This window comes from Paenarthrobacter sp. NPDC089714, assembly GCF_044748905.1.
In the GTDB taxonomy this organism is placed as follows: Bacteria; Actinomycetota; Actinomycetes; order Actinomycetales; family Micrococcaceae; genus Arthrobacter.
Window position 1 is genome coordinate 400,089 of record NZ_JBIVGX010000003.1, and the last position, 53,039, is coordinate 453,127.

Genomic DNA, 53,039 nt, shown 5'->3' on the forward strand with positions numbered 1-53,039 from the left:
AACGGCAGGCAATTCGGGTCAGGCCGCCACAGAAGAATCCGTGGATATCTTCAATGCCGGCCGGAAGATGCGCGTAGGCATCAGCCCCTTGGTTAACGTCAACCAGCTGGCCGTGGGCCAGGAAGTCCTCCTCAATGAGGCACTCCTGGTGGTCGCTGGCCTGGGATATGAGCGCGCCGGGGAACTGGTGACACTGAAGGAACTCCTTGGCCAGGACCGTGCCTTGGTGGTGGGCCGCGCAGACGAAGAGCGGGTGGTCCGTCTCTCCGGTGCCCTGCAGAACGTGCACCTCAAGGTCGGCGACGCGCTCTCGCTTGATTCGCGGACCGGTTACGCGTTGGAGAAGGTGCCACGTGCCGAGGTGGAAAACCTGGTCCTTGAGGAAGTTCCGGACATCACGTACCAGGACATCGGTGGCCTGGGCCCGCAGATAGAGCAGATCCGCGACGCCGTGGAGCTGCCGTTCCTGCACCCGGACCTGTACCGCGAACACGGCTTGAAGGCTCCGAAGGGCATCCTTCTTTACGGTCCTCCGGGTTGCGGCAAGACCCTCATTGCCAAGGCCGTTGCCAATTCCCTGGCCGCACGCGCAGCCGAGCGCGCAGGGAATACGGACCTCAAGAGCTACTTCCTGAACATCAAGGGCCCCGAACTGCTGGACAAGTACGTCGGCGAGACGGAGCGGCACATCCGCCTCATCTTCTCACGGGCCCGCGAAAAAGCCTCGGATGGCAGCCCGGTAGTGGTGTTCTTCGACGAGATGGACTCGCTGTTCCGCACCCGCGGCACCGGGGTGTCCTCCGACGTCGAAACCACCATCGTGCCCCAGCTCCTGAGCGAGATCGACGGCGTGGAGCGGCTGGACAATGTCATCGTCATCGGTGCATCCAACCGTGAGGACATGATCGACCCCGCCATCCTGCGGCCAGGCCGCCTGGACGTCAAGGTCAAGATCCAGCGGCCGGACGCCGAAGCTGCGGCAGACATCTTCGGCAAGTACATCACCACGGACCTGCCGTTCCATGCCCAGGACCTCGCGGAGTACGGCGGCGATGTCCAGGCCACCGTGGACGCCATGATCCAGCGCACCGTGGAGGCCATGTACTCCACGGAGAAATCCAACGAGTACTTGGAAGTCACCTACGCCAACGGCGATACGGAAATGCTCTACTTCAAGGACTTCAATTCAGGTGCCGTGGTCCAGAACGTGGTTGACCGGGCCAAGAAGTACGCCATCAAGGACCTCCTGACCAACCACCAGAAGGGCCTGCGCATCGACCATCTGCTCCGGGCCGTCGTCGACGAGTTCCGCGAGCACGAGGACATGCCCAACACCACCAACCCGGACGACTGGGCCCGAATCTCGGGCAAGAAGGGTGAAAGGATCACCTACATCCGCACCATCGTGCAGGGCAAGGCAGGCCAGGAGCCTGGCAAGTCCATCGAAACCACTGCCAACACGGGCCAGTACCTGTGACAGCTCGGCCCGAGGGACAAACCCAGGAGAAACTGCCTGTAGGCGGCGCCATGCGGGTGATGGGCTCGGAAACGGAATACGGCATCCATGCCCCTTCCGCCCCCGGCGCCAACGCCACCATGATGTCCGCGCGCATCATCCAGGCCTACGCCACCGCCACCCGGCAGCGTGCTGCCGGCGGCGCGGAAACGCGCTGGGACTACACGGACGAAGAACCGTTGCATGACGCCCGCGGTTGGACGCTGGAACGTTCGGCGGCCGATCCGAGCCAACTCACGGACCAGCCGCCAGTGCTCGACGCCGAGGCAGTCGCCTTGGCGTACGGGCGGCAGGAGTTGGAACTCGACGGGGCTGATGAATCCGGCTCACTCCTCATGAACATGGTGCTCGGAAACGGTGCCCGGCTCTACGTGGACCATGCACACCCCGAATACTCGAGCCCGGAGGTAACCAACCCCCGTGACGCGGTGACGTGGGATGCTGCCGGGGACCTGGTTGCCTTGGCTACGGTTCGCAAGGTTGCCGCGGACACCAGCCTTCCCCCGATCAACCTTTACAAGAACAACACGGACAACAAGGCGGTGTCCTACGGATCGCATGAGAACTACCTCATGCCGCGCTCCGTGCCGTTTGGTGACATCATCCGCGGGCTGACGCCGTTCTTCGTCTCCCGCCAGGTGGTTTGTGGTGCAGGCAGGGTTGGCCGAGGGCAGGACAGTTCCACCTCCGGCTACCAGATCAGCCAACGTGCCGATTTTTTCGAGGCCGAAGTGGGCCTGGAAACCACCATCCGGCGTCCCATCATCAACACCAGGGACGAGCCACATGCAACGGCGGACAAATACCGCCGCCTGCACGTCATCATCGGCGACGCGAACCTCAGCCAGGTGTCCAACTACCTGAAGTTCGGGACCACGGCCATGGTGCTGAGCCTGATCGAAGCGGGACAGGCACCCAGGATCGAGGTCCACGAGCCCGTCCAGGCGCTTCAGGCCATCAGCCATGACACAACGCTCACCACCTCCGTTAGGCTCCTTGACGGAAGGCACGTCACGGCGCTCGACATTCAGTGGATGTACTTCGAGGCCGCGGCAAAACTGGCGCAGGAGACGGGCGTAGCTGACTCCGTGACCGGCGACGGCCATACCTACGAGGTGCTCGAGCGGTGGGAGGCCACGCTCACTGCGCTGGGTACCGATCCTGCCTCCGCAGCGGCGTCCGTGGAGTGGGTAGCCAAGAAATCCATCCTGGAGGGCTACCGGAACCGGGACAAGCTCGAATGGGGAGATGCCCGGCTGGGCCTGGTGGATCTTCAGTGGTCCGACATCCGGCCGGAAAAGGGCCTCTACTACCGGCTTCTCTCGCGGGACCGCATGGCGCGGATCGTCGACGACGCCGCCATCACCAGGGCGGTGGGCGAACCGCCGTCGGACACCAGGGCCTACTTCCGGGGACGGTGCGTCTCGACGTTCGGCAAGGACGTGGTGGGGGCTAGTTGGGACTCCGTGATCTTCGATGTCCCGGGCCTTGGCAAACTGCAGCGTGTCCCTACCCGGGAACCCCTCCGCGGCACCCAGGCCCTCACGGGTGGGCTGTTCGAAAGGCACAGTGAAGCAGGTTCTTTCCTGGCCGAATTGCTGGGACAAACACCCCTGCCGCCCAAGGCCTAGGACACCGCCCGGCACGGCAAAAATGGTGGTCCGGCAAAGCCGGGCACGGCAGCCCGCAGCGTGGCAGTATGGCAGTAGGAAGTCCCCATATGGGGGACTGACAGTAGGGAGAAAGAAAATGGCAGGTCAGGAGCAACAGCAACCGCAGTCGCGGGACACCGAGGCCGAGGTAGACGTACCGGAGGCCCCGCCTGCGGCGCCCGAAGCCCAGGCTTCGGACGCTACCCAGGGCGTGGACGACCTCCTCGACGAAATTGACGGCGTGCTCGAATCGAACGCCGAAGAGTTCGTCAGGGCATTCGTCCAAAAGGGCGGCCAGTAACCGGTCCCGGACACAGGATGTAGAGCCCGTTCGGCGAGAGGCCGCCGGGCATTGGAACGCGAGTCGAAGGAGTGCAGCAATGCAGGACCCATCAATCGGCCCCCTGGCCACCCAGGCAACGTCTTCATTCACGGAGCATCTCCAACGCTCGCGTCCCGAACTTCTTCCCTTCAATCAATCCCTTCCGGCGGGCGCCGTTCCCGCCGCGCCGCATGCCACAACCATCGTGGCCATGACGTATGCCGGGGGAGTCCTCATGGCCGGCGACCGGCGCGCGACCATGGGCAATGTCATTGCCAGCCGCCATATCGAGAAGGTCTTCCCGGCGGACGAATACTCCGTCCTGGGAATTGCAGGCACTGCAGGCCTCGCCATCGACATCACCCGCCTCTTCCAGGTGGAACTGGAACACTACGAGAAGATCGAGGGCACCCTCCTCAGCCTCGTGGGGAAGGCAAACCGCCTGGGCGCCATGATCCGCGGCAACCTGCCCATGGCAATGCAGGGCATGGCCGTCATACCGCTCTTCGCCGGCTTCGACCACGTCTCAGCTACCGGGCGGCTGTTCTCCTATGACCTGACGGGCGGGCGTTACGAGGAGTACGAGCACCACTCTGTTGGCTCTGGCTCGGTCTTCGCCCGCGGGGCTTTGAAAAAACTATGGAAGCCCAATCTCTCCGAGGAAGCGGCGGTGGCCGTAGCCGTCGAAGCCCTGTACGACGCCGCGGATGACGATTCCGCAACGGGTGGCCCGGATCCGGTCCGCCAGCTGTATCCCGTGATCTATGCCGTGAACCGGGCGGGCCACCGCCGGGTTCCTGAAAGGGACCTCGCTGTGATTTCCTCGGCCATCGTCGAATCGCGGGCCATCGCCGGACGGGAGGCCTGACATGACGCAGCAATTCTACGTTTCGCCTGAACAGCTGATGAAGGACCGGGCGGACTTCGCCCGGAAAGGCATCGCAAGGGGCCGGTCGGTGATCGTGATTTCCTGCTCGGAAGGCATCGCTCTCGTGGCAGAGAACCCTTCACCCTCCCTGCACAAGATCGGCGAAATTTACGACAAGATCGCCTTTGCGGCAGTGGGCAAGTACAACGAGTTCGAGAGCCTCCGGCAGGCAGGTGTGCGGTATGCCGATGTGCGGGGCTATTCCTACGACCGTGAAGATGTGACGGCCCGTGGGCTCGCCAGTGTCTACGCGCAAAGCCTGGGTGCCGTGTTCACCGCTGAACAGAAACCTTTCGAGGTTGAACTCGCGGTGGCCGAGGTAGGGCTGCGCCAGGACAAAGACCACCTGTACAGGCTGACGTTCGACGGTTCCATCGCGGACGAAAATGGCTTCGTAGTGATGGGTGGCGTGGCCGAGCAAATCTCGGATGTGGTGCGGGGTTCCTGGGATCCCGAACTGGACTTCGCCGGCGCCATGAGATTGGCGCTTCGGGCGCTGGCCGCGGACAAGGACGTTGAAAGTCTTCCTGCTACCGCCGTGGAGGCCGCTGTCCTGCACAGGGCCTCGGAGAGCAGCAGGGGAACGCGGAGGTCTTTCCGCCGCCTTCTCCCTGAGGACATGGCGCAATTGATCACTGAGGAGGCCTGAGATGGACAAACGGATTTTCGGCATAGAAACCGAATTCGGAATCTCGTATTCGAGCCCTGACTCCCGGCCTCTGGCTCCGGAAGAAGTGGCCCGCTACCTGTTCCGCAAAGTGGTCAGCTGGGGCAGGTCCTCCAATGTCTTCCTGACCAACGGATCGCGGCTCTACCTGGACGTTGGTTCGCACCCGGAGTACGCCACAGCCGAGTGTGACGACCTCGCCCAGCTCATCGCCCACGACAGGGCGGGGGAGCTGATCCTCGACGACCTCGTCGATGAAGCACAGGCGCGGCTTGCCGCCGAAGGTTTCAACGGAACGGTGTACCTGTTCAAGAACAACACCGATTCCGCCGGCAATTCCTACGGCAGCCACGAGAACTACCTCATTCCCCGTAGGGGAGAGTTCTCCAGGTTGGCCGAAATCCTGATTCCCTTCCTGGTGACCAGGCAGTTGATCGCCGGTGCCGGCAAGGTCCTCAAGACACCGCACGGCGCCACCTTTGCGTTTTCCCAGCGTGCCGACCACATCTGGGAAGGGGTCTCATCCGCGACCACCCGTTCGCGTCCCATCATCAATACCCGCGACGAACCCCATGCCGATGCCGAGTTCTACCGCCGCCTCCACGTGATCGTCGGCGACTCAAACATGTCCGAGACCACGGCCCTCCTCAAGGTGGGCACCGTGGACCTGATCCTTCGCATGATCGAGGCCGGAGTCATCATGCGGGACATGCGCATGGAGAACCCGATACGGAGCATCCGCGAAATATCGCACGACCTGACTGGCCGGGCCTTGGTCCGTTTGGCCAACGGCAGGCAACTTTCCGCGCTGGACATCCAACGTGAATACCTGGGCAAAGTGACGGAGTTCGTGGCCGCCAATGGTGCGCACAACCCCCATGTCCCCCTGATCCTCGACCTCTGGACCCGCACATTGGATGCCATCGAAAGCGGTGACACCAGTTCGATCGACACCGAAGTGGACTGGGCCATCAAGAAGAAGCTCATGGACGGTTACATGCGCCGCCATGATCTCAGCCTCGATTCGCCCCGGATCGCCCAGTTGGACCTGACGTACCACGACATCTCCCGCCAACGCGGACTGTTCTTCCTCCTCCAGTCACGCGGTGCTGCCCGCCGTTTGGTCACGGAGACCGAGGTCAAGGACGCAGTGGACGCTCCGCCGCAGACCACGCGCGCCAAACTGCGCGGGGATTTTGTCCGCCGCGCCCAGGAACTTGGACGCGACTATACGGTTGACTGGGTTCACCTGAAGCTCAACGACCGTGCCCACCAGACCATCCTGTGCAAGGATCCCTTCCGCAGCGTGGACGAAAGGGTGGACGCCCTGCTGGACTCTATGAGCTGACTCCCAGCTTCGCCGGTTACTCTGGATGTTGGTCTCTTTCCAAAGAGGCACCTGATCGGACGCAGCGCGCCCCGCGATTGCCTGCGATTCCGAATGTCCTCTGTCCCGACGAAAGTGTCTTTTTGTGCGACGACTCCTAGCAATACTGATTCCTGCCCTTCTGCTCATGACAGCCTGTGGGGGAGGAGGAAGCACACCGGCTGCCGAGCCCACCAGCCAGTCAACGGGCGATGTCTCGAAGCTCTCTTCGCTGAAGGTGTCCGACAACGGTGACGACAAAGCACCCGGCCTCGACTTCACCAAGCCCCTGGCCGTCACCGAACCCACCGTCAAGGTTGTTGACGAGGGCGGCGGAGAGACCATCAAGGCCGGCCAGACGGCTGAGTATGCATACGTCGCCGTTGACGGCACGGATGGCAAGACCATCGAGGACACCTACGCGAGTGGACCTTTGACGCTTAGCTTGAGTGATGACTTCAAGACTGGCAACGCAGCGGTGTACAACGCCATAGTTGGCGCGAAAGTGGGGTCGCAAGTGGCCATTGCTGCACCTACCCAAGCGAGCGGCGGAGAAGCGGCCACCACGCAACTGCTGGTCATGAAGCTGCTCTCCGCCAAGGACACTCCGAAGGCCCTCGACAAGCCTGAGGGCGAAACCGTCACTCCTCCGGCAGGCCTGCCCACCGTCAAGGAAAATGACAAGGGCATCCCCGAGATCTCCGTGGACGGCGTCGCGGCTCCCAAGGAGCTCATCGCACAAGACCTGATCAAGGGCACCGGCGCGGCCGTCAAGGCCACGGACACGCTGACCGTGAACTACGTGGGCGTTAATCTCGTTGGCGGTGAGAAGTTTGATTCCAGCTTTGACAGCGGAAAGACTGCCAGCTTCCCCCTGTCCGGCGTGATCAAGGGCTGGACGCAGGGCCTGGCGGGCAAGACCGTTGGTTCCCGCGTACTCCTGGTCATCCCGCAGGACCTCGCGTACGGCGCGGAAGGATCCGGCAAGGCCAAGGGCGACCTCGTCTTCGTCGTGGATATCCTCGGCGTCAAGTAACAGGAGCCAGCACGACGGGCACTGGCTTAGGCTGGAACCTGACACCCGACTACTTCAAGGAGCAACCATGTCATTTGGACAGCGCGACTACGACCGCACCAAGCCGGAGATCGACTTCCCTGAGGGCGAGGTCCCCACGGAACTGCGCATCACCGACATCATCGAAGGCACGGGCGCCGAGGCGAAGGCCGGAGACACCGTTTCCACGCACTACGTTGGCGTGGCCTGGTCCACCGGTGAAGAGTTCGACGCTTCCTGGGGCCGTGGTGCACCGCTGGACTTCCGCGTCGGCGTAGGCCAGGTCATCCAGGGCTGGGACCAGGGACTGCTGGGCATGAAGGTTGGCGGCCGCCGCCGCCTCGAGATCCCCTCCGAGCTTGCCTACGGCTCGCGCGGTGCTGGTGGAGCCATCAAGCCCAACGAGGCCCTGATCTTCGTCGTGGACCTCGTAGCCGTCCGCTAGGCGAACCAAAACCACAAGGCGCGTCACCTCCGGTTCAGCCGGCAGGTGACGCGCCTTGCTGTTTTTCGACGGGTGTTTAGTAACGTAGCAAGAGTGTCCGCATCCCGCACTGAACGCCTCCTGAACCTGCTCCTGGCCCTGCTCAACACCAAAGTAGGGTTGAGCCGCGCAGTCCTGCGCGAGACGGTCTACCGTGGCTCCGCTGAGAATGACGCGGCTTTTGGGCGCATGTTCGAACGTGACAAGGTGGACTTGAAGCAGTTTGGCTTCGATATAGAGACGCTGATGGACACCGGTTTCGGTGAGGATGACCCCGCCTCAACCAGATACCGGATCGGGAAGGATTCGAACAGGCTTCCCGAGGTCAGCCTCACCCCGGCTGAAGGGACGGTCCTTCTCCTGGCTTCGCAGCTCTGGGAGCGTGCAGCCCTCGGGAATGCCGCGGTGAACGCCGTGCGCAAGCTGCAGGCCGCAGGCGGGTTCGCGGACACGGAGCTCCCTTCCGGAGTCCAGCCGCGCGTCAAGCCTGCGGGCCAGGCATTCGATGACGTAGTGGCGGCCATGCACGGACGCCAGGCCATCCGTTTTGGCTACCTCGCCGGCAGCACCAACAGGGAGGAAACCCGTGAGGTTGAACCGTGGGGCCTCGGCAGCCGCTTCGGCCAGTGGTATCTGGTGGGCCTGGATCGCGGACGGACAGCGAAGAGGTTCTTCCGTTTGTCCAGGATGACCACCGCCGTCACGGTCATGGCCACCAGCCGGTTCGACCCACCCGCTGGTTTCGATGCAAGGGCAGAGCTCAATTCCCTCACGGAACTTCCACTCCAGGAAGCGCACCTCGACGTGGACGCGGGACGGTTGCTGGACCTTCGGAAGCGCGGCTCGGCCATGTCCGGCACCAACGGACGCGACACACTCCGGATCGCCTTCCGGGATCCGGAGAAGTTGGCCGAGGAGCTGGCCTCCTACGGGCCGCACGTCATGGTGAGGGAGCCTGCCGGGTTGCGCGCCGCCGTCGTACGTCGCCTACAGGGTGCGGCCGCCTTTGATGCCGCCCCACCTGTTGCCGTTGAGTTTCCCGCCTCCGCCCCGGTTGTCCGGGCGCGGAAACGGACCTCGGAGGACCAGCTCACCCGGATGCTGCAGCTGGTGCCGTTCCTGGTACACCACCAGGGGCTGCATATCCAGGAGGTCGCAGACCACTTTGGGGTCACCCGCAAGGCCCTCATCGACGATCTGAAGATCCTGATCTGTTCCGGGCTGCCGGAAGGCTATCCGGACGACCTGCTGGACATCCAGTGGGAAAACGACCACGTGTACATCACCGAACACCTGGATCTGAACCGTCCCGTGCGATTCAGTGAGGAAGAAGCCGCGGCGCTGTTGACGGGATTGGCCATGCTGGGAGACCTGCCGGCCTTGGCCGGTGTTGAAGAAGACCATGCGGGCAGCGCCCTTGAATCGGTCACGCTCAAGTTGGCAGGTGCCGCGGGCGAGGCTGGAAGACTGGCAGGGGCAGTGGCCGGAGCCTCTGTGGAGCCCGAGCAGTCGGAGGCCTTCGCCACGGTGACCAAAGCCTTGCGGGACGGCAGGCAACTCCGCCTGCGGTACCTGTCCTTGCAGCGGGATGAAGTCAGTGAACGGGACGTGGATCCACTCCGCCTCTTCTCCATGGACAATACGTGGTATTTCGAGGCCTACTGCCACAGCAAATCAGGACTCCGCAACTTCCGGCTGGACAGGGTGGAGTCGCTGGAGCCCAACGGGCGGCCGGTGTCGCGGAAGGCGGTTCCGGATGCTGATGTGCCGGCACGTCTCTTCACTCCCAGTGACGACGACGCCTTGGTAGTGCTGCAGCTGACCCGCCAGGGCGCCGGACTTGCCGACGACTACTATGCGGTGCGCACGGCTCAACTGCCCGACGGCGGTCTGCTCGCCGAAGTGCGCTTCGGCAGTCCGGAGTGGCTGCCCATGTTCATAGCCCAGCACGGTGGAACAGCCCGGATCCTGGATCCCGGGCCGCTCAGGGAAGCTTCGCGGGCCTGGCTTGAATCCGCCTTGGCGCAGTATGGCGCCACGACTTCCAGCCCGGCTGGCTAGACTACTCAGATGCCTTGGTGGTTTTGGATCCTGTTGTGGATCGCGCTCATAGCCCTGTCGCTGCTTTTGCATGTCACCCTGGGCTTCCGTTTGTTCCGGAAATTCATGGCTACCGTGCGCGAATTGGGCGAGGCGGGTAAACGTTTCAGCAACATTTCGCCAACAACGGAAACCTCCGATGTGGACGGGACGTCCGAGAGGTCGGTGCCCGGTTCTGCCGTTTTTGCCTCGCCCGAGCAGATGCGTCATGATTACCTGACGGCCAAAGCCTTCCGCCAGGAAGTTCGTCGCCAACGGCGCGTCCAGCGCAAAGCCGAGCGGGGCCAACCCCAATCCCTGCACGACATAGAATTCAGATAGACGTAGGATGTATCCAAAAGGAAAGGACCTCCCCAATGGGACGACTATTTGACGGGCCCTGGCCGATCGTCATCATCATCATCGTGGCTCTTCTGCTGTTCGCCGCTCCTAAGTTGCCAGCGATGGCGCGCAGCCTCGGACAGTCGATGCGGATCATCAAGTCCGAGGTCAAAGAAATGAAGAATGACGGCAAGCCGGAGACCAAGGACTCTGCGAGCGATGCCGATGCCGTAGAGGGCAGGGTTGTGGATCACCCGGACGCCAAGTCCAAGAACAGCGGCGAAACTGACGTTCCGCCATCCAACCGCGTCTAAGAAGAAGTGTGGTAGCGACGAAAGGGCGCAAAGCCAATCCCGAAGCCCGGATGGCCTTGCTCGACCATCTCAAAGAGCTCAAGAACCGCCTAATTAAGGCTGCCATCGGTGTAGTGGCTGCTGCCGTTGGCGGCTGGTTCCTCTATGACCCGGTTCTCGAAGCATTGAAGTCTCCGGTCGATTCAATCGCCGGGCATACGGGTGCAATTGCGACCATCAACTTCAACAGCATTGCTTCGCCCTTTGATTTCAAGCTTCAGATTTCCATCCTGATCGGGCTGGTGATTTCCAGCCCGATATGGATTTATCAATTGTGGGCTTTCATCACTCCCGGCCTGACCAAGAAAGAGCGCCAGTACACGCTGGGCTTCATGGCTGCGGCTGTTCCGCTCTTCCTTGCCGGGGTCTGGGTTGGTTGGCTTGTGACGCCGCAGGTGGTCAGGGCCCTTACGCAGTTCACTCCCTCCGGCGTTGCCAACATTATTGATGCGCGCGACTACATCGACTTCGTCACCCGCATGATTCTGTTCCTCGGTCTGGCCTTCCTTGTGCCGGTGGTCTTGGTTGGGATCAACATGGCAGGCCTGGTTTCGGGAAAGACCATCCTGAAGGCTTGGCGGATCACGGTGTTCCTGGTCTTCGTACTGGCCGCCGTTGCCGCACCGGGCGCTGATGCCTTGTCGATGTTCCTCCTCGCAGGACCATTGCTGGTGCTGTTCTTCTCAGCCATTGGCGTCTGCATCTTCAACGACCGGCGGCGCGAACGCCGTGCCGTCAAGCGGGCTGCTGAGACGGAAGCCACGGCGGACATAGCCACCTCGGCATCGGATCTGGAGAATCTGTAGACCTCCGGCCACTAGGCTTGATGCATGTCCTCCATCTCCGGGTCTCCGTCACCATCAGACCGCTACCAGGCGGCAGCCAACCGGACGGCCGAAGCCAAGACGTATCTTGGCGCTTTCGCACGTTCCCTTGATTTCGACCTGGACGACTTCCAACGTGAGGCGTGCCGGTCCCTCCAAGAGGGCCGGGGCGTCCTCGTGGCGGCACCCACCGGCGCGGGTAAGACAATCGTTGGTGAGTTCGCCATCTATCTTGCGCTGCAACGGGGTTTGAAGGCGTTCTACACCACTCCCATCAAGGCGCTGAGCAACCAGAAGTTCTCTGAACTTGCTGCCAAGTACGGGGCGGCCAACGTTGGCCTGCTGACCGGTGATACCACCATCAACGGAGAGGCGCCGGTGGTGGTCATGACCACCGAAGTGCTCCGGAACATGCTGTACGCCGATTCGGAAACCCTGGGTGACCTTGGCTTCGTGGTGATGGACGAGGTGCACTACCTCGCCGACCGGTTCCGCGGGGCCGTGTGGGAAGAAGTGATCATCCATCTGCCCAGCGAAGTCCAGGTGGCATCGCTGAGCGCCACAGTGTCCAATGCCGAGGAGTTTGGTGCCTGGTTGGACACCGTCCGCGGAGATACGGACGTCATCGTGTCCGAGCATCGGCCTGTTCCGCTCTGGCAGCATGTCATGGTGGGTCGGGAAATCGTGGACCTCTTTGCGGGCGACACGTCCTTTGACGAGATTGCCCCGCCCATTCCCGATTCCGAGGTCCCGGACCTGGACGAGTCGGAAGACGCCGCTGAGGAACGCGCTGCAAGCCTCGCCAAACCGTCCAAGCAAGCAGGAGGCAAAGTCCGGCAGGCCCTGTCGGGGCAGGAGTTCGAGGTAAACCCCGAACTCCTGGCCATGGCGCGTTCGGAAAGCCGCATGAACTTCAGCGGCCGCTTTGGCCACGGCGGACGCAGCCGGCGTCGCCAGGACAGGCAACGGGAGGACCGCAACACAGAACAGCGCAGTCCTGTCCGGAAGGCCAGCAGGCCCCAAGTCATCGACAGCCTGAACCGGCAAGACCTGCTGCCCGCCATCACCTTCATTTTCTCCAGGGCCGGCTGTGACGCAGCGGTCGCACAGTGTGCGGCCTCTGGATTGTGGCTGACCACCGAACGTGAGCAACAGATCATTGCCCAACGTGTGGACGAGGCCAGCCGGGAGATTCCGGCCGACGACCTTGACGTCCTGGGTTTCTGGGGCTGGCGCGACGGCCTGGTCAGGGGCTTCGCGGCCCACCATGCCGGGATGCTTCCCACCTTCAAGGAGGTGGTGGAGAAGCTCTTCGCGGACGGTTTGGTCAAGGCTGTTTTCGCCACCGAAACCCTGGCGCTGGGCGTGAACATGCCTGCACGGTGCGTCGTCCTGGAAAAGCTTGAAAAGTTCAACGGGGAAGCCCACGTCAACATCACGGCAGGGGAGTACACCCAGTTGACGGGGCGGGCCGGGCGCCGCGGCATCGATGTCGAGGGACACGCAGTAGTCCTGTGGCAACCCGGTACTGATCCGGCAGCCGTGGCGGGACTGGCTTCGCGCCGCACCTACCCCCTGAATTCGAGTTTCAGGCCAACCTACAATATGAGCATCAACCTGATTGCCCAGTTCGGGCGCACCAGGGCACGGGAAATCCTCGAGTCCTCTTTTGCGCAGTTCCAGGCCGACCGTTCCGTAGTCGGCCTCGCCAGGCAAGTCCGCGGCAGGGAAGAATCGCTGGCCGGCTACGCCAAGTCCATGGAATGCCATCTCGGTGACTTCGGCGAATACTCCCGGCTGCGGCGGGAATTGGGCGATGCTGAGCAGTTCGCGGCGCGGGACAACCAGCGGGCCCGCCGTTCAAGGGTGTCCGATTCCCTGACCCGTCTCATCCCCGGGGACGTCATCAGCGTTTCGAGCGGCAGGTTGGCGGGGTTCGCCGTCGTGCTTGACGCCGACCCCAACGCGCGTGAACCGCGGCCCGCCATCCTGACCTCGGACAACCAGTTGCGGCGTATCGGCGCACATGACGTGGATGCGCCGGTGTCCCCGGTGACCCGGATCCGGATTCCCAAGTCCTTCAATGCCAAGCTGCCGAAGGCCCGGCGCGACCTCGCAGCGTCCATGCGCCACGCCGTCAGCGACGATGCTCCCAAGCGGCGCAACAGCAGGCATGAGGACTTCGGCCTGGGTTCCCGGACGCAGGAGCAGGAGAAACGGATCGCCGAGCTTCGCAGGAATCTCCGCGCGCATCCTTGCCACGGCTGCAGCGAACGTGAGGATCACGCCCGCTGGTCAGAGCGCTGGTGGAAACTGCGGAAGGAGACTGACGGGCTGGTCCGCCAGATCCAAGGCAGGACCAACACGATTGCCAAGACCTTCGACCGTGTGTGCGATGTCCTGTCCTCGTACGGCTACCTGGAAGCGAACGACGCCGGAAAGGTCACCATCAGTGCCGACGGCCAGCGTCTTCGCAGGATCTATGGCGAGAAGGACCTGCTCATCTCGCAAGCCATCAGGGAAGGTGCAATCAACGACCTCGACGCCGCGGAGATGGCGTGTTTTGCCACTACCTTGGTGTACCAGGCCAAGCGCGAAGACCGGGGCCTGCGGCCCAAAATGCCTTCCATTTCCCTGGAGACCGCCGTGGACATCGTGGTCCGTGAATGGTCGCGCCTGGAGGACACCGAGGAACAAAACCGGCTCCCCTTGACGGCGGAACCCGAACTGGGCCTCATGTGGCCCATGTACAAGTGGGCCAAGGGCCGGCACCTCCAGGATGTGCTCAATGGGACGGACCTCGCGGCCGGTGACTTTGTACGCTGGGCCAAGCAGGTGGTGGACCTGTTGGACCAGTTGGCGAAGATTCCCCAGCTGGACCCACGGCTGGCCCGCATCTGCCGGGAGTCCATCGACTTGGTCCGCCGTGGCGTCGTGGCGTACTCCACGGTCGCCTGACGTCTTTTTCGATTTCATTACCGTCTTTCCCAAGGAGTTCAGCGAATGAACCAACCAGGCGCGCCTGCCGGCAAACCCAAGGTCACCATGTACCGCAACGGATCCATCTACACGGCGGCGGATCCTTTTGCCACGGCCATGGTGGTGGACGGTGACACTGTGGCATGGGTCGGCTCCGAGCAGGCTGCTGCGTCCATCGCGGACGGCACCATGGCGATCATCGATCTCCGAGGTGCCCTGCTCGCCCCGGGCTTCGTGGACTCGCATGTCCACCTGACCGAAACGGGCGTGGCTCTGTCCGGACTGCAGCTAGGTAGTGCGCGGTCAGCCCGCGACGTCCTCGACGCCGTTGCCGCAGTGCCCGGCACGGCTGCCATCCTGGGCCACGGGTGGGATGAAACCACGTGGACCGATTCCACGCTGCCCACCGTGGAAGAGCTTGATCGGGCAGCCCGGGGCCGGACCGTCTACTTGTCGCGGATAGATGTCCATTCGTCGCTCGTTTCTTCCGCACTGATCAAGGCCGCGGGCCTTGGCGGGCTTGATGGCTTTACCGGGACAGCCCATGTGGTCCGGGCGGCACACACGGCGGCCAGGAGCGCGTCCAGGAACTTCGACGATTCCACGCGACGGGACTTGCAGGAAGCAGCCCTCCGCGAAGCGGCCAGTAACGGGTATGTGGCGCTGGCGGAAATGTCCGCTCCCCATATTTGCCGGCCGGACGATCTGCGGTTGGCCAACTCCTGGAACGAGGAAGGCGGCAGCCCGCTGATCCTGCCCTACTGGGGTGAGCTGGCCTCCTCGGAGGAGAACGCCCGGCAGATCCTGGAAGGCCTCGGAACCCCGGTGTTGGGGCTCGCCGGCGACCTCAACATCGACGGGTCCATTGGCTCCCGGACAGCAGCACTGGCCTCCGATTACGCCGACGCTCCCGGAAACCGTGGCAATCTCTACCTGTCCGTTGAGGAGGCGGCGAGCCATCTGGCGGCATGTTCCATGCTGGGTATCCAGGCCGGGTTCCATGTCATTGGAGACGCCGGACTGGCTTCCGCGCTCGACGCGCTCGACGCGGCCGCAGCGGAAGTCGGAGAGCAGCGTATCCGTGCTGCCGGGCACCGTTTTGAACACGTCGAACTCGCCGACCAGGAATCGGTGGACCGGCTCGCCAAGTACTCCATCACTGTCAGCGTGCAGCCTGGTTTCGATGCCGCGTGGGGGAGTCCGGGAGGGCTCTATGAGCAGCGGCTCGGTGACCGCAGTCGTGGCATGAATCCCTTCGCGTCGTTCTATGCCAGCGGCGTTCCCATTACCTTTGGAAGTGACAGCCCTGTGACTCCGCTTCGACCATGGTCAAGCATCCGGGCCTGCCTGGAACACAGCAATCCTGACCAGCGCATCTCGGCGCGCGCTGCCTTCCTGGGCCACACCCGAGCGGGGTGGCGGGCCACCAAACACCGCAATCCGCTCATGGGCCAACTGGTTCCGGGCGCACCGGCGAGCTTCGCCGTCTGGGAGGTCGAGGAGCTTATGGTGCAAGTGGCAGACAGCCGGGTGCAGTCGTGGAGCACCGATCCACGTGCCCGCACCCCACTGCTTCCGGCCCTGGATACCGGCAGCGACCCCGTATGTTTGCAAACGGTCCGCGAAGGCCAGGAACTGTTCGCGCACGAGTCCCTGCGCGGCTGATTCCGCGAGAATTTTCCGGAAGCACCGCCCCGCTGAACTGGGGCAACGCCCGTCAATGCAGGTCATCGGGCGGTTGACGGCGTTGCCTCGCCGGGTAGCATAAGCGGTACGCGTGTGGGCAGGTCCATACGGTCTTGGAGAACAGTCCGCCCGGCAGGACACCCGCCGGGCATCGACTGGACTGTGGCCGTTGGACCTGCCCACAGCATCGGCTGCTCCGCCCGGGAATGTGGGCACTGACACATGCGCAAATTATCAGTGGCCGCCTCACCCTATAATGGAGAGTTGCGCCAGAACGCCAGCGTCCATGCTGGTCCGGCACACTGACCGCTCCATCAAGGAAAGGCCTCTTCTTGCGTGTCCTGACGATCATCCCCACCTACAACGAGCTGGAATCGCTCCCCAAGACACTGGGCCGGCTTCGGGCTGCCGTTCCCGAATCGGACGTCCTCGTGGTCGATGACAACAGCCCGGACGGTACGGGACAGCTCGCCGACGGGATCGCCGCGGAGGACAGCCAGGTGCATGTCCTGCACCGCAAGGGCAAGGAAGGCCTGGGGGCCGCGTACATCGCCGGGTTCAAATGGGGCCTCGCCGCGGGCTATGACGTCCTGGTTGAAATGGACGCAGACGGCTCGCACCAGCCGGAGCAGTTGCCCCTGCTTCTGGATGCCATCAAGGATGGCGCCGACCTTGCGATGGGATCCCGTTGGGTTCCCGGCGGGAGCGTGGTTAACTGGCCGCTGTACCGGCAGGCGATTTCCCGCATTGGCAGCACGTATTCCCGGATCATGCTGGGCGTCAAAATCAAGGACGTCACCGGGGGATACCGCGCGTTCCGCCGGAGCACCCTGGAGGCCCTCAAGCTGGATGAAGTAGCCTCGGTCGGCTACGGCTTCCAGGTAGACCTCGCCTGGCGCGTCGCCAAACTTGGACTGCGCATCGAAGAACGTCCCATCACGTTCGTGGAGCGGGAACTCGGGGCATCCAAGATGAGCGGCAACATCGTGGTGGAAGCCATGATCAACGTCACCAAGTGGGGCCTCGCCGCGCGGTGGGCGAAGCTCACGGGCAAGCAGCCGGCCGCGGCCAAGTAATCCGAGGCCACCAGGCCACAAGAAAAGGCCGGGCCCGGTTCCCCCTAGGGGATCCGGGCCCGGCCTTTGCTCTGCAGGCTCCGTTATGCGGAGCGGCGCTCTCCACGGCGCTCACGGAGGATGTTCAAGCGATCCTCCAGGATTTGCTCCAGTTCCGGAAGCGTGCGGCGCTCAAGAAGCATGTCCCAGTGGGTACGTACAGCTTTTTCATTGGCGTCGACGGGACGCTCGCCGTCAACCAGCAGCGCCTCCTTGCCAGTCTTGGAAACCCAAACAGGGGGAATCTCGGCTTCGGCGGCAAAGGTCACGAAGACCTGCTCGCCATCCTCGCAACGGTACTCGACCCGCTGGCGCGGTGCCGGCTCGACACCGGATTCGGTTTCCATGCTCTGGGCGCCAAGACGCATGCCCCGCAGGCTGCGATCGCTCATGATTACTCCCTCTGTCTGTTCGCAGGGCTGGAAACCCTGCGCTAGCCGTAAGCCGTTGTCTCGCCGCTCACGGACTACTTCTGCACACCTTGCATCACTATTTGCAACGCCTGGCCAAGCTCTTATGTTCCATCCACGCTGAACCAGCCGGACAAATATCCCATTATACGCGGAAACGGGCCGGGCGCTCAAAAACCCTTAAACCCCAGGAGCGGCCAGCCTCCCGGCTGACCGCTCCTGGCGCGATTCGCTTGGTGCTACTCCGCGGGCCTCGCAGGCTCGGCTGCCGGCTCCGCGGACGTTGCCTTGGCATCGTCCCTGCCGCCGAAAAGACCCTGGACGGGGGAGTCCCCATTGGTCCCGCCCAAGGCACCGCCGATGCCTTTCAGGGCTTCGCCTACCTCGCTGGGAATGATCCAAAGCTTGTTTGAGGTGCCCTCCGCAAGCTTGGGGAGAGTCTGCAGGTACTGGTAGGCAAGGAGCTTCTGGTCAGGATTTCCCTTGTGGATCGCGTCGAAGACCTTTTGGATGGCCTGGGCTTCACCGTCTGCTCGCAGGATGGCTGCCTTGGCATCACCTTCGGCTGCCAGGATAGCCGCCTGCCGCTGGCCCTCAGCCGTAAGGATCTGCGACTGCTTGGTGCCTTCGGCCGTGAGGATGGCTGCACGCCGGTCTCGCTCGGCCCGCATCTGCTTCTCCATGGAGTCCTGGATGGAGTGGGGCGGGTCGATTGCCTTGAGCTCGACGCGGGACACGCGGATGCCCCAGCGACCCGTGGCCTCGTCCAGCACGCCGCGTAACTGGCCGTTGATCTGGTCGCGCGAGGTCAGTGCCTCTTCAAGGTTGAGCCCGCCCACGACGTTACGGAGCGTCGTGGTGGTCAACTGCTCTACTGCCTGGATGTAGTTCGCGATCTCGTACGTGGCAGCCCGGGGGTCAGTGACCTGGAAGTAGACGACGGTATCGATGGACACCACCAGGTTGTCCTCGGTAATGACCGGCTGCGGCGGGAACGACACTACTTGTTCGCGAAGATCCAGCAACGGCAGGAGCCGGTCCACGAACGGGATCAGGATGGTGAGTCCCGGGTTGAGCGTGCGCTGGTACTTGCCCAGGCGTTCAACGACGCCGGCACGTGCCTGCGGAATAATCCTGATCGAGCGGACCAACACAATGATGACAAATATGACAAGAACAACCAGCACTATGGCTGCCGCTGTTCCTCCTAGGCCGTCCATACATCTCCTTCATTCCCCAATTGAGTGGTTTGATGCGGCTCAACGGTGCGGGGCCAACCCGCGTCCGTCAGCAGAAACTTTTGGTGTGCCCTAAAGCGGGCTGTTTTCGGCAGTCGAGGCGACAACCGCCGTCGCGCCGTCAATCCTGGTGACCTGGACCGTGGCACCCGGGTCAATGACCTCAGACGTACTGCGTGCCGTCCACACGTCGCCCCCGATCTTGACCAGGCCGCTTGTCCCGCTCACAGCCTCGATAACGAGGGCGGATTGTCCAATCAGGCGGTCCACGTTGGTGCGCTGTTCGGCGGGTCCCTTGCGGAGGTGCTTGAGGGCCACGGGCCGCACGAAGGCAATCATCAGGAGGCTGACTACGCTGAAGACCACGATCTGGAGCCAGAAGTCGGCACCCGCGAAGTCCGCCACGAGACCGGCGAGGGCGCCGCCACCAAGCATGATGAAGAAGAGGTCGAGCGTGAGCATCTCCACCACTGCGAAGGCGAGGAAGACCGTGAGCCAGAGAGCCCACCAGTTTTCGCCGAGCCATTCAAACATCTGTTCCCCCTTGGTCCCGGACCCCGAGGACGGGATCACAGTCGCTGTCCTTCCATCCTAGCCCGGAGCGGAGTCCCACGTCAGGGCCGTGTTTCCCGGCTCCTGAAGATACCGATCTGGAACTTCGCCGTGGTGTCCAAGGATTCCGTGCCGTCGGCCGTTCCCGGCGTCTTGTGCGAATCGAGATGGTGGCCCGCAGGGCCCATGAAGGCGAGGTCCGCCAGTTGTCCCGGGTCCAGCGCGAGCGGGATGTCGAGGCTGATGGTGCGCCCTGGCAGGAAGTGTTCCGAGAGGGTCTCTGCCAGCTTCGCCTCTTTGCCTTCCTGTATGGACAGCATGCCGGTGCGCTCCGCCGCTTCGGCTAGGTGTCCCGGGCGTGGGGTGACCACCAACAGGGTGCCGCCCGGACGCAGCACGCGGGCGAACTCCGGTGGATTCCGCGGCGCGAACACCACCAGGACCACGTCCATGGAATGGTCTGCGAGGGGCAGGGGACGCCAGATGTCCCAGACCAGGTTGGCGGCCTGGGGATTCAGGCGGGCAGCCCTGCGCAGGGCGAACTTGGAGATATCCAGTCCCACTGCTTTTGCCGGCGTCTTGTGCAGGACGGCGTGCAGGTAATGGCCCGTCCCCGTCCCGGCATCAAGAACAGCAGGATCCGGGCCCTTCATGGCTTCCGCCGCCAGGGATGCGATGGTGCCGGCCAGTTCGGCGTAGTGGCCTCCGTCCAGGAAGCGCTGGCGGGCAGCCACCATGTCAGCGGAGTCCGCTTCGAAGACAGTGCCCTTCCCGGTCAAGAGATTGAAGTAGCCCTGCTTCGCAGCATCGAAAACGTGGCCGGCGCTGCACAGGATCGCCCGGTGCGGACCCTCGCCAAGGTGGCAGATTCCCTGGCACACGGGACAGCGAAGGGCGGCGATGGCATCGGACAGCATGGCTTCAATCCTACGGCCGACGGAGTGTCAGGCCCCGGCATCCGGGGTGTGCGGTTAGGCTCACCCACGTGAAACCCGAGCACCTGCCACTGCTGAATACTGTCTCCGCTCCCGCTATCCACCCTGACGGGACCAGGGCCGTCGTCGCGGTCACCAGGCCGGATTTTGACACCGATTCCTATGTCGGCCAGCTCTGGACCGTGCCGTTGGACCCTGCCAAGCACTCCCGGCGTATTACGCGCGGTTTCAGGGACACCGCTCCCGCCTTCTCGCCCGACGGGTTGGTACTGGCTTTCCTGCGAAGCGACCAGGACGGCAAACCGCAGCTCTTCGTTGTGGAGTCCGCGGGAGGCGAGCCGCAGCGGATTACCGCGCAGCATGCGGGCGTGGGAGGTTTTGAGTGGGCACCGGACTCGCACCGGATCGTCTTTACGTCGCGCGTCCCCGAACCGGGCCGCTATGGCACGGTGGCCGACGTCACGGCGGGGCGCGAGGACCCGCGCCTCATCTCTTCCAAGCAGTACCGGATGAACGGCTTGGGCTATACGGCTGACCAGCGCCAGCAATTGTTTGTGGTGGACGTACCTGAACTCGGTGGCGAGCCGGCGTTCCGTCCACGCGGACGGGCGGCCCACGAACAAAGCCAGGCCGCCTTCACGGACATTCCCCAGGCCCGGCAGCTCACCTTTGGCGACGCCGACCATGAGTCCCCGGTCTTCGCTCCGGACGGCCGCCACCTCTACTTTGTGGCCGCGCTGCATGAAACGCACGACGACGACCTGGTCGCCTCTGTCTACCGGCTGGACGTCCAAGGCGGCCAGCCCGAAGCAGTTCATCCCTCCAACCACAGCCCGCAAACAGTCAACGCCGTGAGGGTCTCGACGAATGGCGAGTGGCTTTTCTACACCGCCCAGGACCTGGGCGAATCGCGGATCGACTTCGTTGCCAGGAACACGGTGCTGTTTGTCATGCCCGTGGGCGGGGGAGAGGCGCGGCCATTGACCGATGCCGAGCACCTTGACGTTTCAGGCCCCCTGCAGCCGTGTGGACCGGACAGCGTCCTGGTCCTGAACACGGCCTTGGGCACTGTTGAACTGCTGGAGGTCGCAGCGGACGGCGGCATCATCCCGCTGGTACACGGTGCCCGCGTGGTGTTGGGAGCAACAGTGGCGGCCAACGGAGAAATGGCAGTCAGCTTATCTGACGCCTCTACGGTAGGTGATCTTGCTTCCCTGGACAGGGGTGAACTGCGGCTGCTGACCGATTTCTCGGCAAACCTTCGCAACCATTCCCAAGTCAGCGAACCGCGGGACCTTGAAGCGGCGGCGGAGGACGGCAACCCCGTGCACGGCTGGGTGGTCATGCCGGACGGTCCCGGACCACACCCTGTACTCCTTAACATCCATGGCGGCCCGTTCGCCCAGTACACGGGCGCGTTCTTCGACGAAGCCCAAGTCTATGCCGCGGCCGGATACGCGGTGGTGATGTGCAACCCCCGAGGTTCGGCCGGGTATAGCCAGGCTCACGGACGAGCCATCAAGGAACGGATGGGCGCCGTGGACATGCAGGACGTCCTGGCCTTCCTGGACGCAGCCCTGCGAAAGTATCCGGTTCTGGACAAAGAGCGGTTGGGCATCATGGGAGGCTCCTACGGTGGTTACCTCACCGCCTGGACCATCGCCCACGACCATCGATTCAAGGGCGCCATTGTGGAGCGCGGCTTCCTGGACCCGGTCAGTTTCCACGGGTCGGCAGATATTGGCTGGTTCTTCGGAGGCGAGTACACGGGCGGAACCCCGGAACAACTGGAAGCCCAGAGCCCCATGGCCGTGGTTGGCAGCGTGAGGACTCCTACGCTGGTCATCCATAGCGAGAACGATCTCCGTTGCCCCATCGAGCAGGGCCAGCGGTACTACTCGGAACTGAAGTCCCGCGGGGTGGAAACGGCGCTGTTGGTGTTTCCGGGCGAGGACCACGAACTGTCGCGCACGGGCACTCCACATCACCGCAAGGCGCGGTTCCAGCACATCCTGTCCTGGTGGGCGCAGCACCTGCCCAGCGAGCTGAACCGCGGCGAGGACTGAATAGTCTAGCTGCGGAGGAAGCCGAGGGCAGCGCGGGCATCCTCGATCCCGGGACCGGACCATCGGGCGGCATGTTCGGCGTTGCTGGACAGCGACCGCAGTTCGGCCCGGTCCAGGTAAAGGGCGCCCATCAAGTGATCGGTTTCGTGCTGCACGATCCGTGCCTGCCATCCGTAGTACACGCCTTCAAACGGGGCACCATCCGGGGTGAGGCACTCAAGCTGTACCGAGGAGGGCCTGCTGACAACCGCTTGGTAGCCGCTGACTGAGAGGCACCCCTCGTAGAAGGATGCGCTCTCAGGACCAACCGCCGTGTACGACGGGTTCAGCACGGCCAGGAACTCCAACGGCTCGCGGTTCCTGGCTGCCGCCGATGCGGGGTCTATCTGGTACTGGTCCTCCAGGACGGCTATTTGGAGGGGTAGACCGAGTTGCGGCGCTGCCAGGCCCACACCGGGTGCAGCATGCATGACCTCACGCATGCGCTCGATCAGGGCGTGCAGTTCTTCGTCGTCGATTTGCCCGTCAAAAGGAGCTGCATGCTGGCGGAGCACGGGATGACCGGCCTGGACGATCGGGGGCAGGGGCTCCATATCCAAGAGCCTCCGCGCTGTGTCCCGGATGTCGGTTGCGGTGAAGTCCGTGGAGGGGCCGTACAGCGGCCGAACGTGCTGGGTCATGAGCTGAGCCTATCCGTTCCGCCTGCCCGCCCGGTGGATGGAGCGGCGCGGCAGGTGGGTTAGGCTCATCGGATGAGCCACAGCGACCCCCTGGAAGTAGTACTTGGATTCGTCAGGACCGTGGAAGCCGGCGGAGGAGGAGCCGTTATCGATCCGTTCCTGGCCGAGGACTTCACCCTGACCGAATGGCCCCATGCCCTGTCCAAGACGGGCTCCACCCGCACCCGCGAAGAGACCCTGGCCGGAGCTGACGACAGCAAGGCAATCGTTTCCGGGCAGAGGTTCGAGATTGTCCGGACCACTACCGAAGGAAACCGGGTGGTGCTGGAGATGAACTGGTCCGCCGTCCTGCTTCTGGATCTCCCGCACTGGGATGCCGGGGAAACCATCCGTGCGCGGAGCACCGCAGTTTTTGAACTGCGGGACGGTTTGATCGCCAGCCAGGACACCTACGACTGCTACTACACGGGCAGCTGAGTCGGCCAAGGTTCACCAGCGCATCGTAAAGCGGCGCTCCACCAGCCCGGAGACGCAGCCCACTCGAAGGGCAGTCGCAAAGAGGCTGTTCCTGGCGCTCAGCGCTGAAGGCGGCATGGGCCTGCCCAAAGCCATGTTCATCCCCGCTTGACGTGATGCCTTGGAGGCGGCGCGGCCACGGGCGCGTTCAAAGCGCCTGACGTCCCTGCCCACTTCCTCACCCGCGAGCGAAGCATCGATGATGGGTGCCAAGGCTGCGGCGTCCAGCCACCCGAGGTTCATGCCTTGCCCGCCGATAGGGCTGATCTCGTGCGCCGCATCGCCCAGCAAGACCACACGCCCGTGCACCATTGAAGAAGCCAGCCGGGACTGTACGCCAAAGGCGCTCAGCATGGTGTTGGTGGCCGGGTCCGGCGCCGCGCCTGTCCTGGCGCTGACCAGCGCGGCCAGGCCACCCGCCGTCGGGCTTGTTGCCGGTGCGCCGAGCCGCACCACCCACCGCCGTACGCCACCAGGCAACGGGAAGGATTCCACGATCCCGTCCGGCTCGAGGTAGAGGACGGCGTCTTGTCCATGCCCCGTGGTGTCCTGGAAGTCTCCCATGAGGTAGTAGTCCGGATAGTCCCGGGCCCGCGCGCCGGGCTCGAACCGCTCACGGAACCTGGAATGGGCGCCATCAGCGGCTACAGCCAGCCCGGACCGGAACCCGAGTGCTCCCGAAGGTGAGTCCGCTCCGATACTGACAGTGCCGCCGTCGTCAATCAGTGTGTGGACGTTGGCACCGCGCACAAGTGCCTGCGGGTCCAACGCTGCGACGGCCTCCTCCAGCACGCGTTCCGTCACCGGTTGGGGAACTGCAAGGATGAACGGAAAGCCCGGATCTCCGGAGAAGGGCAATTCGGCGACCCTTTTTCCCCTGCTGTACGCCACGCCCCTCGGGATGCTTATCCCTTCAGCCACGAGCCCGCTGGCGAGTCCCGCCCGCTGGAGCTCCTTCAGGGCAGGAGGGTGAATACCGATGGCCCGCGATCGGTTGCTGCGCACGGTACGGCGTTCCAGGATGCGTACCGACCTCCCGCGCTGCAGCAGGAGGACCCCCAGAAAGAGTCCCACAGGGCCCGCCCCGACAATAACAACGTCAGGCTCCACGCGCACGGACGTCCTTGGAGCGGGCCTCCCGAACAAGCAGGTTGTGCCAGGGGCCATTCGGTTCCACGCGCCAACCGTCGGGGGCCACCGCACGCAGTTCTGACGGGGTATAGCTGCGCCTGATGGAGACCAGGCCGTCACCGCAAATGAACGATCCCACGCCAAGCGGCCAGAAACCTGCCGCAAAGAGCGCATAGGCCACATTGCTGCGCCGTAGGTCGTTGTGCAGCGACATCGAGGTAGCCAACTGTTCCGAGTCAAAGAGGACAGCGGCCAGATTGGCAGCGTCAAGGTGGTGCAGCATGTGGTTGGACAGCACAATGTGGAATTCACGCCCCTCCGCCACCAGGTCGGAGCTGAGGGCCTGCCGGTACTCCACTCCTGGCAGGCTCCGGGCCACCGAAGCGAAAGCGAACGCGCGCTCGTCGGGGTCGATCGCCGTCACCCGAAGGTCGAAACCGTCGCGCAATGCCCAGCGGGCCAGGCTGCGGGCGACGTCACCGCCGCCGCAACCGATATCCAGTACCGAGACGGATTCCCGCGGACGCAAAAGTGGTACAAACCGCTCGCGGTACAACCTGTGCCATCCGGACAGCAGGGCGTTCACCACGGGGAAGCGGGCGTAGCTGCGGTTGAGGCGCTGAAGGTCGCAATCGGGGCGATCCATGTCCTCCACGGCATCCAGGTCCCGTTGCGCGAGGGACCCCCACGGACTCACAGGGCGGGGGAGACCAGCGTCAGGAGTCCCGTCTCCACGGTCAGGCCGGGTCCGAAGGCCATGGAGCAGATCCGTTCCTCACGCTCGTGGGCTGGCCTGTCCAGCATGTACTTGAGGACAAACATCACCGTGGCGCTGCTCATGTTCCCGTACTCCCGCAAGGTCTCCCGGGCAGGGACAAGTTGATCTGCCGTCAGTTCCAGTTTGGACTCCACCTTGTCCAGGATGCTGCGTCCGCCCGGATGGATGGCCCAATGCGTGATGTCCCGGTAGGGCTTGTCGCTGAGTCCGGGTTCCTTGGCGAGGAGCGGTTCCAAAGCTCCCGTGATGTGATCTTCAATGATGTGGGGCACGTAGGAACCGAGGACCATCTCGAAGCCTTCATCGCCGATGTTCCAGGCCATGGCTTCTTCACCCACAGGGGTCAGCACGGTCTCGAAGTGGTCCAGCCGGATGACGGGCTCCGGCCCTTCGGGTTCCCGGGCTGTGACGACGGCTGCCCCGGCTCCGTCGCCGAAGATGGCCGAACCCATGATGGTGTCCGGATCGTTGGAGGTGCGCACGTGCAGGGAGCACAGTTCGGCACAAATGACCAGGACAACAGCCGATGGATCCGCCACACAGAATTGTTTGGCGGCCCTGAGCGCCGGGAACGCGGCGTAGCACCCCATGAACCCCAGATGGTAGCGCTGGACCGAAGGCTGGAGGCCCAGGGCCCTGACCACCTTGTAGTCCGGTCCCGGGTTGAAGAATCCAGTGCAGGAGACGGTGATGACGTGCGTGATGTCATCCAGGCCGATCCCGGGAGCACCTGCCACGGCTGCCTTGCCGGCCTCGATGAAGAGTTTGGTGGCTTCGACGGCGAAGATTTCGTTCCGTGCCTTGGTGCTGGGACTCAGCACGCGGTTGCTTTCGAGGTCGAAGAACTGCGGATTTTCGGGATGGGCATCCAGGCTCAATTCGGCCACGGCCGTGTACCGGGTATCGATGGCGGCGGAGTCGAAGCAGGTAGTGACAAGGCGGGAGCCAAGCCTGGTCAGGCCTGGTTGGGCTGCGAAAACATCACGAGCTTGCGATTGGACAAGGATGGTTGGCGGGACTGCGGTTTCGAGGGACCTCATGTAGACCGGCATGCTTCATTCTTAGCGAGTATGGACGCGAAGACAATGGGCCCGGGTTGTTGCCGTGTGTTCACCGTGGCGGCGCGTACTGCCCAGTAGTGTGGAACGTACCGTTGCCGCATCCGCGCCAACGAACGAGAATCGAACGTACTGGCCGCAGCAGGCCGGTCAGGGGATGGGCGACGCCGAGGCAGCGGCGCCTGGCAGATGGAGAAATCATGAGCATTGCCGCGAGCACGGAAACGGAATCTTCGGCGTCCCACGTAGCGGACACCCACGACCTCATCCGTGTGCAGGGAGCCCGCGAGAACAACCTCAAGGACGTCAGCATCGACATCCCCAAACGCCGGCTCACGGTGTTCACTGGTGTCTCGGGCTCCGGCAAGAGCTCGCTGGTGTTCGGAACCATCGCCGCCGAATCGCAACGCATGATCAATGAGACCTACAGTGCGTTCGTCCAGGGTTTTATGCCGTCCCTCTCGCGGCCCGACGTGGACATGCTTGAAGGCCTGACCACAGCCATCATTGTTGACCAGGAGCGCATGGGGTCCAACCCCAGGTCCACGGTTGGCACCGCAACCGACGCCAACGCGATGTTGCGCATCTTGTTCAGCAGGCTCGGTCATCCGCATATTGGCTCACCCAATGCGTATTCTTTCAACGTCCCCACCGTCAAGGCCAGTGGAGCCATCACCGTGGAGCGCGGCGAAGGCAAGACCAAGACCGAGAAGGCTTCCTTCAACCGCCTGGGAGGCATGTGTTCCCGGTGCGAAGGCATGGGGTCGGTCAGCGACTTCGATCTCACCGCGCTTTACGATGACAGCAAGTCCCTGAGCGAGGGCGCCTTGACCGTGCCCGGCTACAGCATGGACGGCTGGTACGGTCGCATCTTCAGCGGGACCGGCTACTTCAACATGGACAAGCCGATCGCCAAGTTCACCAAGAAGGAACTTCACGACCTCCTCTACCGCGAACCCACCAAGGTCAAGGTGGAGGGCATCAACCTCACCTACGAAGGCATCATTACCAAGATCCAGAAGTCGATGCTGTCCAAGGATGTGGATGCCCTGCAGCCGCATGTCCGGGCGTTCGTGGAGCGCGCCATCACGTTCACCACGTGCCCGGAGTGTGAAGGGACGCGCCTCAGTCCCGAGGCCCGATCGTCCAAGATCCAGGGCAAGAGCATTGCCGACGTCTGCAAGATGCAGATCAGCGATCTCGCGGGCTGGATCAGGGCATTGGACGAACCATCCGTTGCACCCCTCCTGAAGGGACTGCAGCACCTGCTTGATTCCTTCACCGGCATCGGGCTCGGCTACCTGTCCCTGGACCGTCCCGCCGGTACCTTGTCCGGGGGAGAGGCGCAGCGGACAAAGATGATCCGTCACCTGGGTTCGTCCCTGACAGACATCACCTACGTTTTCGACGAGCCAACCATTGGACTCCACCCGCACGACATTGAGCGCATGAACCAGCTGCTGCTGCAGCTTCGGGACAAGGGCAACACAGTGTTGGTGGTGGAGCACAAACCCGAGACCATCGCTATCGCCGACCACGTCGTAGACCTCGGCCCAGGAGCCGGTACCGGAGGTGGAACCGTCTGCTTCGAGGGTGACCTCGACGGTTTGCGGGGGAGCGACACCATTACCGGGCGGCACCTCGATGACCGCGCCGCAATCAAGGACACGTTCCGGCCTGCCACGGGCCAGTTTGAGGTACGTGGCGCCTCGACGAACAACCTGCAGGACGTCGACATCGACATTCCACTGGGCGTACTTTGCGTCCTGACGGGAGTTGCCGGTTCAGGCAAGAGCTCGCTGGTGCACGGATCGGTGGCCAAGCGCGACGGGGTCCTGGTCATCGATCAGGGCGCCATCCGCGGTTCGCGGCGCAGCAACCCGGCCACGTACACGGGACTCCTGGAACCCATCCGCAAGGCTTTCGCCAAAGCCAACGGCGTGAAGCCGGCGTTGTTCAGTTCCAATTCCGAGGGTGCTTGCCCCACGTGCAATGGCGCCGGGGTGATCTACACGGATCTGGGTGTCATGGCCACCGTTGAATCGACGTGCGAGGAATGCGAGGGAAAGCGCTTTCAGGCGTCGGTTCTCGAGTACAGGCTGGGCGGACGCAATATTGCAGAAGTGCTTGCAATGTCTGTGAATGAGGCGGAGAAGTTCTTCAGCGAGGGCGACGCCCGCACGCCGGCAGCCCACAAGATCCTGGACCGGCTTGCCGACGTCGGACTGGGATACCTGACGCTGGGCCAGCCGTTGACGACGCTGTCCGGCGGTGAGCGCCAGCGCCTGAAGCTTGCCACCCAGATGTCCGAGAAGGGCGATATCTACATCCTGGACGAGCCCACCACGGGCCTGCACCTGGCCGATGTCCAGAATCTGCTCGGCATGCTGGACCGACTGGTTGAGTCCGGCAAGTCCGTCATAGTGATCGAACATCACCAAGCGGTCATGGCCCATGCCGACTGGATCATCGATTTGGGACCCGGGGCCGGGCACGACGGCGGCAAGATCGTTTTCGCTGGAACGCCGGCGGAGCTTGTGGCCGGCAGGTCGACGCTGACAGCGAAGCACCTGGCGGCTTATGTAGGCGCCTGACGCGAGCGTATTAGGGGCCGTTTCGGCTGTGCGGGACGGCCCCTCTCCAGCATGTGCAGCAAACGCCGATAATCTACATTATGTAAAGTAGTAATGACTCTAAGTGCGGTTGTTGCACATCGTGAGGATGTGGGAAACGCCTGCTGCATCTCCCCTAATGCGGTGCTGACCTGCGATTTTGCCTTGACGACTGGATTGCTGGGGTTCTGAGGGTGCGCGTTGTTTCGCACTCGTTGTGGCCGCCGTATTTGGCGTCTGAACTGCGGTTTCACCGTTTGATGATTGCGTTTTTCGCAATCTGTGTGCGAAAATTGCAAAGAGCTGTTGATGATGCGAGGCAAGCCATGGCACGGGATGACGGGAATGTTCTCTATGTTCCTTTCGGCGGTCAAACGCCGGATCCGGACTCGTTCCTGGCGCTCGTTCTGGAGGGCTGGGAACGGCAGCAGCGAGCGAAGGATTTCTCGGCAGCGACCATCCGTTCCAGGCGCAATGTTGTCTTGAGTCTCGTGGACTTCTCGGGCAGGTATCCGTGGGAATGGAGCCTTGGCGACGCTGATGACTATTTCTCCCACGCGCGGGCGGTGAGGAACCTGTCCCACGGCACTGTCCGCTCGTATCAGGGCGCGGTGAAACTGTTCTGTGACTATGCTTGCAGCCCGCACTATGACTGGTGCGAGCAAAGCGCGAAGCTGTTTGGTCGGGTCTTTGCCCAGGTCGTGACGGAACTGAACCGGGTTACGCATTCGCAGCCAACCGAAGCGCGGCCCGGGAAACGGCCGTTCAGCCAGCGTGAACTTCAGGAACTCTTCGACCTTGCAGATCTCGAAGTCGAGCGGATCCTGGCCTCGGGCCGCAAGGGCGCATTGTCTGCATGGCGTGACGCGATTGCTTTCAAGACGGCGTACAGCTGGGGGCTGCGCTCCGAGGAGTTTCGCCGCTTACAGGTGTCCGACTTCTCCCGTAACGGCAAGGCACCCTTCCTTGGCGATCACGGCGTGGTCCTCGTGCGCTGGGGAAAACCACATAAGGGTTCAGCGAAAAAGAGCCGTTCCGTTCTCACCGTTTGGGAGTGGTCCGCGGAAATGATGGCCGATTGGATCAGAAGCGGACTACCCCGCTACGGCTATCCGGTCACGGACGTGTTCCCCACCAGCGGCGGGAAAGTCGTGGGTGAGTCGCACCTGAACGGCCGGCTCCATGAGCTCCTGGATGAGCTGGGATACCCGCCGGGACTGGACCTGCATTCTTTCCGGCGCTCCTACGCCACACACCTAAGCACCGGCGAAGGGTTTGATCTGACCTTTATACAGCTGCAGCTCGGCCATGATCACGCCTACACGACCTCGATATACACGCTGCCCTCCCCCGACTACCAGCGCCTCGCCCTTGAGCGCGTGCACGAACGAACCATCAAAGCGGCCCTGGAGCTGCCCTCGGAAAGGAAGCACCCATGACCAGACGAGAAATCGCCTACACCTGGCGGGTCCGGGAGATCATGGCCCGACGAGGGGTCCACACGGCCAAAGAGCTCGCTGCTCTGCTGCATGATCGCGGCATCACACTGACTGCCAACGCAATTTGGCGGATCGTGACCCAAGAGCCCGAACGGATCTCCTTCAAGGTTCTCGTCGCACTCTGTGATGCCCTGGACGTAACACCCAACGACCTCATCACCTACTCAGCCACAGAAACCAAGACCATCCGGCACCGCAAAGCTGCCGGCGAAGACATCCCTGACCTGCACAACTACCGGCCAGTGCGCGCACGAATCGTCGAGGACGATGGCTAAACCGGGCCGGCCGCCCACTGGCGGCAACGGATCCGCTAGGCCGCCCACACTCAACGGCCCGCAGACCGCCAGGAAACGTGGTCGGCCACGCTCCAGCGGAGAATATCTCTGCAGCCGATGCAACCAACTGGTGGCCAAGATCCGGGTCCGCTGGCCAGACGGCCCGGTCTGCGGAGCCTGCTTCACAGAGGCCACCCACACCCGCGGCAGATGCCCCCGCTGCCTCGAAACCCGCATGCTCCCCGGACGCTCACCCGACCACCAGCCCATCTGCCGCGACTGCGCAGGCATCACCACCAAACTCACCTGCACCCGATGCAACCGCGAAATGGAAAGGTTCCGGGGCGGCCTTTGTATCCGCTGCGCTCTCAACGACGACCTCACCGCAGTGCTCAAACCCGGCGACAACCTCAGCCTGCACCGCCTCCTCGGCCTCCTAACGGAAGCCGGCAGACCCGAAAGCATCTACACCTACATGCGCCCTGGCACCCAGGCCAGGGAACTCCTGAAAGCCATCGGCGACCGAACACTTCCACTCACCCACGAAGCCTTCGATGCGCTCCCCCGGTCCACCGCCGCCGAACACCTGCGCTACCTGCTCATGCACCACCGCATCATGCCCGGACGCGGCAACGAAAGACTCGTACGGTTCGAACAATGGCTTACCGCCAAAATCAGTGACCTCCCCGAGGATGGAACAGCCCAGAACATCGAACGCTTCGCAGCATGGCATCACCTCAAACGCATCCGCGACAGAGCCACGGACCCAACCGTGAACCTTGAAACCGTGACCCACGCGGCCAAACAGGAGATTACCGAAGCCGCCAAACTTCTCATCTGGCTCCGCAGCACCCATGGCATCGGGGCTGATGAACTCAGGCAAGCCCACATCGACGAATATCTCAGCAGCGGGCCCAGCACCCGCAAACATGTCCGCAATTTCGTACGCTGGCTCAACCGGCAACACCGCAGACCTTACGGGCAACTCGACGTGCCATTCCGACCCGCACATTCCGTGCCGATGATCACCCAACACGAACGCATCCAACTGGTTCGCAACTGCCTCGATTACAACCACGTCATCACCTCGACGCGCCTTGCAGGTCTCATCCTGCTGCTCTGGGCTCATCCCGTGAACAAGATCGTGATGCTCAGCGATGAAGACATCGACAGCACTCCAGAGGGCATGTTCCTCAAGCTGGGCACGATACCCGCCGCGATACCCGAAGCCATAACCGAGATGTTTTGGCACCAACGCCAAGGAAAAGAAAACCGGAACACGACAAACACCAACACGAAATGGCTGTTCCCAGGCACCCGGGCAGGCCAGCACATCCACCCTGCGACGCTTTCCGAACGACTCCATGTCCTGGGCATCGACAGCCAACGGGCACGAAACGCAACACTTCGCGATCTCACCCAGGAAGTAGACGCCCGAACCCTCATGGACCTACTGGGCTACAGCCCCGCCATCATCGCCCAACATGCCGCGAGATCCGCCACGAGAATGTCCGACTACGTCGCCCTCAAGCAACGGCGCAACTGAGCATCCCGAGAAAACGGATAACGTATTTCGCCACCAGAGGGAATTCGGGATCCCCCGAGGCGCTGACATGCCCAGCCTCTCGGGTCAGCGCCAAACGGTCTGTGGTGTTGGAAACGTGCTTCCGTGTTGTGCCACGTCACACCGTGGGGCTGGTCACACCTGCTCGAAACCGCATGGTGGCAGCTGTGAGAATTGACAGTGCACGTCAGCGCCCACCACTGAGGAAAACATGCCCGGCGAGATTGCCTACTGCGAAACCTGCTGGACCAACCCTGCCCACGCGTACATCCGGGCGACGCCGATCTGCTCGCAATGCATCACGGAGTTCAACATCACCCGGCTCCCGCGGGTGGCGTACCTGGATGAGCTGCCCTTCGTCACGTTGGATGGACAGCGTCTTAGTGAACCGGACGCGAAATTCAGTGGCGAATACGCCAGGTTCCAGCCCCGCAGCAGCAGGGAACTCGAAGTTGCTTGGCTCAACGAGTTGGTCGGGGCTAACTGACTCTCGCCAGACCCGCGCGGCGTCTAACCGGCGTAGCCGATACAGAGCCGCCATGGGACGCCGGGCAGCTCATGTGAATCCCCGGAATCGACGGGTATGGTTCCACCTACAAAGCGGCCGGTGTTCGTTGCCAGAATTGCTCCATGCTGGTCAACGATGCAGCTGTTGGGCGGCAATGCGCGCAGATGGGGTTCGAACGCAGTCTGGAGTTGGCTGACCGAAACATCGGCGCCCACTACCCCGGCGTACTGGCCGTCTACGGTGATACGCCTGCCGAAAGTCATCACAATCTCATTGGTTCCGCTGGCGTCCACGTAGGCGTGGCTGACGTGGTAGCCGCCCTCCTCTGTGTCCTCCCCCGGCAGCCACGGTACGGTGTTCACCTCATAGAGATCCATATCGATGTACAGCCGCTGGTGGGACTCAGGGCCCGTAGGCGCGTAGCACCACGCTATCCATCCCTCCCCATAGAAATCCTGATCGGCCATGAAGCCGTTGCCGTACAGGAGGGGTACCCCGATGGCCAGTGACCTTCTGGCCACGGCATAAATCTCCGAATCCGCCTTTTCCCGGCTCACGCCCGAGGAAATGCTGGTGCGAACGGCCTGCTCGAGGTCTCGAAGTGAGGCTGCGGCGATCCCCTGGAAAGTGCCGGCGAGCGTCTCGATGGCCGTCACTACGCGGTCCACGGACGGGGGCTTTCCTTTGGTATCGATGGGCGAAACGTCCAGCTCCAACCGTTCGTCGATGACCAGGTTCATGTCCCGCCGCACATGGTCTTCGGCGAGCTGCCGGCTTAGCGCGACATCGCCGGCCTTAATGGCCTCGACGATCCGCGCGTGATCGTCGGCCGCGGCCTGCCTGCGGGGTGCAGGGTCCATCCAGATCAGTGGGCCAACCTCGGCTTGCAGCTCCGCTTCCTGCCTGGTCAGCCTGACGGAGCCGGAGCTCGCCGCAAGCTCAATGTGGAATTTGCTGTCGGCCCGGATCGCGTCCGCCGGGTGTTCGCTTGTCCGGATTTCATCGGACATGTACTCAAGGCGGGCCAGGGACAGCCGACTGGATCTCTCCGCTGCGGCCGCAGCGGCGCTGCCGGCCAGGAACGCGCGGAACTCGCGGAGGTCGCGCAAATCCTCCAAGGAGTAGGTGCCGACCGACTGTTTTTGCATCCGCGCGACGTCGCCCGTGTTGGCCTTGACGAAGCTTCCTCCGCCCTTGCCGCGCCGGGTCTCCACGAGACCCAATCCCCGCAATTCGGCCAGGGCTGCCCGCAGCGTCAATGTTGACACGCCCATTCTGGTGGCCAGATAGCTTTCGCTCGGCAGTTGGGATCCGTCCTCGAGGACGCCGAGTTCTATGGCGTGTCTAAGGCGCCGGGCGACTTCCTCTCCCCTGTCGGCAGTCTCCAGCGGGGCGAAAGCCAGTTGCTCTTTCCATGTCGACACCGGTACTCGTCCTCCTCGAAGAAAGTGACATTTAACCTTGAATGTCTATTGACCCTTATCAATGAAAGTCTATAGTTAAGAGTACCAATCGAAGAGCAGAAGGGCACCTGTTCCGGTCAGACACAGATCAGTAGTGGTGGTCCAAAACCTAGATGAGGAAAGGAGAAGACGATGACGCGGGAAGAAGCTTACGCACAATGCAACCAGGACTCCTATGTTGAGTTTTATGGTGGCCGCTGGATCGTCGTTCCGTTCGCCCAGGTTGAGCAGCCACAGTTCTTTGTCTGCTCGCCGTTGGCGCTGAGCGCTGCCAGATAGCCCCTCCCCTCACGCTTCCGGGTGTGTTTTAGTAAAGCCATGGCCGATCCCATCGAGGACTATGCACTGCTGTCGGATCTCCTGACCGGGCCGCTGGTTTCCCGTCGCGGCAGCCTTGATTGGGCATGTTTCCCGAGGTTCGACTCCCCCGCGCAGTTCAGCGCCCTGTTGGGCGCTGATGAACACGGACGGTGGTTGCTCGCCCCGGGTGACCCGGAAGCCGTGGTGACTAGCCGCTCATACGTTGATTCGACCTTCATCGTGGAAACACACTGGCGTACGTCCACGGGTTCCGTCCGGGTCACAGATTTCATGCCGGTAGGGCATGCCACGTCGTCGGTTCTGCGCCGCATCACCGGGCTTGAGGGCGTGGTGGAAATGCACCAGGAACTGGTCATTCGTCCGGGCTACGCGAAGATCGTCCCCTGGACGCGACGAGTCCACGACCTTGATTCCGGCGGGACCATGCTCCAGGCCTTGGCCGGGCCGGACGCTTTGGCCCTTCGCGGCCCGCACCTTCCGGAACCGCACACACACGGTCACGCAGGAGGGTTCACGGTATCGGCGTCGGACATTGTCGACTTCGAGTTGACCTGGTTTCCGTCGCATCGTCCGGCGCCGGCAAGAATCGATGTGGACGCCGCCCTGCAGCAGGCCACTGCCTACTGGACAACGTGGGGCAGCCACTGCCGCTCCAACGGCGCCTACGGAGAAGCCATCAAGCGGTCCCTCTTGGTCCTGCGTGCCCTGACGAACTACGAAACGGGCGGGATTGTCGCCGCCCCCACAACCTCCCTCCCGGAGGAATTTGGCGGCTCCAGGAACTGGGACTACCGGTTTTGCTGGTTGCGTGATGCTGCGTTGACCTTGGAATCGATGTTGACGCATGGCTACGAAACCGAAGCATTGCAGTGGCGTGACTGGCTGCTGCGGGCGCTGGCCGGCCAGCCGGAGGACCTTCAGATCATGTACGGCATCGGAGGCGAACGGGACCTGCCGGAGCGGGTTCTCGATCATCTTCCGGGGTACGCAGATTCCCGGCCCGTGCGGATCGGAAATGCGGCCGTGGCACAGTTCCAGGCCGATGTGGTTGGCGAAGTCATGGTGGCTCTGGAAAGACTGCGTATGGCTGGCGGCAAGGAGGACCATTTCTCCTGGACCCTGCAACAGATCTTGCTGGGATTCGTCGAGAAACACCTTGATGACAAGGACTACGGCCTCTGGGAAATACGGGGTGAGCCACGGTTCTTCACCCATTCACGGGTGATGATGTGGGCCGCCTTCGACTGCGGCATTCGTGCAGTTCGAGATCACGGCCTTGAGGGCCCGGCCGAGCATTGGGAGTACCTCCGCGAAAAGCTGCGCGAAGAGATCATGGACCGGGCCTTCAACCCTGGGCTCAATTCTTTTACCCAGACCTACGGCGGAACCCAAACGGACGCAGCCCTCCTGGTCATGCCCCAGGTTGGGTTCCTGCCGTACCGCGACGAACGGATGCTGGGTACGGTGGCACGACTGGAAGACGAACTGCTGAACGACGGCGGCCTGCTGCTGCGATACAGGACGGAGACGGGTGTGGACGGCCTGGAACCCGGAGAACACCCCTTCCTGGCCTGCTCGTTCTGGCTGGTGGAACAGTACGCCCGAACAGGCAGGGAAGACGATGCCACACGCCTCATGGACCAGCTGGTGGGGCTCAGCAATGAACTAGGCCTGCTCAGCGAAGAGTACGACACTCAAGAAGGACGGATGGCCGGGAACTATCCCCAAGCCTTCTCGCATCTGGCCCTGGTCCGTGCTGCGGATGCGCTCCACGGTGTGGACTTACTCAGCCTGGCCAGGACCCTGTAAGTACATCACCCTGAGCGCTCCGGCACGGTTCCTGAGTGGGTTGACCCGTTGGAGGCGGCCGGTCAGGCGGCCGCGCCCGGTTCCAAAGGAAGCTCCCACACCTCGTCATTTCCGGCGTGGGAAAGAACTGCACCGGACGTGACATAGTCCCGGGCAGCGGGACCGATCATGCGCAGGCCCACGAGGACCCAGCCGCCGTCCTGGCGGCCCCAACGGAGCCGATGCCGGCGCAAAGTGGAGAGGAATCGCGTTTCGGGTTCCCGCGCTATGTCGGCTATCCGGCACCAGCTGATGTACAGGCCGTAGAGGGTATCGATATCCATGCCGTCGTCGGTGTCTTCTTCAATAACCAGGGATTCCTGGATAAAGCGCGCGAAATTGTCTATGGCCATGACGGCCTCCAAGGGGGATGGAAGGCAAGAACCGCCGGGCTGCATCGGCGAAGTGCCTATCCCTCCACGCTACGCATACCTGTCCTGCATCACAAGGGCAGGAATAGACTGGTTCGACCATGACCGGTACCCCAGCCCGTCTCTTTGTCGGAGTCGCTGTTGCAGCGTTCCTGACGTCGGGCTGCTCACCGGCTGTCGACCTCCCCTCTCCCCCGCCCGCGCAGGCAGCCTCAGCCAGCCAGCCCGGTCCGGTCGAATCCGCAGCGGCCATGGCAGGCGACGCGTCACCCACCGCCGCGGCAACCCCGGCACCGCTTCCCGCGCCAACCAAGATAGCCGAACCGCAGCCCTTCACCTTCAACCTCTATGAGGACGGCGATTTCGTACCGCAGTACACCTTCGAGTGGTGCGTGGCCGCGAGCATCCAGATGGCTCACAACCTGGTTCGGAAGGGCGGCGAGGGCACGTGGGCAGGGCAGGCCCAACAAGGCGAATTGTGGGAGATGGCCAGGGTGCGTTCGTCCAACGCCTTCAACGGTGCCAACCCCATGGGCTGGGCGGCGGTGCTTGGGGAGGTGGGCATGGGCCCCTACAAGGTGGTGAGCATTCCGGCTTACGAGGACGCACTGCGAACCGCTGCTCGGGCCATGGCCTACACCGGCAGGCCAGTTGGCCTGGTGATGTGGAGTGGACGCCACGCATGGGTGATGAGTGGGTTCGAGTCAGTAGGCGATCCCCGGTTGCATTCGGAGTTCCAGGTAACCGGCATCAGGGTCATGGATCCGCTGTACCCTTACGGCAGTGGCCAATGGGGCCCTTCACCGGCCCCTGACACGTTGCTGAATCCGGAACAATTGGCCACGCAGTTCGTGGTCCGCGAACCGCGGCGGTGGAGCACCGACCTGCCTACCGGCTACATGCTCGTCTTGCCGCAATAGCCGGGGTCCTAGAGGTCCACCGTCCCACTCTCGCCGACGCTCATCCGCGAATCGGAAACTTTGGACTTTACCCATTGAAGGACGGTGGCAGCGGTTCCGCCCGGAGTGGTCCAGTACTCCGCGGAGTCGGAGTCCACCCGAAGCAGGCAGACCTCAGGAGTTTCGGGGCCGTCAGGGAACCATGCTTCTACGGCCTGGTTCCAGAGTTCACGGATGGTAGTCCTGTCCGTGACCACTTCCGCGGTGCCGGCCACGGAGACCCACTCGGTGTTCTTGCCGAAGGAGACGTTGACCCTGCTGTCGCCCCGGATGTGGGCTACCTGCGAGGTGCCCAAGCCTGTAAAGAACCAGAGGTCACCGTCATCACGGACTTCCTGGACGGCCAAAGGGCGGCTGACCAATGCCCCTGATTCGTTGATGGTGGTCAACATGCCAATCTTGGTGTGGTTGATGATGTCCGTGACTTTTGCGATGCCCTGCTCTTCACTCATGGTTGCCTCATTCCACCGTTTGTCCGGGACCCTCCCGGCTTGCCAGCCTATTAGTAAGTTTACTTATTTACTAGTCGGGCAGGCGAAGGCGGCAGGTCACGGGCGTCCCGGGGGCGGTCCCTCGATCAGGGTGGGAACGTACTCGAGGAGTTGGGACCGCCCATCGAAGGTGCGACTCTCCACGAGTTCCAGGGCTACGTCCGGATATCCGTCGTAGATCCGCTCGCTCCCGGTCCGGCCGGTAATGACGGGAAAGACCACCAGCCGGTAACGGTCCACCAGTCCTGCAGACAGCAGTGACCGGGTCAGGCTGAGGCTGCCCAGGGTACTCAAGGTTCCCGTGCGGGTGCGCTTCAGCTCCCGGACGGCCTCCACGGCATCCCCACGTACAAGCTCGGTGTTTGGCCAGGCCAGCGGTTCCTCCACGGATTTGGAGAAGACGATTTTGGGCATAGCTGCCAACCCTGTCAGGCTTGCACCTTCGTCGTCGGAAAACCCTGAGCCTTCGTCCTCCGCCTGCTGGGAAAGGCCGGACATGACCTTATACGTGTTGGCCCCCATAAGAAGGGTGATGTCCTTTTTTCCTTCTTCGTCCAGCCAAGCCAAATATTCCGGTCCTTCCAGCCCCCACCAGCCGGGCCAGCCTTCGCCCGAGGCGTAGCCGTCCAAGGAAATGATGAGATCCACCATCAACTTGGCTGACGTTTTCTCCGCTGCACTTTCACCCATGGTTGGCTCCTCGATTGGCTGCGTTCGGGTGTGGTGGCGGCTATGCTACCGCCGCCGCCGTGCGCCCTTCAAGGACTCCCACCGCCAGGCCACCGCTGCCGGTTTCAGGCACTCCGATCCACGCGGGACCGCCACAGCAAGTAGACAAAGTAGGGCGCGCCCACCAGCGCCGTGGTGATGCCGGCGGGTATCTGGGCAGGGGCAATGATTGTGCGCCCGATGACGTCAGCCAGGACCACAGTGGAAGCGCCGATCAGGGCCGCCACCGGAAGGACGCGCGCGTGCCGCGCGCCCACCAAGGTGCGTGCAGCGTGAGGAGCCACGAGGCCCACGAAAGCAATGACGCCCACCGACGAAACCGCCCCGGCGGTCAGGAGCACTGCCACGGAGAGGAGAATCAACCGGGACCGCGTCAGTTGGATGCCAAGGACGCGGGGCGAATCGTCGTCCACGGCAATCAGGTCGAGGTCCCTCCGCAGGGCGGCCAGCACGGGCACGGCCATCACCAGCGCAAGCAGCGGAGGCAGGACCGACGCGAAGTTTCGCCCGTACGTTGACCCGGAAAGCCAGGTCAAAGCCTTGGTCTGGTTGAACGGATCCGTTGAAACGAGCAGGACGGTGATGATGGCTGCGAGTCCCGCGGAGACGCCGATTCCTATCAGGACAAGCCGGTTCTGCTGCAGGCCTCCGCGGAAGGAGAGGCCAAAGACCAAGACGGCGGAGAACGCGGCTCCCAGTAAAGCCGAGCCGGTAACCACCCACGCTCCAGCCAGTGGTGCTGTGGTGATCACCGCAATGGCTGCCAAACCGCCGCCGCCCGAGACACCCAGGATGCCAGGCTCGGCCAAGGAGTTCCGGGAAACTGCCTGAATGAGGGCGCCGGCAAGGGCCAGCGCCGCACCCGCCAGGACCGCGGCCAGGACCCGCGGCATCCGGGTGCCCAGGATGGCATTGACCCGGTTTCCGGATTGCCCCGTTAACCAATTGGTCAGATCCCCCAGCAGCAATTTGGCATCGCCAAGCAAAGCTCCGGCCACAAGCAGCCCTGCCAACAGCACCAGCAAGGCCATCAGGACGCCCCTGAAAAAACTGCGCGAGCGCAATCGTGCCAGGGCATCCCCGGCCGCGCTGAGACCGGCGTCGGTCATGCGCAACGCCAAGGCCACCAGGAACACTGCGCCAAAGACGGTGGTCACCGCGCCCGTTGGTACCTCGACGCCGGCCTGGGCGCCGAACAGCCCTCGTACGGCGACATCCGCGCCAACCACGACGATCGCTCCGGCCAACCCGGAAACGGGCAGGAGGGAACGGTGTCTGCCGAGGCCGCGGAGGCGGCTGGCCAGCAAGCGAACGATCGCCGGGGCACATAGCCCGACAAAACCGATGGGTCCCGCGATGGTCACCGCCGCTGCGGACAGGACAACAGCCAGCACGACGGCGGCCACCCGGGCGACACGCGGATCCGCGCCCGCCAGCCTCGAGGCATCGTCTCCCAAGCCCAGGAGGTCAAGCCTGCGGGACAGTACCAGGAGCAAGGCGACAGCAACCACTACCACCGGCGTGAACTGCAGCAATTCATCACTGCGGGACTGGGCAAGGCTTCCTTGTCCCCAGGCGTACAGCCCGGTTGTTTGCTGGCTGAAAAGCAGCAGGAGGGCGCTGGTCGCCGAATGAAGCCCCAGCGCCAGCGCTGTCCCTGCAAGGACCAGGCGAATGGGGCCACCGTTGCCGTTGGCTCCACCACCGGACAGCGCCAGCACGAGCACGGCTGCGGCGAGGCCGCCAAGGAAGGCAACTCCACCGGACAAGAGCGCGGGCAAGGTCAAGCCGAACGCCGCTACGCCTACGATCGCGAAATGCGCGCCGGCGTTGACTGCCAAGGTATCCGGTGATGCCAGGACGTTACGGGTTGCCGATTGCAGTGCAGCCCCGGCAACGCCCAGGGCGACGCCCACCAGGAGGCCTGCGACAAGGCGGGGCACGCGGGAGGCGATCAACACCGCTGTCGCCTGGTCCGAGCCGCTGCCGGTGAGCATCCCCAGCAACTTGTCAGGGCCGACGTCGGCCGTCCCTTGCGTCAGGTGGATCAGCGAAAAGGCCACCAGGAGCAGCAGGCCGGCCACGGCGGCGAGGACGGTTCCGGACCAGCGCCGGGAACCTGCAGGAGCGGGGGCGGGAGCGCCCGCCACGGCCGTGGCAGCGGTCATGGCGGGCCTCCGTGCTGTTTGGGTCATGATGCGGCGGTGCTATTTGGTGAGGGATGCCACCAGGGCGTCGACGTACTGCGTCATCGAAGCCGGGCCACCGAACATCCAGATGCCGTCCGGCAGGCGGTGGACGCTTCCGGAAGCGACGAACGGAAGGGACTTCCAGACCGCATTGTTGGTCAGCTCATCGGTGAAGTCGCCGTCGGCGTTGTTGGTGATGTAGGCAAAGCTGTCAGCGTTGATGGCAGTCAAGCCCTCGACGTCGGTTGAAGCCAGGCCGTACGCGGGATCGCCTTCCATGGTCCAGGGGCTGACCAGCCCAAGTTCGGTGTTGATGTCTGCCATCAGTGATCCCTTGACGTACGGCCGTACAGAAACCTTGCCGTCGGCCACCCAACCGTCGGCGAAGGCCACGCGCTTTCCTGCGAGCCCTGCCTTTTCGAGGTCGGCCTTGCCCTTGGCCACCGCTGCATCGAACGCGGCGATGGCTTCATCGGCCTTCTTCTCCGTGCCTGTTGCCTTGGCGACGAGCTTGAGGTTGTCCTCTGCCTGGGCGATCTGGCGGCTCGCGTCGGCGGACTTGACCACCACAACGGGAGCAAGCTCCTCAAGCTGCTTGATGACCGGGTCGGCCAGGTCTGTGGTGGCGACAATCAGGTCGGGATCCAGGGAAGCGATGGTGTCGAAGCTGGGTTCGCTGCGGGTTCCGATGTCCTTGGGCGTGCTGTCCAGCTTGCCGGCCGTGACCCAGGCACTGTAACCCTTGACGTCGGCCACACCCACGGGCATGACGCCGAGCGTCGTGAGGTTCTCCACGACGTTCCATTCGGTGCCGACTACGCGCTTGGCGGGTCCGTCGAGTTTGACCTCCGTACCGCGGGCGTCGGTCACGGTGATGGCACTGCCGCCTGCGGCGCCGCTGGAGGCCGAACCGGCAGGTGCTTCTGTAGTGCCGCAGCCGGTGAGGAGAAGCGCGGCAGCAGCCGTAGCGGCCAAAGCCTTGGGGATTTTCATGGACGCATGGTCCTTTCCTTGGTGAGGGGTTGGGTTTCGCTGTGCCGGCCCACTGCGCGGGTGCGCAGCCTTCCGGTCAGCGGATCAGTATGGGTAACGATGGGGATGGAATAGACCTCGCTGAGGAGGGCGGGGTCGAGGGCCTCGTGTGCAGGACCCGCCGCAGCGATGCGGCCTTTGGAGAGCACTACCACCTGGTCGGCCAACGCCGCGGCCTCGTCGAGGTCGTGCAACACGACGCCGACGGCTACGCCATGGACGCGGGCGAGGTCGAACACAAGGTCGAAGATTTCCACCTTGTAGCGAAGGTCCAAATGGTTCGTCGGTTCGTCGAGCAGAAGCACCGAGGTGTCCTGGGCCAGGCAGCTGGCCAGCCACACGCGCTGGAGCTGCCCTCCCGAAAGCTCGTGGACTCCCCTGCCGGCCAAGTCGCCGACGCCGGTGAGCAGCATGGCGCGTTCGACGGCGGCAGCCCCCTCGGGGTCGGCGGCCCGCCACCGTCCGCGGTACGGATGGCGGCCGAATTCGACCACGTCACGGACGCTCAGGCCGTGGGGCACCGGGCGGCTCTGCGAGAGCAACGTCACGTGGCGGGCGAAATCGCTGCGCTTCATCATGAGGGCATCAACTGCCTCACCGTCCGAGGGGCTGACGGTAACACTTCCCGACAATGTGGCATGCAAACGTGCCAAGGCCCGCAGCAACGTGGACTTTCCGCTGCCGTTGGGGCCCACCAGGGCGACGATCCGCCCGGGCTCCAGGTTAAGGCCCGCACCGTGGACCACGTCCTTGGCGCCGTAGCGCAGCACAAGGTCGTGGGCCTCGAGGCCGGCCTGTTTTCCCTGCTCAAACACAGTTTGCTCAATCACAGATGGAAGATTAGCTTAGCCTTACCTTATTTAAGAAAACGGCGGCTTCATCTGTTATCGGGGTCACACCCAGGCCTGGTGGTGGCATCATTACGTGCATGTCTTCTGACCAGCTCCCTACTGTCCAGCGCCTTCGTCCCCAAGGGCTCGTGAACAGCCCTGCTTTCAGCCATGTCGCGATCGTGCCGCCTGGCGCAACCACCATTTACGTGGGAGGCCAGAATGCTGTGGATGCGGACGGCCACCTCGTTGGACAGGACGATGTTGCAGTACAGTCGGCCCGTGCCTTGGCCAACGCCCGCACCGCCTTGGCCGCAGCCGGAGCAACCCTTTCCGACGTGGTGCAGTGGACCGTGCTCTTTGTGGACGGTGCGGACCTCGGGGCGGGATACGGCGCCATCGCTTCCGAGCTTGCGTCGGATGAACCACCGCTGGTCATGGCCGCACGGGTGGCTGGCCTCGGTGTTCCCGGGGCGCTGGTGGAGATCAGTGCGGTAGCCGCCGTCGTGCACTGACTGTTACGTGAGGGTGCCGCGAGGTGCCTTCGGCAACTCCTCTGGTTCACGGGTCCGAACGTTGCTAGCGTGACACCATGAGTCCGTCAAAGACCCCGCCCGAGATCCTGGCCATCGACGACTGGGATGTCAGCATTTCAAGTCCGGACAAGGTGGTATTTCCGGAACCGGGGATCACCAAGCTGGACTTGGTGCGGTACTACCTTGCCGTCGCGGAAGGAGCATTGCGCGGTGCGGGCGGCCGTCCGATGGTCCTCAAGCGCTTCCCCAAGGGCATCAACGCCGAGCCGTTCTTCCAAAAACGGGTTCCTGAGAACCATCCACCCTTCATCGACACGGCAACCCTGCATTATTCGTCCGGGACCTCGGCGGAGGAAGCGGTCATCCGGGATGCTGCAGGATTGGCGTGGGTGGTGAACCTGGGGTGCCTCGACCTCAATCCGCATCCTGTACGCGCCGAGGACCTTGACCACCCGGACGAGCTGAGGATCGATTTGGATCCCATGCCGGGAGTGGATTGGTCCCAAATCGTGGATGTTGCTTACGTTGCGGGGGAAGTGCTGGAGGACGTTGGATTGGTGGGATGGCCCAAAACCAGCGGATCCCGGGGTTTGCACATCCTGGTCCGGATTGCGCCGGACCACGACTACAAGCACGTGCGCCTCGCCGCCGAAACGCTCGCCCGGGAAGTGGAGATCCGGGCGCCCGGACTCGCCACTGCCCGATGGTGGAAGGAGGAGCGCGGAGAGAGCGTCTTCGTTGACTTCAACCAAAACGCCAAGGACCGGACGGTGGCCTCCGCCTACTCGGTGCGGCCGCTCCCCGACGCCAGGGTCTCCACTCCCCTTACCTGGGACGAGCTGGCGACGGCCAGGCCCGGCCAATTCACCGTGTTGACCGTACCGGCGCGCTTCGCGAAACAAGGGGATCCCCATGCAGGGATCGATGGCGCTGCAGGTAGCCTGGACCGGCTCCTCGCCTTGGCCGCCGAGCTGGGACCGGCTGAGAAAGCTCCGCGTTCGGGTGATGGTTCGGGACGGCGGCAGTCGGTCATGCCGCTCATTGAAGTGGCCCGGACCAAGACCAAGGCCGAAGCCCTCGAAGCGCTGGAAGCGTGGAAGGCGCGCCACGCAGCTGTTGTGGCGGAGTTGCACCCCGCCGATGTCCTGGTGGACGGCATGCGCGGCTCAAGCTCCCTGTGGTACCGCGTCCGCATCAACCTCCAGCACGTTCCGGAGGCACAACGCCCGGAGCAGGAAGAGCTGATCGCCAACTACGATCCCTGGGCCGGAAAGGAATGGCCCGGCCGGCCCGGAGCGTGAGCCCGGTCCCCTTGTTCCGCTAGTGCCGTGGGATGTTGCGGAGGTTGCTCCGGGCCATGCTGACCGCCTCCCCTGCCCCACGGTTCAGCACCACCTTGGACATTGCGGTGGCGAAGCCGATGACCTGGGAGCCCGAAATCTTGGGCGGGAGGGACAACGCCTGCGGGTCGGTGATCAGCTCAACCAGCGACGGCCCGGGGTGGGCGAATGCCGAGCGGTACGCCCCTTCAATGTCCGCGGGGTCCGTAACCCGGACAGCATGGAATCCCAAGGCGGCGGCCACTGCCGCATAGTTGACGTCGGGAACGTCAACGCCGAAGTCAGGCAGGCCGTCCACCAGCATCTCCAGCTTCACCATGCCCAGCGTGGAGTTGTTGAACACCACCACGTTCACCGGAAGTTTGAGCGCGGCGACCGTGATGAGTTCCCCCAGCAACATGGAGAGGCCGCCGTCCCCCGAAACCGAGACCACCTGGCGTTCCGGGAACGCCACTTGCGCTCCGATGGCGTGCGGCAGGGCGTTCGCCATGGAGCCGTGGAGGAAGGAGCCAATCAGTCTGCGCGTGCCCAAGGGGTTGATGTACCGGGCCGTCCACACATTGCACATTCCGGTGTCGGCAGTAAAGATGGCGTCTTCGGCCGCCGTCTGGTCCAGCAGCGATGCCGCGTACTCCGGGTGGATCGGTTGCTTTTTCTCCACTTTCCGCGTGTAGGCACCCACGGCTTTGTTCATCAAGCGATCGTGCTTCTTGAGCATCTGGTCCAGGAAACGCCGGTTGGTCTTCGGCTTCACCAGGGGCAGCAGGGCGGTGAGGGTAGGCAGGACATCGCCGTGTACGGCGAGATCGACGTCGGTCCGTCTCCCCAGCCGCTGTGCGGCCCTGTCCACCTGGGCCGTGCGGGTGTCCGGCAGGAACTGGTCGTAGGGGAAATCGGTCCCGAGAAGGATCAGCAGGTCAGCGTCCTCGATTCCTTCCGCTGCCGCGCCATATCCAAGCAGTCCCGTCATGCCGATATCGAACGGGTTGTCGTACTGGACGAAGTCCTTGCCCCGCAGGGAGTGTCCAATGGGCGCCTTGGCGAGTTCGGCCAGCGCGATCAGCTCACTGTGCGCTCCCTCAACGCCCGCCCCGGCGAAAATGGCGACCTTGCCGGCGTCGTTGATGGCATCGGCGAGCCCCTGCACGCTCGTGGGATCGGGGATCAGGGAGGCAGGGCGGAAGGTGGCCGGCAGGGGCGAGGGCGCTGTGGCTTCGAGGCCGGCAATATCGCCCGGGAGTGTTACGACGGCCACTCCGCCGAGTGCCAGCGCACTCTGGATGGCGCTGTGCATGACCCTTGGGGCCTGTTCGGCCGTGCTGATCAGTTCCGAGTAGACGGAACACTCATTGAACAGCCGGTCAGGGTGGGTTTCCTGGAAGAATCCGCTGCCGATCTGCTTGCTGGGTATGTGGGAAGCGATGGCCAGTACCGGAGCGCCTGTCCGGTTGGCGTCATAGAGGCCGTTGATCAGGTGAAGGTTGCCGGGACCGCAGGAGCCCGCACACACTGCCAGCTTCCCGGTCAGCTGCGCGTCCGCGGCCGCAGCGAACGCGGCTGCCTCCTCGTGGCGCACGTGGATCCAGTCGATGCCGCCTTTTGCGGATCCTCCGGTTTGCCGGACGGCATCCACCAGGGGGTTCAGGCTGTCACCCACAATCCCGTAGATCCGCTGCACCCCCGCAGCCTGGAGTTGTTCAATGAGCTGGGTGGCGAGTTCCTTGGCCATGTGTGCAGACTCCCCTGTTTTGCTTGGTGGCTGACAGGGCCAATATAGCCGCCTTCGCTCAACGGTGTTCCGGCCGCGTCTACGGCAGTTCAGTCAGCGCGGATCCTTTGTGGGCTGCGTGGGCACCCGTTTTCGCGGATTCGACGACGTATTGCGGCTCATCTTCGCTGGCCCGGTGGGTGTTGCCATCAAGCTGAAAATCGCTCGTCTTCTTTTCCACGATCTTGCCGTGCGTCTTGCCTTGGGAGGTGTTCCATTCCACTCGTGTTCCCTTGCTCAGTGCCATGGTGTTCCTTTGCTTGGTCTGGACAGTCCGGGCCTGGATAGCTGGAAGGCGCACCTGTGGCGGCCTTCGCAGACGACGCTAGTGGAGTTGGGCTGGGGGCGGAAGCTCCCTTGACGAAGCGGCAGCCCCCAGCAGCAGTTCCGTCATTTCTGTTGGAGGCATATGCGGGCGCAATGGCAGCCTCTTCCTGCGCAACGTGGGGTGCCATAGTGTGGGGCATCCAGCCTGCGGGAGGGTGCAGGAGAATCGGTGGAAGGGAACGCTGGGATGTTGGTCTGTGGAACGTGTGGGGTTGAGCGCGAGGAGCCCACGCCGGAGCTGTGCCCTATCTGTGCCGACGAGCGGCAGTACGTCCTGGAGGAAGGCCAGCGGTGGCTTGGCCTTGACGGGCTGGCGGCGGCTGGTCATCGGGTGGTGGTTGAAGAAAACGAGCCGGGCCTTTGGGGTATTCGGGTAGAACCCAAAGTTGGCATTGGACAGACATCCCAATGGGTTCTCACTCCGGAGGGGTCCGTGATCTGGGACCCGGTTGGCTATGTGGATGACGCCGCCGTGCGGGCCGTGCTTGATCGCGGGCCCGTCCTGGCAATTGCGGCGAGCCATCCGCACATGTTCGGTGTGCAGGTGGAGTGGTCCCGCAGGCTTGGTGGAGTTCCCATCCTGGTGCCGGAGATTGATCGGCAATGGCTGGGCCGCGATGACCCGAACGTTGTTTCGTGGGCGGGGAGCCGGCTCCTCGCGGAGGGGCTGACGCTCCATCAGGCCGGAGGCCACTTTCCGGGCAGTGCCGTGGTGCATTGGGCGGCCGGAGCTGACGGGAGAGGCGTTCTGCTGACGGGCGATACGGTGTTCCCCAACCCGGACCGCCGATCGGTAGCTTTCATGCGCAGTTACCCAAACCATCTTCCCTTGTCCGGCGCAGTGGCGTTGCGCCTGGCGGAGGATCTGGGTGGGATTGAGTTCGACCGGATGTACGGAAACTTCAACAACGTCATTCCATCCGGAGCGAAGGCAGTGCTGAGGAAGTCTGCCGAGAGGCATGCCGCGTGGGCGCGGGGGGATTTCGACCATCTGACGTAGCGCGGCCTGGCGACCGCCCCGGACGGAGAAGTTACACGCCGGAAACTTCCGCTTGATGGATCGGAAACGCCATGAGGGTTGAATGTCAGTTACCAATGTTTCATGACATGATCCACGAAGGAGTACCTATGTCCACCGAGATCAACTTCCGCTACCTCAGCGAACCCGACATGATCGACGCCGGCGTCGGCGACCTGGTCCGCTGCACCGACGTCATGGAGGAAGCCCTTGTTCTGCTTCGCCTGGGCGATTACCGGATGGCCGGTGAGAACGGCAACTCCCACGGCGCCATGATCACGTTCCCGGCAGCCCCCGAGTTCGCGGGGATGCCCAAGGACGGCCCGGACCGCCGCTTCATGGCCATGCCCGCCTACCTCGGTGGCCGCTTCGGTACCTCCGGGGTGAAGTGGTACGGCTCCAACACCGAAAACCGAGGCAAGGGCCTCCCCCGTTCCATCCACGTGTTCGTCCTGAACGACAGCGACACCGGCGCCCCGTTGGCCATCATGAGTGCCAACCTCCTCAGCGCATACCGCACCGGTGCCGTTCCCGGCGTCGGGGTCAAGCACCTTGCCAAGGCCGATGCGAAGGTCGCGGCCGTCGTCGGACCCGGTGTGATCGCCCGCTCCGTCCTCTCCACCACCCTGGCCCTTCGCCCCTCCATCGACACCCTCTACGTCAAGGGCCGCAGCGAAGGCAGCACCCAGGCCTTCGTTGACTGGGCCCAGGCCACCTTCCCGCAACTGACCAAGGTCGCGGCGGCAGCGAGCATTGAGGACGCGATCTCCGACGCCGACGTCGTCATGGCCACCACCTCCACCGACGCCGCCGGCAGCGAGGCCTTCCCGTACTTCCCCAAGCACGCCATCAAGCCCGGCGCCCTGCTGCTCCTGCCTGCCGCGGCCCGCTTCGATGACGACTTCCTCCAAGGCGACGCCCGCCTGGTCATCGACGCCGAAGGCCTCTACCAGGCCTGGCTCGAAGAATACGGCCCCACCGCCTACCAAATCCTCGGCATCCCCGGATCCCACTGGTTTGGACTCCTCGAAGAAGGCAAGATCCCCGCCTCCAAGATCGAAGAAATCGCCGACATCGCCACCGGCAAACTCCCCGCACGCCGCGACGACGAAGAAATCATCCTCTACTCCGTCGGCGGCATGCCCATCGAAGACGTCGCCTGGGCCACCGAGCTCTACCGAACCGCCGACGAAAAGAACATCGGCACCGTCCTGAACCTCTGGGAAACCCCCGCCCTCGCATAACCCCTCCAGACCTGCGTTGGGGGCGGCAGTCACCCGCCCCCAACGCACACCAACACACCCAACCCCATCCACCGCACCCAACAAGAACCGCTCGAAAGGGGTTTCCCATGGATACGGGAAATGTCGCCTGGCTGCTGGTCAGCTCGGCCCTGGTTTGCCTCATGATCCCCGCCCTGGCCCTCTTCTACGGAGGAATGGTCGGCTCCAGACGCATCCTGAACATGATGATGATGTGCTTCGGCGGCGTCAGCATCGTCGCCGTCCTCTGGGCCGCGTTCGGCTACTCCGCAGTGTTCGGGAACTCCCTCGGCGGCGCCGGGCTGCTCGGCGACCCCACCCAGTACCTCGGACTGGAACAACTCCTTGCCGAGGACCCCAACGCCGCCATCCCACCGGCCCTGTTCGCGGCGTTCCAGCTCTTCTTCGCAGGCATCACCACCGCCATCATTGCCGGCGCCGCAGCTGGACGCATGAAGTTCGGCGCGTGGATGCTGTTCGCCGCGCTCTGGGCAACAGTGGTCTACCTCCCCGTCGCCCACTGGGTCTTCGCCCTGAACTCCCCCGACGGCAGCATCACCGGCGGCTGGATCCTCAACGGGCTCAAAGCCATCGACTTCGCCGGTGGCACAGCAGTTCACATCAACGCAGGCGTCGCCGCGCTCGCTCTCTCACTGGTCCTGGGCCGAAGCGCCGGATGGCCCAAGAGCGAACACGTCAGGCCCCACAGCAGGCCCCTGGTCCTCGTCGGTGCAGGACTCCTCTGGGTCGGCTGGTACGGCTTCAATGCCGGGTCAGCGCTCGCGGCCGGCAACACCGCCTCCGTCGTTTTCCTGACCACCTCAGTGGCAGGTGCCGCTGCGCTCCTGGGCTGGATCGCCGTCGAGCGCCTCCGCCGCGGGCGCGCCAGCAGCATCGGCGCCGCCTCCGGGCTGGTGGCCGGTCTTGTTGCCATCACTCCTGCGTGCGGCGCAGTCAGCCCGATCGGTGCCATCGCCATCGGAGCCATCGCCGGTGCGGTGTGTTCTCTGGCGGTGGAGTGGAAGTTCCGCCTGGGCTTCGACGACTCCCTGGACGTGGTGGGAGTGCACTTGGTGGGTGGCGTCATCGGCACGTTGCTGATTGGCGTCTTCGCCACCGAAGCAGCCCCGAACAAGGCGGCCGGACTGCTCTACGGCGGCGGTTTTGACCTCCTCGGCACCCAGGCCCTCGCTACGGGAGCCGTGTTGCTGTACTCGTTCGCCGCAACCTGGCTCGTGGCAAAACTCGTTCAGGTGACCGTGGGACTGCGCATCCGGCCGGAAGACGAACTGCGCGGCATCGACATTGCTGCCCACGCCGAAGAGGCCTACCTGGTGGATGAAGAGCCCGAAATGCTCGGCTCCCCCTCCCGTTCCTAAAGCGCCTCGCGTTCGTGAAGAGGGCGGCCTGGAGAATCATCCAGGCCGCCCTCTTCATGCACTTTCAGCGGGCTGCAACCGCGAGGAAGCGAATAGGCAGCTCCACCAGACGCAGCGGACCGTGCGGACCTTCGCCCTCGAAGACCAACGAATCCCCGGTGGCGAGCTCGTACTCGTAAGACCCGTGCCCGTAGACCATCCGACCTTCGAGCATGTAAATGAACTCCGTTCCGGGGTGCTGGAACTGCGGAAAGACATCGGAAGCACTGGTCAACGTTACGAGACTGGGCTCAATGGCGTGCTCACGGCGCTTGAGTGAGCCGAGGGAACGGTACTCATGGCCGTGCCGGGTACCGCTCCTGACCGTGACGCTTCCTTCCCCGGCCCGGGTCAGGGTGGCTTCGCGTTCGGTGTCCGCGCCTTGGAACAGCGCCGTCACCGGTACGTTCAAGCCTTGGGCCAGACGCTGCAAGGTAGTCAACGAACACGAAGTGCTGGCCGACTCGATCTTCGAAATCATCGCCTTGGACAAACCTGTGCGGTTCGCCAGTTCCGCTGCCGACATCCCGGCGTCCACCCTGTGCCGTTTCACCTGGACAGCGATAACGCCCTCCAAGGCGCCGAGAGTGGCTTCTGATTCCTGGTGCCCTACGGTTTCTTCGGCCTTTTCCGCCCGCCCAGTTGTCATGCGTTTGAGTATAGATGCGTCCCGCCCACACCTTAGGCGGCGGGCCGCCACATAATGGCCGAGCGGAGATCCTTTGCGACCTCAGTCGGGTTGGGCGCTGCGTGGATAGCGGCACCGACGACGGCGACATCCGCGCCCGCCTGCTGAACGGCGTCGATGGTACGTGGCTTGACGCCACCGGCAACCGAAAACGGTACGCCGGATGCGACACCGGCACGGACCAGCGCATCCAAGTCGAATCCCGGGGCTCGCTGCTCGTCCAGGCCACCGGTCATCTCCACAAATGATGCACCCAGACCCCAGACTTCCTTGGCACGGGCAACCTTGTCCGTGACGCCGATCAGGTCAACTACAACACCCTTGTTCCGGGCTTTCGCGGCTTTGACGGCACCTGCGATGGTGGAGTCATCCGCGGCACCAAGCACAGTGACCAGATCCGCGCCGGCGCTGAATGCCAGGTCGGCTTCCAGCTCACCCGCGTCCATGGTCTTCATGTCAGCAAAGACTATTTTGTCCGGATGGGCTTCCTTGACGGCCGTGATGACCGCAAGCCCCTCGCACTTAATCAGGGATGTCCCTAGTTCGATGATGTCCACATACCTGGCGACTTTGCCAGCCAGTTCGAGCGCGGCTTCGGTGGTGAGGAGGTCGATGGCTACCTGAAGTTTCATGAGGTGGCTCCTAAAGGGGATACGGCTGTGGAAATGAAACCGGTCCCCGGTGCGGCAGCGGACGACTTTGCCGCTGCCGCACCGGGGACCGGAAGTTTGAAACGGACGTGGCGCGGAGCCGTGGTGGCTCCGCGCCGGTGCCTTTGCGTACTTACTTGCTTCCGTGCGGGTGCTGGTTCCCGTTGTGGCAGCAGGTGTCGCTGTCACTTGTTTGGGTGGTGCTGGTGGTGGTGGGGAGGTTGAGGGTGGGGTTTTGGTTGAAGAAGCCGTGGGGTTCGAGCATGAAGCCGATGTTTTGGCGGGGCATGACGGGCCAGTCTTCGAGGCGGACGACGTGGTGCATGCCGAAGGTGTACCAGACCACGAGGTCTTGATCGACGATGTTGCGGTCTTTTTGGGTCCAGATGTGCAGTCCGTCATCGGCGCCGGTGGCCTGGTTGGGGTACTCGCCCGCGGCGAAGCGTTCGGTGCGGTCGTAGGGGGTGACCCAGAGGTTGTGGCGGGCGAATTGGGCGCGTTGGGAGACGTAGGCTTCGTCCCGGGCGGCGAGTTGGATGCCGTTGGTGGGGATCAGCCGGTACGCGACGGGTTCGTTGACGAGGTTCTTGGAGTCGTGGTTGGCGATCTT

Annotated in this window: 49 protein-coding genes and 1 pseudogene (1 of these 50 only partly in view); 30 read left to right on the top strand and 20 right to left on the bottom strand. The window is 63.5% G+C overall.

Annotated elements, in window-relative coordinates:
• From arc to ACIPY3_RS08550, 15 genes are all read left to right on the top strand, one after another.
• Positions 1-1,477, top strand: the 3' portion of a protein-coding gene (gene arc / locus ACIPY3_RS08480; RefSeq protein ID WP_400332475.1) for a proteasome ATPase. The gene continues 332 nt to the left of window position 1, outside the view; the window shows 1,477 of its 1,809 coding nt (coding positions 333-1,809); the start codon falls outside the window, past its left edge; its stop codon occupies positions 1,475-1,477.
• Positions 1,474-3,147 (top strand): depupylase/deamidase Dop, encoded by a 1,674-nt coding sequence (gene dop, locus ACIPY3_RS08485; protein WP_400332478.1) that lies wholly within the window; start codon positions 1,474-1,476, stop codon positions 3,145-3,147. Before arc ends, dop begins: the two co-directional genes overlap by 4 nt.
• Positions 3,148-3,265: 118 nt before the next feature.
• Positions 3,266-3,469: a ubiquitin-like protein Pup gene (locus ACIPY3_RS08490; RefSeq protein ID WP_400332481.1), complete on the top strand. Its 204-nt coding sequence runs from the start codon at positions 3,266-3,268 to the stop codon at positions 3,467-3,469.
• Between the two features lie 79 nt (positions 3,470-3,548).
• Positions 3,549-4,358: a proteasome subunit beta gene (gene prcB / locus ACIPY3_RS08495; RefSeq protein WP_400332484.1), complete on the top strand. Its 810-nt coding sequence runs from the start codon at positions 3,549-3,551 to the stop codon at positions 4,356-4,358.
• 1 nt (position 4,359) lies between these two features.
• The gene (gene prcA / locus ACIPY3_RS08500; protein WP_400332487.1) at positions 4,360-5,067 is read left to right on the top strand and encodes a proteasome subunit alpha; all 708 of its coding nucleotides are present in this window, start codon (positions 4,360-4,362) and stop codon (positions 5,065-5,067) included.
• Position 5,068: 1 nt separating this feature from the next.
• Positions 5,069-6,433, top strand: a complete 1,365-nt coding sequence (gene pafA, locus ACIPY3_RS08505) for a Pup--protein ligase (protein ID WP_397321866.1) — start codon at positions 5,069-5,071, stop codon at positions 6,431-6,433.
• Between the two features lie 124 nt (positions 6,434-6,557).
• A complete protein-coding gene (locus ACIPY3_RS08510) occupies positions 6,558-7,487 on the top strand; it encodes an FKBP-type peptidyl-prolyl cis-trans isomerase (protein ID WP_400332490.1) in 930 nt (309 codons plus the stop codon).
• Between the two features lie 67 nt (positions 7,488-7,554).
• Entirely contained in the window at positions 7,555-7,950 is a 396-nt protein-coding gene (locus ACIPY3_RS08515) for an FKBP-type peptidyl-prolyl cis-trans isomerase (RefSeq protein WP_397321868.1), read from the top strand.
• 93 nt (positions 7,951-8,043) lie between these two features.
• Positions 8,044-10,050: a helix-turn-helix transcriptional regulator gene (locus ACIPY3_RS08520; RefSeq protein ID WP_400332493.1), complete on the top strand. Its 2,007-nt coding sequence runs from the start codon at positions 8,044-8,046 to the stop codon at positions 10,048-10,050.
• A 9-nt stretch (positions 10,051-10,059) separates the two neighbouring features.
• Positions 10,060-10,410, top strand: a complete 351-nt coding sequence (locus ACIPY3_RS08525) for a hypothetical protein (protein WP_400332496.1) — start codon at positions 10,060-10,062, stop codon at positions 10,408-10,410.
• A 35-nt stretch (positions 10,411-10,445) separates the two neighbouring features.
• The gene (gene tatA / locus ACIPY3_RS08530) at positions 10,446-10,724 is read left to right on the top strand and encodes a Sec-independent protein translocase subunit TatA (RefSeq protein ID WP_400332498.1); all 279 of its coding nucleotides are present in this window, start codon (positions 10,446-10,448) and stop codon (positions 10,722-10,724) included.
• Between the two features lie 50 nt (positions 10,725-10,774).
• Entirely contained in the window at positions 10,775-11,569 is a 795-nt protein-coding gene (tatC, locus tag ACIPY3_RS08535; protein WP_400332501.1) for a twin-arginine translocase subunit TatC, read from the top strand.
• Positions 11,570-11,593: 24 nt separating this feature from the next.
• A complete protein-coding gene (locus ACIPY3_RS08540; protein ID WP_400332504.1) occupies positions 11,594-14,545 on the top strand; it encodes a DEAD/DEAH box helicase in 2,952 nt (983 codons plus the stop codon).
• Between the two features lie 45 nt (positions 14,546-14,590).
• The gene (locus ACIPY3_RS08545) at positions 14,591-16,231 is read left to right on the top strand and encodes an amidohydrolase (RefSeq protein ID WP_400332507.1); all 1,641 of its coding nucleotides are present in this window, start codon (positions 14,591-14,593) and stop codon (positions 16,229-16,231) included.
• Between the two features lie 353 nt (positions 16,232-16,584).
• Positions 16,585-17,328, top strand: coding sequence for a polyprenol monophosphomannose synthase (locus ACIPY3_RS08550; protein WP_400269490.1), 744 nt, complete (start codon positions 16,585-16,587; stop codon positions 17,326-17,328).
• 83 nt (positions 17,329-17,411) lie between these two features.
• Here ACIPY3_RS08550 and ACIPY3_RS08555 read toward each other — a convergent pair whose 3' ends face one another.
• The 4 genes from ACIPY3_RS08555 to ACIPY3_RS08570 form a co-directional block, all read right to left on the bottom strand.
• Positions 17,412-17,759 carry an RNA polymerase-binding protein RbpA gene (locus ACIPY3_RS08555; RefSeq protein ID WP_397321881.1) on the bottom strand — a complete coding sequence of 116 codons (348 nt, stop codon included), beginning with the start codon at positions 17,757-17,759 and terminating at the stop codon, positions 17,412-17,414.
• Between the two features lie 257 nt (positions 17,760-18,016).
• Positions 18,017-18,997 (bottom strand): SPFH domain-containing protein, encoded by a 981-nt coding sequence (locus ACIPY3_RS08560; RefSeq protein WP_400332510.1) that lies wholly within the window; start codon positions 18,995-18,997, stop codon positions 18,017-18,019.
• A 90-nt stretch (positions 18,998-19,087) separates the two neighbouring features.
• Complete coding sequence (locus ACIPY3_RS08565) at positions 19,088-19,549, bottom strand: NfeD family protein (protein WP_400332513.1); 462 nt, start codon at positions 19,547-19,549, stop codon at positions 19,088-19,090.
• Positions 19,550-19,629: 80 nt separating this feature from the next.
• The gene (locus tag ACIPY3_RS08570; protein WP_400332515.1) at positions 19,630-20,484 is read right to left on the bottom strand and encodes a methyltransferase domain-containing protein; all 855 of its coding nucleotides are present in this window, start codon (positions 20,482-20,484) and stop codon (positions 19,630-19,632) included.
• A gap of 68 nt (positions 20,485-20,552) precedes the next feature.
• Here ACIPY3_RS08570 and ACIPY3_RS08575 point away from each other — a divergent pair, with 68 nt between their 5' ends.
• The gene (locus tag ACIPY3_RS08575; RefSeq protein WP_400332518.1) at positions 20,553-22,568 is read left to right on the top strand and encodes a prolyl oligopeptidase family serine peptidase; all 2,016 of its coding nucleotides are present in this window, start codon (positions 20,553-20,555) and stop codon (positions 22,566-22,568) included.
• A 5-nt stretch (positions 22,569-22,573) separates the two neighbouring features.
• On the opposite strand, the gene ACIPY3_RS08580 is transcribed toward ACIPY3_RS08575, so the two are convergent.
• Positions 22,574-23,248 carry a peptide deformylase gene (locus ACIPY3_RS08580; protein ID WP_400332520.1) on the bottom strand — a complete coding sequence of 225 codons (675 nt, stop codon included), beginning with the start codon at positions 23,246-23,248 and terminating at the stop codon, positions 22,574-22,576.
• A gap of 72 nt (positions 23,249-23,320) precedes the next feature.
• On the opposite strand from ACIPY3_RS08580, the gene ACIPY3_RS08585 reads away from it, so the two are divergent.
• Positions 23,321-23,725: a nuclear transport factor 2 family protein gene (locus ACIPY3_RS08585; RefSeq protein WP_400332522.1), complete on the top strand. Its 405-nt coding sequence runs from the start codon at positions 23,321-23,323 to the stop codon at positions 23,723-23,725.
• 12 nt (positions 23,726-23,737) lie between these two features.
• Here ACIPY3_RS08585 and ACIPY3_RS08590 read toward each other — a convergent pair whose 3' ends face one another.
• From ACIPY3_RS08590 to ACIPY3_RS08600, 3 genes are read right to left on the bottom strand one after another with little or no spacing between them, the layout of a single operon-like run.
• Positions 23,738-24,874, bottom strand: a complete 1,137-nt coding sequence (locus tag ACIPY3_RS08590) for an FAD-dependent oxidoreductase (protein WP_400332627.1) — start codon at positions 24,872-24,874, stop codon at positions 23,738-23,740.
• Positions 24,864-25,541, bottom strand: a complete 678-nt coding sequence (locus ACIPY3_RS08595; RefSeq protein ID WP_400332524.1) for a class I SAM-dependent methyltransferase — start codon at positions 25,539-25,541, stop codon at positions 24,864-24,866. Before ACIPY3_RS08595 ends, ACIPY3_RS08590 begins: the two co-directional genes overlap by 11 nt.
• 47 nt (positions 25,542-25,588) lie before the next feature.
• Positions 25,589-26,725, bottom strand: coding sequence for a type III polyketide synthase (locus ACIPY3_RS08600; protein ID WP_400332527.1), 1,137 nt, complete (start codon positions 26,723-26,725; stop codon positions 25,589-25,591).
• A 206-nt stretch (positions 26,726-26,931) separates the two neighbouring features.
• Here ACIPY3_RS08600 and ACIPY3_RS08605 point away from each other — a divergent pair, with 206 nt between their 5' ends.
• The 5 genes from ACIPY3_RS08605 to ACIPY3_RS08625 all read left to right on the top strand — a co-directional run bounded on the left by ACIPY3_RS08605 (position 26,932) and on the right by ACIPY3_RS08625 (position 33,168).
• Positions 26,932-29,325 carry an ATP-binding cassette domain-containing protein gene (locus tag ACIPY3_RS08605; RefSeq protein ID WP_400332529.1) on the top strand — a complete coding sequence of 798 codons (2,394 nt, stop codon included), beginning with the start codon at positions 26,932-26,934 and terminating at the stop codon, positions 29,323-29,325.
• A 344-nt stretch (positions 29,326-29,669) separates the two neighbouring features.
• Positions 29,670-30,782, top strand: a complete 1,113-nt coding sequence (locus ACIPY3_RS08610) for a tyrosine-type recombinase/integrase (protein ID WP_400332531.1) — start codon at positions 29,670-29,672, stop codon at positions 30,780-30,782.
• Positions 30,779-31,117: a helix-turn-helix domain-containing protein gene (locus ACIPY3_RS08615; protein ID WP_400332534.1), complete on the top strand. Its 339-nt coding sequence runs from the start codon at positions 30,779-30,781 to the stop codon at positions 31,115-31,117. The genes ACIPY3_RS08610 and ACIPY3_RS08615 overlap by 4 nt, the downstream gene beginning before the upstream one ends.
• Before the next feature lie 328 nt (positions 31,118-31,445).
• Positions 31,446-32,663 (top strand): hypothetical protein, encoded by a 1,218-nt coding sequence (locus tag ACIPY3_RS08620; RefSeq protein ID WP_400332537.1) that lies wholly within the window; start codon positions 31,446-31,448, stop codon positions 32,661-32,663.
• 229 nt (positions 32,664-32,892) lie between these two features.
• Positions 32,893-33,168: a hypothetical protein gene (locus ACIPY3_RS08625; protein ID WP_400332539.1), complete on the top strand. Its 276-nt coding sequence runs from the start codon at positions 32,893-32,895 to the stop codon at positions 33,166-33,168.
• 23 nt (positions 33,169-33,191) lie between these two features.
• On the opposite strand, the gene ACIPY3_RS08630 is transcribed toward ACIPY3_RS08625, so the two are convergent.
• Complete coding sequence (locus ACIPY3_RS08630) at positions 33,192-34,613, bottom strand: FCD domain-containing protein (protein ID WP_400332542.1); 1,422 nt, start codon at positions 34,611-34,613, stop codon at positions 33,192-33,194.
• A 171-nt stretch (positions 34,614-34,784) separates the two neighbouring features.
• Here ACIPY3_RS08630 and ACIPY3_RS08635 point away from each other — a divergent pair, with 171 nt between their 5' ends.
• Both ACIPY3_RS08635 and ACIPY3_RS08640 read left to right on the top strand, forming a co-directional pair.
• Entirely contained in the window at positions 34,785-34,931 is a 147-nt protein-coding gene (locus tag ACIPY3_RS08635) for a hypothetical protein (RefSeq protein ID WP_400332545.1), read from the top strand.
• Positions 34,932-34,970: 39 nt separating this feature from the next.
• On the top strand, positions 34,971-36,782 hold the full coding sequence (locus tag ACIPY3_RS08640) for a glycoside hydrolase family 15 protein (RefSeq protein WP_400332547.1): 1,812 nt from the start codon (positions 34,971-34,973) through the stop codon (positions 36,780-36,782).
• A 62-nt stretch (positions 36,783-36,844) separates the two neighbouring features.
• On the opposite strand, the gene ACIPY3_RS08645 is transcribed toward ACIPY3_RS08640, so the two are convergent.
• Positions 36,845-37,174 carry a hypothetical protein gene (locus ACIPY3_RS08645; protein WP_400332550.1) on the bottom strand — a complete coding sequence of 110 codons (330 nt, stop codon included), beginning with the start codon at positions 37,172-37,174 and terminating at the stop codon, positions 36,845-36,847.
• Between the two features lie 119 nt (positions 37,175-37,293).
• Between ACIPY3_RS08645 and ACIPY3_RS08650 the strand changes: the two genes are divergently transcribed.
• Positions 37,294-38,112 carry a hypothetical protein gene (locus tag ACIPY3_RS08650; RefSeq protein ID WP_400332552.1) on the top strand — a complete coding sequence of 273 codons (819 nt, stop codon included), beginning with the start codon at positions 37,294-37,296 and terminating at the stop codon, positions 38,110-38,112.
• An 8-nt stretch (positions 38,113-38,120) separates the two neighbouring features.
• On the opposite strand, the gene ACIPY3_RS08655 is transcribed toward ACIPY3_RS08650, so the two are convergent.
• The 5 genes from ACIPY3_RS08655 to ACIPY3_RS08675 all read right to left on the bottom strand — a co-directional run bounded on the left by ACIPY3_RS08655 (position 38,121) and on the right by ACIPY3_RS08675 (position 43,422).
• Positions 38,121-38,603, bottom strand: a complete 483-nt coding sequence (locus ACIPY3_RS08655) for a pyridoxamine 5'-phosphate oxidase family protein (RefSeq protein ID WP_400332555.1) — start codon at positions 38,601-38,603, stop codon at positions 38,121-38,123.
• 96 nt (positions 38,604-38,699) lie between these two features.
• Positions 38,700-39,332: a dihydrofolate reductase family protein gene (locus ACIPY3_RS08660; RefSeq protein ID WP_400332558.1), complete on the bottom strand. Its 633-nt coding sequence runs from the start codon at positions 39,330-39,332 to the stop codon at positions 38,700-38,702.
• 104 nt (positions 39,333-39,436) lie between these two features.
• A complete protein-coding gene (locus ACIPY3_RS08665; protein WP_400332561.1) occupies positions 39,437-41,566 on the bottom strand; it encodes an iron ABC transporter permease in 2,130 nt (709 codons plus the stop codon).
• Between the two features lie 12 nt (positions 41,567-41,578).
• On the bottom strand, positions 41,579-42,553 hold the full coding sequence (locus ACIPY3_RS08670) for an iron-siderophore ABC transporter substrate-binding protein (protein ID WP_400332564.1): 975 nt from the start codon (positions 42,551-42,553) through the stop codon (positions 41,579-41,581).
• A complete protein-coding gene (locus ACIPY3_RS08675) occupies positions 42,550-43,422 on the bottom strand; it encodes an ABC transporter ATP-binding protein (RefSeq protein ID WP_400332566.1) in 873 nt (290 codons plus the stop codon). Before ACIPY3_RS08675 ends, ACIPY3_RS08670 begins: the two co-directional genes overlap by 4 nt.
• Positions 43,423-43,520: 98 nt before the next feature.
• Here ACIPY3_RS08675 and ACIPY3_RS08680 point away from each other — a divergent pair, with 98 nt between their 5' ends.
• Together ACIPY3_RS08680 and ligD are read left to right on the top strand one after the other, a co-directional pair.
• Positions 43,521-43,937 carry a Rid family hydrolase gene (locus tag ACIPY3_RS08680; protein ID WP_400332569.1) on the top strand — a complete coding sequence of 139 codons (417 nt, stop codon included), beginning with the start codon at positions 43,521-43,523 and terminating at the stop codon, positions 43,935-43,937.
• A 77-nt stretch (positions 43,938-44,014) separates the two neighbouring features.
• Entirely contained in the window at positions 44,015-45,259 is a 1,245-nt protein-coding gene (gene ligD / locus ACIPY3_RS08685; protein ID WP_400332571.1) for a non-homologous end-joining DNA ligase, read from the top strand.
• Between the two features lie 19 nt (positions 45,260-45,278).
• Here ligD and ACIPY3_RS08690 read toward each other — a convergent pair whose 3' ends face one another.
• Both ACIPY3_RS08690 and ACIPY3_RS08695 read right to left on the bottom strand, forming a co-directional pair.
• Positions 45,279-47,027, bottom strand: coding sequence for a pyruvate dehydrogenase (locus ACIPY3_RS08690; protein ID WP_400332574.1), 1,749 nt, complete (start codon positions 47,025-47,027; stop codon positions 45,279-45,281).
• A 79-nt stretch (positions 47,028-47,106) separates the two neighbouring features.
• Positions 47,107-47,313, bottom strand: a complete 207-nt coding sequence (locus tag ACIPY3_RS08695) for a DUF2945 domain-containing protein (protein WP_400332577.1) — start codon at positions 47,311-47,313, stop codon at positions 47,107-47,109.
• 267 nt (positions 47,314-47,580) lie between these two features.
• On the opposite strand from ACIPY3_RS08695, the gene ACIPY3_RS08700 reads away from it, so the two are divergent.
• The 3 genes from ACIPY3_RS08700 to ACIPY3_RS08710 all read left to right on the top strand — a co-directional run bounded on the left by ACIPY3_RS08700 (position 47,581) and on the right by ACIPY3_RS08710 (position 51,052).
• Positions 47,581-48,393: an MBL fold metallo-hydrolase gene (locus tag ACIPY3_RS08700; protein ID WP_400332629.1), complete on the top strand. Its 813-nt coding sequence runs from the start codon at positions 47,581-47,583 to the stop codon at positions 48,391-48,393.
• Between the two features lie 128 nt (positions 48,394-48,521).
• Positions 48,522-49,655 carry a tyramine oxidase subunit B gene (locus tag ACIPY3_RS08705; protein ID WP_400332579.1) on the top strand — a complete coding sequence of 378 codons (1,134 nt, stop codon included), beginning with the start codon at positions 48,522-48,524 and terminating at the stop codon, positions 49,653-49,655.
• Between the two features lie 107 nt (positions 49,656-49,762).
• Positions 49,763-51,052, top strand: coding sequence for an ammonium transporter (locus tag ACIPY3_RS08710; RefSeq protein ID WP_400332582.1), 1,290 nt, complete (start codon positions 49,763-49,765; stop codon positions 51,050-51,052).
• A gap of 64 nt (positions 51,053-51,116) precedes the next feature.
• Here the strand turns inward: ACIPY3_RS08710 and ACIPY3_RS08715 are convergent, their stop codons facing one another.
• The 3 genes and pseudogenes from ACIPY3_RS08715 to ACIPY3_RS08725 form a co-directional block, all read right to left on the bottom strand.
• Entirely contained in the window at positions 51,117-51,740 is a 624-nt protein-coding gene (locus ACIPY3_RS08715) for a helix-turn-helix domain-containing protein (RefSeq protein WP_400332585.1), read from the bottom strand.
• Positions 51,741-51,772: 32 nt separating this feature from the next.
• Positions 51,773-52,411 (bottom strand): 3-hexulose-6-phosphate synthase, encoded by a 639-nt coding sequence (gene hxlA, locus ACIPY3_RS08720; RefSeq protein ID WP_400332587.1) that lies wholly within the window; start codon positions 52,409-52,411, stop codon positions 51,773-51,775.
• Positions 52,412-52,562: 151 nt separating this feature from the next.
• A pseudogene (locus ACIPY3_RS08725) lies at positions 52,563-53,039 on the bottom strand (tyramine oxidase); the annotation flags it as partial.

Excerpts from the sequence above, each read along its gene's own strand:
- ACIPY3_RS08490 (WP_400332481.1), top strand. The coding sequence starts at position 3,266 with ATGGCAGGTCAGGAGCAACAGCAACCGCAGTCGCGGGACACCGAGGCC.
- prcB (WP_400332484.1), top strand. The coding sequence starts at position 3,549 with ATGCAGGACCCATCAATCGGCCCCCTGGCCACCCAGGCAACGTCTTCA.
- prcA (WP_400332487.1), top strand. The coding sequence starts at position 4,360 with ATGACGCAGCAATTCTACGTTTCGCCTGAACAGCTGATGAAGGACCGG.
- pafA (WP_397321866.1), top strand. The coding sequence starts at position 5,069 with ATGGACAAACGGATTTTCGGCATAGAAACCGAATTCGGAATCTCGTAT.
- ACIPY3_RS08515 (WP_397321868.1), top strand. The coding sequence starts at position 7,555 with ATGTCATTTGGACAGCGCGACTACGACCGCACCAAGCCGGAGATCGAC.
- ACIPY3_RS08525 (WP_400332496.1), top strand. The coding sequence starts at position 10,060 with ATGCCTTGGTGGTTTTGGATCCTGTTGTGGATCGCGCTCATAGCCCTG.
- tatA (WP_400332498.1), top strand. The coding sequence starts at position 10,446 with ATGGGACGACTATTTGACGGGCCCTGGCCGATCGTCATCATCATCATC.
- tatC (WP_400332501.1), top strand. The coding sequence starts at position 10,775 with ATGGCCTTGCTCGACCATCTCAAAGAGCTCAAGAACCGCCTAATTAAG.
- ACIPY3_RS08540 (WP_400332504.1), top strand. The coding sequence starts at position 11,594 with ATGTCCTCCATCTCCGGGTCTCCGTCACCATCAGACCGCTACCAGGCG.
- ACIPY3_RS08545 (WP_400332507.1), top strand. The coding sequence starts at position 14,591 with ATGAACCAACCAGGCGCGCCTGCCGGCAAACCCAAGGTCACCATGTAC.
- ACIPY3_RS08555 (WP_397321881.1), bottom strand. The coding sequence starts at position 17,759 with ATGAGCGATCGCAGCCTGCGGGGCATGCGTCTTGGCGCCCAGAGCATG.
- ACIPY3_RS08560 (WP_400332510.1), bottom strand. The coding sequence starts at position 18,997 with ATGGACGGCCTAGGAGGAACAGCGGCAGCCATAGTGCTGGTTGTTCTT.
- ACIPY3_RS08565 (WP_400332513.1), bottom strand. The coding sequence starts at position 19,549 with ATGTTTGAATGGCTCGGCGAAAACTGGTGGGCTCTCTGGCTCACGGTC.
- ACIPY3_RS08570 (WP_400332515.1), bottom strand. The coding sequence starts at position 20,484 with ATGCTGTCCGATGCCATCGCCGCCCTTCGCTGTCCCGTGTGCCAGGGA.
- ACIPY3_RS08580 (WP_400332520.1), bottom strand. The coding sequence starts at position 23,248 with ATGACCCAGCACGTTCGGCCGCTGTACGGCCCCTCCACGGACTTCACC.
- ACIPY3_RS08585 (WP_400332522.1), top strand. The coding sequence starts at position 23,321 with ATGAGCCACAGCGACCCCCTGGAAGTAGTACTTGGATTCGTCAGGACC.
- ACIPY3_RS08595 (WP_400332524.1), bottom strand. The coding sequence starts at position 25,541 with ATGGATCGCCCCGATTGCGACCTTCAGCGCCTCAACCGCAGCTACGCC.
- ACIPY3_RS08600 (WP_400332527.1), bottom strand. The coding sequence starts at position 26,725 with ATGCCGGTCTACATGAGGTCCCTCGAAACCGCAGTCCCGCCAACCATC.
- ACIPY3_RS08605 (WP_400332529.1), top strand. The coding sequence starts at position 26,932 with ATGAGCATTGCCGCGAGCACGGAAACGGAATCTTCGGCGTCCCACGTA.
- ACIPY3_RS08610 (WP_400332531.1), top strand. The coding sequence starts at position 29,670 with ATGGCACGGGATGACGGGAATGTTCTCTATGTTCCTTTCGGCGGTCAA.
- ACIPY3_RS08615 (WP_400332534.1), top strand. The coding sequence starts at position 30,779 with ATGACCAGACGAGAAATCGCCTACACCTGGCGGGTCCGGGAGATCATG.
- ACIPY3_RS08620 (WP_400332537.1), top strand. The coding sequence starts at position 31,446 with ATGGAAAGGTTCCGGGGCGGCCTTTGTATCCGCTGCGCTCTCAACGAC.
- ACIPY3_RS08625 (WP_400332539.1), top strand. The coding sequence starts at position 32,893 with ATGCCCGGCGAGATTGCCTACTGCGAAACCTGCTGGACCAACCCTGCC.
- ACIPY3_RS08635 (WP_400332545.1), top strand. The coding sequence starts at position 34,785 with ATGACGCGGGAAGAAGCTTACGCACAATGCAACCAGGACTCCTATGTT.
- ACIPY3_RS08640 (WP_400332547.1), top strand. The coding sequence starts at position 34,971 with ATGGCCGATCCCATCGAGGACTATGCACTGCTGTCGGATCTCCTGACC.
- ACIPY3_RS08645 (WP_400332550.1), bottom strand. The coding sequence starts at position 37,174 with ATGGCCATAGACAATTTCGCGCGCTTTATCCAGGAATCCCTGGTTATT.
- ACIPY3_RS08650 (WP_400332552.1), top strand. The coding sequence starts at position 37,294 with ATGACCGGTACCCCAGCCCGTCTCTTTGTCGGAGTCGCTGTTGCAGCG.
- ACIPY3_RS08655 (WP_400332555.1), bottom strand. The coding sequence starts at position 38,603 with ATGAGTGAAGAGCAGGGCATCGCAAAAGTCACGGACATCATCAACCAC.
- ACIPY3_RS08660 (WP_400332558.1), bottom strand. The coding sequence starts at position 39,332 with ATGGGTGAAAGTGCAGCGGAGAAAACGTCAGCCAAGTTGATGGTGGAT.
- ACIPY3_RS08665 (WP_400332561.1), bottom strand. The coding sequence starts at position 41,566 with ATGACCCAAACAGCACGGAGGCCCGCCATGACCGCTGCCACGGCCGTG.
- ACIPY3_RS08670 (WP_400332564.1), bottom strand. The coding sequence starts at position 42,553 with ATGAAAATCCCCAAGGCTTTGGCCGCTACGGCTGCTGCCGCGCTTCTC.
- ACIPY3_RS08680 (WP_400332569.1), top strand. The coding sequence starts at position 43,521 with ATGTCTTCTGACCAGCTCCCTACTGTCCAGCGCCTTCGTCCCCAAGGG.
- ligD (WP_400332571.1), top strand. The coding sequence starts at position 44,015 with ATGAGTCCGTCAAAGACCCCGCCCGAGATCCTGGCCATCGACGACTGG.
- ACIPY3_RS08690 (WP_400332574.1), bottom strand. The coding sequence starts at position 47,027 with ATGGCCAAGGAACTCGCCACCCAGCTCATTGAACAACTCCAGGCTGCG.
- ACIPY3_RS08695 (WP_400332577.1), bottom strand. The coding sequence starts at position 47,313 with ATGGCACTGAGCAAGGGAACACGAGTGGAATGGAACACCTCCCAAGGC.
- ACIPY3_RS08700 (WP_400332629.1), top strand. The coding sequence starts at position 47,581 with ATGTTGGTCTGTGGAACGTGTGGGGTTGAGCGCGAGGAGCCCACGCCG.
- ACIPY3_RS08705 (WP_400332579.1), top strand. The coding sequence starts at position 48,522 with ATGTCCACCGAGATCAACTTCCGCTACCTCAGCGAACCCGACATGATC.
- ACIPY3_RS08710 (WP_400332582.1), top strand. The coding sequence starts at position 49,763 with ATGGATACGGGAAATGTCGCCTGGCTGCTGGTCAGCTCGGCCCTGGTT.
- ACIPY3_RS08715 (WP_400332585.1), bottom strand. The coding sequence starts at position 51,740 with ATGACAACTGGGCGGGCGGAAAAGGCCGAAGAAACCGTAGGGCACCAG.
- hxlA (WP_400332587.1), bottom strand. The coding sequence starts at position 52,411 with ATGAAACTTCAGGTAGCCATCGACCTCCTCACCACCGAAGCCGCGCTC.